The organism is Brucella oryzae (assembly GCF_041929965.1).
In the GTDB taxonomy this organism is placed as follows: Bacteria; Pseudomonadota; Alphaproteobacteria; order Rhizobiales; family Rhizobiaceae; genus Brucella; species Brucella oryzae.
In genome coordinates this window covers 1-57,671 of sequence record NZ_JBHEEO010000009.1, presented here as the reverse complement: position 1 = coordinate 57,671, position 57,671 = coordinate 1, and the positions used below count along the sequence as shown (strand labels likewise).

Below are 57,671 nucleotides of genomic sequence, written 5' to 3'. Positions count from 1 at the left end.
GCGCCGCTCATTTTCTGAGCGATTTCCTGAGCTTTCTGGGGATTGGAAGCAGCAACTTCCTGCATTTTCGTGGCGACTTCCATAGCCTTTGCCTGGACTTCCTCAGCCGTGCAGGCAAAGGAAGGGGTAGCCAGAACAACGAACAAAGCGCCCAGAAGATACTTTTTCATAATAGTCCTCTCCTAATCTAATTTCCATGAATGCGCTTTGCATCTAGCAAGGAATTTTCTTTATCTCTAGCTAAAACAATAGTTGACGAAAAGACTTCACAGAATTGCAATATATCTGGATGCACATACTTTTAGAAGAATTCCAGACAGGAACTCATAACTATCGGTGGCTCAGCAACGAAAGCGTCCTGCGAGACGGCATGCAAGCGTACCGCCCAAGCCCGACAAGCGAGCTACCCAGACTTTGGTAGTATAAGCGCTTTCATTGAAGCTCAGGCATTGGCAACCAGCCGGGATACATCTACATTCTCTTTAAAGAGCAACGGATAATCATGCCGATTCAAGAGCAACTGCAATGTCGAAGCATTTCATGCAGTGACTTGGTAACATCGAATCTGATTGCCCGAAGCGCCCAAAGAGGCGTGGGGAACTAAATCCAAATACGGGCTTGCCCGCCGCAACATAGTCTGGGAGGACACTATGATGAAGCTTATCGTCACTCTGGCGACAACACTTGCTATTTCCACTGCGGCTTTCACCGCACAGGCACAGAATTATCCAGAACGGACGATCACCATGGTCGTGCCCTTCTCAGCCGGTGGGCCTACCGACACTGTCACCCGACTTGTGGCAGAATCCATGTCCAAGGATCTCGGACAACAGGTTATCGTTGAAAATGTCGGCGGCGCAGGCGGAACGCTTGGCGCGGGGCGTGTCGCAACCGCCGATCCGGATGGTTATACGCTACTGCTTCATCATATCGGCATGGCTACGAGCGCTACGCTCTACCGCAAGCTCGCCTATGACACGCTGAATGCGTTCGAATATGTCGGCCTCGTCACGGAAGTCCCGATGACCATCGTTGCGCGCAAGGACCTTGAACCGACCGACCTCAAGGGGCTGATCGAGTATGCCAAGGCCAACAAGGATACCGCAACGGTCGCTAATGCTGGTATCGGCGCGGCATCACATCTTTGCGGAATGCTTTTCATGAGTGCGATTGAAACTCCGCTCGTCACAGTTCCTTACAAGGGAACCGGCCCGGCCATGACCGATCTGCTCGGCGGTCAGGTCGACATCATGTGTGACCAGACCACCAACACTACGAAGCAGATTCAGGCAGGCACGATCAAGGCTTATGCCGTCACCTCGCCCGAACGTCTGGACGTGCTGAAAGACCTTCCGACTACCAAGGAAGCCGGTCTGGACGGCATGGAAGTTGGTATCTGGCACGGCATCTATGCGCCCAAGGGAACCCCGGCTGAAATTACCGAGCGCCTGTCGAAATCGCTTCAGGTGGCCCTGAAAGATCAGAACGTGGTCGCCCGCTTCGCTGAACTCGGCACAAAGCCGTCTCCGGAATCCGATGCGACACCGGCCGCGTTGAAAGCCAAACTCGAATCCGAAGTTTTACGCTGGAAGCCGATTATCGAAGCCGCCGGACAATACGCGGACTGATCGTATTGCAAGCAATCAGGGCGCGTCTTTTGGCACGCCTTGATTGTCGTTCCCCCCTCCTGCTGCTCATCAGAACTGCAGTCGACGAATACGCAACCGACGTCATATGCCGATCTTCCGGCATAGCCCTTTCAACGGCAAATCCGAAAGACGATTGGCCATGAACGAGCCCTCAAGGAAATTTTCGATAGATCCGACCAATGGATTGTGCGGTGCCCTTCTCACACTGACCGGCGCCTTCTTTGCCTATCATTCGCTAGGTCTGGACCTAGGCACATCGCTTCGCATGGGACCGGGATATTTCCCGCTTGTCCTGTCCGGCGTCCTGATCCTGCTTGGACTGGTTATCCTTATCCAGGCTACACGGGTTTCCGGTGAGCCAATGGGTCCTATTGCATGGCGCGGATTGTTCTTCATTCTGCCTGCGCCGATATTCTTCGGCCTGACCGTGCGCGGCCTCGGCTTCGTGCCATCGCTCTTCCTGACCTGCCTGATCGCCTCTTTCGCCTCAATGCGCATGAAGCCGCTGACGGCAATCATTCTTGCCGCTGCGATCACGGTTTTCTCTGTCATTGTGTTCAGCTATGCGCTCGCGCTGCCCTATCAGCGTTTCGGGCCCTGGTGGCCATTTTAAGAGGCACGAGCATGGAACTTTTCAGCAATCTTGCGCTTGGTTTTTCGACGGCATCAACGCTTGCCAATCTCGGTTTTTGCCTGATTGGCGTATTGCTTGGCACATTGATTGGCGTTCTGCCGGGCATTGGCGCCACAGCGACCATAGCCATGCTTCTGCCGATCACTTTTCAGATTGGTGATCCGGTTTCCGCGCTTATTATGCTCGCTGGCATCTATTACGGTGCCCAATATGGCGGCTCGACGACTGCAATTCTCATTAACATGCCGGGCGAATCCTCGTCTGCCGTGACCGCCATCGACGGCTACCAGATGGCACGCCACGGGCGCGCCGGTGCAGCACTTGCAATCGCGGCAATCGGTTCATTCTTCGCCGGTACGGTCTCCACCTTTCTGGTGGCGATCTTCGCTCCACCCCTGACTGAAATTGCCCTGAAATTTGGCTCGGCTGAATATTTCTCGCTGATGGTCGTTGGACTGGTCTCGTCCGTGGCTCTTGCTCACGGTTCAATCATCAAAGCACTGGCGATGGTCGTTCTCGGGCTTCTACTCGGCCTTGTTGGCACCGATATCTATACCGGCACGCCGCGTTTTACCTTTGGTATTACCGAATATGCAGACGGCCTCAACTTCGTTGCCGTAGCAGTCGGAGTGTTCGGTATCGCTGAGATTCTGCGCAATCTCGAAAACGAACATTCGCGCGAAGTGCTGATGGCAAAGGTTACCGGGCTAATGCCGACACGTGATGATTTCAAACGCATGACCGCCCCAATCCTGCGCGGAACCGTCATCGGTTCAGCTCTTGGCATTCTGCCGGGCGGCGGCGCTATTCTCGCGTCCTTCGCTTCCTATACGGTGGAAAAGCGCATTTCCAACACACCACAAGAATTCGGAAAAGGCGCAATTGCTGGCGTGGCGGGACCGGAATCCGCAAACAATGCCGGTGCGCAGACATCATTCATTCCCATGCTGACACTCGGCATTCCCGCCAACCCGGTCATGGCATTGATGATCGGCGCCATGATTATTCAGGGCATCGTGCCGGGACCGAATGTTGCAACTGAACAGCCGGCCTTGTTCTGGGGCGTGATCGCGTCGATGTGGATCGGCAATCTCATGCTTATCATCCTCAACCTGCCGCTGATCGGTCTGTGGGTGAAGCTGCTGACAGTGCCTTATTACGTGTTGTTCCCCATCATCATGACCTTCTGTTCCATCGGCGTTTATAGCGTCAATTCGAACGTCTACGATCTCTATGCAGTCGCCTTCTTCGGCTTCATCGGCTATCTGCTGGCCAAACTGCGTTGCGAACCCGCTCCCTTGCTGCTTGGCTTCGTTCTCGGTCCGTTGCTGGAGGAGCATCTGCGTCGCGCCATGATCCTGTCACGCGGCGACCCGGCAACATTCTTCACCCGGCCAATCAGCGCCGTTCTGCTTGCCATAGCTGCTGCCGTTCTCGTGGTCGTGCTGCTTCCATCGGTACGCAAGAAGCGCGACGAGGTGTTCGTCGAGGAGAGCTAACCTAGGTTAAGCCAAAAGATGACGATGGAACATTGATATGCTATAGTTACCAAGGGCTTGGATTGTCGTTTGAATCGCCAGCACAGAGGGAGGTGTCATGGCGGACGAACAGCGCCGAAGCTTTCGGCAGCGACTGGCTGCCATCGTCATCGCAGGTATCGGTACAGCCGCCGCAAGCGTATTCTCCTACGCAACGGCAATCTATGAAGCAGCCAATCCCGAACCCATGCGGGAAGTGGGCGTCGGTGAAACGGTCGACACCGGGCGCTGGCATGTGGCGGTAACCGGCGCACGCTTTGGCTCTGTTCCGCCAACCGGCGTAAAACCTTACGAGCCTAAAAACTATCTCATGGTCGATGTCAGTCTCGACAATCGTTCCGCATCTTCAGCCTATGCGCCGCGAAAGCTTCTGACCCTCGACCCGCCGAACCCGGCTCTGACCGATCCAACTTTCTACATCGTGCGCGACAAATGGATTGCGGGCCGGGTCCATCCCGGCATGCCGGAAAAGCTGACCGTGGCGTGGGAATGGCCGCAAGGCAAAGCTCCGCCACAGGAAGTCCGACTCCTCATCGGCAGCGAAATCTACAAGAAGCGGGATAATCTCTATGGGGCCTCTACATGGCTCGATCGGGACCCGGTCGCTGTCATTCAATTGCCCGTTGATATGTCATCCGCCGGGGGCGAAGGATGATAGACTGGCTCAAAAGCGCCGTCATGCTGTGTGTGGCGATTGCCGCGCTTTATGGCATGCAGCATTCCACCCCTTATTACAGCAATATCTTTTCCTCGGTCACCGTTGAGGGAAAGCAGGGAAAGCCCGTCGAAACCAGCCGTTTTGTGGTTGGCATCGTGAACTCCTATCGGGCCCGTGAACTGACGACGCCCGGCACAGGAAGCACCCGCACTTATGATACGGACGGCGAATGGCTGGTCATCGAGGCCGCAGCGAAAGCAAAGATCGAAAGCCTTGGGCTTGCGTCGGTCGAATGGCTTGGACCAAATGGTATCCGCTATGCCATGAGCAGCCGTCCGACGCTTGCACCCGGCATAGTGGGCTCCGAACGGCTGGAACCAGGGATACCGCGTCCAATCTTGATGGTGTTTGAATTGCCGCCTGACCAGATCGCAGGCGGAAAGCTGCTGATTGCCGAATCTTCAATGACACCTCTTTCAGAACAAATGCAGATCAGTATGAGCGCAACGGCACAGGACAATGTCAGCCGGTCAATCGCGATCAAACGTATGGGGACCATCATGCCTTGGCAATTGGAGGTCAGCCAATGAACGAAACGACCTCATCTGGTGAGCGGAAGCCGTTCTGGATATGCCTTGCCCTTCTGATTATCGCTCTGCCCCTTGCGGCTTTCGTTGGTTCCGACGGTGGTCTGTTGCGATGGATCGAGCAGACCCTGCAAGAGCCGATGGTCGTGCCCCGCGGCAATGTGCGGGCTTATGGGGGCGGCAACTGGAAACTGGTCGCACTGGACAGGTTTCCGGGCACATTGCCGGAGACAAACATTGTGCTTGCTGAAGTCGAAGTGACTATTCAGGACGCCGATCAATTGAAACGGTTGATACCCTGTTTCATGACCGTGACAGACACTGAAGACCGCCGCTGGTCGACCTTGTATGTATCGACGCAAACCATCCGGAAGCTGAAGCCGGAAGCTGCCGACAAGCTGAAATGTTACGATCTCGCCAATGAGAACGGCAGCGGCCCAGTTCGCCTTGTCGAGAGCTTCCTTGTTCCTGCAAATGCCGGAGAGCTTTCGCTATTGCTTACGATGCTTGGGAAACAGCCTGAGCATCTGGTTCTGAAATAGCTCTGTTCTTTTGGCTCACCAACGCATATTCGAGGACCGCCGCCAGAAGCGCGATACGTATCGCATCAAGCAGAATGCCGCCATCAAGCTCCGACGGGCTGCCAATAAAAATAACCAGAACATTGGCAATACGCTGCCAGATTTCGATATCGTACGGTCCGAGATAATGGGTCGTGCTGTACCAGATCCACGCACCGATCCAGCTTATCGCGCGATAAAGAACGATAAATGACAGCAGGGTTCCAAGTCCTGCCCCGGCGACCAGTTTCAGGCAGGTCCAGACAGGCCGGTAACGGCTGCGATAACCGCCCAGATAATGCGCGGCGAAATCGCTCAGCCACTTCCGGAAGGTTGTTCCGCGAGATGGGGCTGGCGGCACAGGCGCTTTCTTGGCGGACAGATCATAGCCATAGATTATAGCGGCCATTACCAGCCAGACCATCGGCAAGAGCGCATAGAAGAACAGATTTTGCACCTGCACCCAAAAGCTCGGTTGCTGGAACTCTACCGGTACGAAATTTTCGGCAGCGTAAGCGCTCATCGAAAGCCATGCAGCACCGACATCGAAACTGTCGAGCAGAGAGCCAGCGCCGATCCAGCGGATCAGATCGTCTTTCCACTTGTCGAGTGCGAACAGACCGATGAATATCCAGCTTGCATCCGCAGCGACGATGAGCAGCCGAAGCCATGGCGAATGAACTTTTTCATTAGTCCGTTTGGCAATCCAGCGGATCAACCAGCAGACGAGAATTGCTGCGATCAGGCTACCAGAGCGCACAAGATCGAATATATGCATCTTCTCGCCAAAGGCAGTGCGCTCGAAAGCAAGCCGCGAATATTCGCGAACCGTATCGCCAAGAAAGCCCCATGCAGCATAATAGGCGAAGAACGGCAGGATGACGGCCGCCGTCACCATCAGCATGCGGTCAGCCCTGCGATTGTCGGGCGAGGATCCCGCGCCTCCCGTAGCGGTTTGGCGCAAAGTGGCAAGGGCAGGCAATCCGGGCCGCAGCGCGGCGAACATCGTCACCACCACGAGCAGCTTGACTAGCACGACCAGCGAAAGAACGACCATTCCGGCGAGCGGAAAATATCCGCCCGCACTCACCGCAGCATCGAGCAGCAGGTCGCGCGCAATATAGCCCAGCGTTCCGATAAGCAGCAACTGGGGCCAGAACCGAGCCAGAAGACGGGCTGTCAGAGCGAGCAGACCGCCAATATCCTTGAGCATCGTCATGGCCACAGTTTAGCCAGCTGATTGGTAGGGCTCAATATATTTTATTTATCTAATATATAGGGCGGCACTTATCCGCGCCGCGTGCCTGAAGACACGATGTCGAGATAGACGGCCAGAACGAGAATGCTGCCCTTGATGATCTGCTGCCAGAATGTATCGACTCCGAGCATGGACATGCCATTGTCGAGGCTCGACATGATGAGCGCGCCGACCAGTGCACCGAGCACCGAGCCGACGCCACCGCGCATGGAGGTGCCGCCGATGAAACACGAGGCAATGGCATCGAGTTCACCGCCCATGCCCGCCGATGGCGTGCCAGCCGCGAGGCGCGAGGTTGTCGTCAGCCCCGCCACCGCCGCCATCAGTCCCATCAAGGCGAACACCGCCATCTTGACGAAATTGACGTTAACGCCAGAAAAGCGGGTTGCTTCCGTATTGGAGCCAACCGCATAGATGTGGCGACCGAACACAGTTTGTTTTGCGATAACGGTGAAGACGCCAAGGATCACCAGCAGGATCAGGACCGGAACCGGCACGCCCTGATAACTGTTGAGGATCAGGATGAAACCGAGGATCAGGATACCGATACCGAGAAGGCGTGCGGCTTCCATACCCGACGAAAGCGTCTGGAGATTGTGCTTGCGCTTGCTGGCCCGCGTGCGCAGCGTCATCAGGATCAGCACGCCGAACAGCGCAATGGCACACAGATTGCCAAGCCAGCCCGGCAGATAGCCCTGCCCGATATATTTGAACTCCGGCGAGATCGGCGCGATGGTGACGCCGCCCATGATGCCAAGCACGATGCCGCGAAAGACGAGCTGTCCGCCGAGCGTGACGATGAAGGACGGTATGCCGAGATAGGCGGTCAGCCAGCCATTGAAGGCGCCGATTGCCACGCCGAGAACCAGTACCGTGCTGATTGTCGCCCATAGGGGCCATCCATAGATCACGTCGAGAACAGCGGCGATGCCGCCCAAAAGCCCTAACAACGCGCCGACCGAAAGGTCGATTTCACCAGCCACAATGACAAAAACCATCGCGGATGCGAGCATTCCCGTAATGGCCATCTGGCGCAGGAGATTGGAGAAGTTGCGCGCAGTCAGGAACTGCGAACGCCCCATCTCGGGATCATAGGTGAGGATTGCAAATAACGCCCAGATGAGCGCGACCACGATCAGCAGCGCGACGATCTTATAATCCGCCAGAAACTTCCGAAGGCTTTTGCCCGTCAATGTCATATCATGCACCGGTCAGGTTTGAGCATTTTCAGCAAGGATATGAACCGACCCTGCGTTCGGAAAATGCGTGAAAACAAATAGTTCATCGAGGATCAGGCCGCATCGGTCATTGGCTTGCCGATTGCGGCGGCAAGCACCTTCTCCTGGGTGAGATTTTCATTAGGAAAATCACCGCGCAGCCTGCCCTCGCCGATCACGAGAACACGGTCGCTGATGCCGAGTACTTCCGGCATTTCGGAAGAGACCATCAGCACCGCGACCCCCTGTTTGGCGAGTGCGAAGATCAGTTTGTAGATTTCATATTTCGCGCCAACATCGACGCCCCGCGTCGGCTCATCGAGAATAAGTACTTTGGGGTCTGGCAGCATCATCTTTGAAAGCACAGCTTTCTGCTGGTTTCCACCGGACAGGGACGCAATTTCCAGCATTGGATCAGCGGTTTTCACCTTAAGGCGCAGAATTTCGCGCTGGATCGTGGCCAGCTCCGCTTCCTTGTTGAGCAATCCGCGCAGGGAAAAGCGGTCCAGCACCGAGACCGTCATATTATAGCCGACCGGCATGATGGGCAGGATGCCGTCCTTCTTTCGGTCCTCCGGCACCATGCAGATGCCTTGTCGAACCGCATCGCGGGGCGTACGGATCTTCAGTTCCCTGCCTTCCAGAAAGACCTGCCCCTCATGCGCTCCCGGCCAGACGCCGAACAGGCTGGACACCAGTTCGGTCCGCCCCGCGCCCACAAGCCCGGCAATACCGAGGATTTCCCCGCGTCGAAGCGCAAACGAAACATCGTCAACTACCTTGCGATCTGGATTGGTCATATCCCAGCAGTTGATGTTCCGCGCCTCGAAAATGACCTCACCAATATCGTGCGGCTCACGCGGAAACAGGTTTTTCATCTCGCGGCCCACCATCATGGTGATGATGGCTGGCGTGGTAAGTTCCACCATCGGCTTGGTGGCGATATGCGTTCCGTCGCGAATGACCGTCACCGTATCGGAAATTTCGGCCACTTCATCCAGCTTGTGGGAGATGTAGACGCAGGCCATGCCTTGCGCCTTGAAATCCTTGATGAGATCGAGAAGAACGCGTGTTTCGGATGCGGTCAGCGCCGAAGTCGGCTCATCCAGAATGAGCAGCTTTGCATTCTTGTTTATCGCCTTTGCGATCTCGATCAGTTGCTGCTTGCCGCCCGGATAATGGTAAACTGGAAGCGCAACATTAATGTCGTGGATATTGAGCCGCGCCAGAAGTTCTGTCGCGCGCGCATTCATCTGGTCATAATCGATGAAGCCGCCGCTTGTCGGTTCCGATCCCAGAAAGATATTTTCCGCAACCGAAAGATGCGGCACCATCATGAGTTCCTGATGGATGATGACAATACCCGCGGCTTCCGTGTCGCGGATGCCTGTGGCCTTGAGTTCCTGGCCTTCCCAGAAAATTTCCCCGCTCCAGGTGCCATGGGGATAAACGCCGGACAGCACTTTCATCAGCGTGGATTTGCCAGCGCCATTCTCGCCGCAAAGGCCGACACACTCGCCCGCGCGCACTTTCAGGTAAATACCGTCAAGCGCTTTCACGCCGTTGAAGTCCTTACCGATATTGCGCATCTCTAAAAGATATTCGGACATCGTATACGACCTTGCAGTAGTGCATCAGAATGTGTTGCACGGAGCCGGATATGGCAGAAAGTTCCCGACAACGCTGTCACAGACAGTTTCTGTGAGGCCGGAGCCGGATCATGATTTCCAGACTTCCGGCCTCACCATTCGTACGGGGCTAAATTGCCGGAAAGGCTTACTTCCCGTAAATCTGCTCCTTGGTATAGAAGCCATCCTGAACGTATATGTCGACATTGTCCTTGGTCACGGCGGTCGGAGTCAGCAGAAGCGTGTCAACCTGCTTGCCGCCATTGTCGAGCTTGGCATTGAATTGCGGCGTCTCGCCCTTGACCATCTGGACGGTCAGTTTTGCCGCTTCCGAGGCGATGAGTTTCAGCGGCTTGTAGACGGTTACGGTCTGCGTGCCGTCGATCAGGCGCTTGACGGCAGCAAGGTCGCTGTCCTGTCCGGAAACAGCAGTCTTTCCCGCCAGTCCCTGTGCGGCCAGAGCCTGAATAGCGCCACCGGCAGTACCGTCGTTTGAAGCGACAACCGCATCGATCTTGTTTTGCGCTGCCGTCAGGGCGTTTTCCATGATGGAGAGCGCTTCGGTTGGGCTCCATTCCTTGACCCATTGCGAGCCAATGACCTTCACCTTGCCGGAATCGATGGCTTCCTTGAGGGCCTTTTCCTGACCGGCGCGGAGAAGCTTGGCGTTGTTATCCGTAGGCGAGCCGCCGAGGAGATAATAATTGCCTTCCGGCTTGGCCTTCAAGACGGCTTCCGCCTGCATGAAACCAACACGCTCATTGTCGAACGAAATATAGGCATCGACATCCGCATTGAGGATCAGGCGATCATAGGACAGAACCTTGATCCCGGATGCCTTGGCATCGGCCACAACCGCGTCGAAAACCTTGGAGTTCATCGGCACGATGACGATGGCGTCAACGCCCTGCGCAATCAGGTTTTCAACCTGCTTGACCTGTTTTTCCTCGTTACCGTCAGCCGACTGCACATTGACCTTGGCGCCCAGCTTTTCGGCAGCCTCAATGAAATAATCGCGGTCACGCGCCCAGCGCTCGACGCGAAGATCGTCGATGGAAAAGCCGATGACCGGATTTTCCGGCGAAGCATAGACCGGCGTGGACACCATGGCGCCAATGCCCAAAGCTGCAGCAACCAGCGCGCCGGTCAGAAAATTACGACGTTTCATGCAAATCTCCTCCAAACAACACCGGCTTGCTACCGGCTGATACCAAACCGCGCCCCCGAACGTGTTCCGCCCCCGGAGTTCGCACGACAAGACAGCCCCTTCGGAGCTGCTTATTCCTTGAATGGCTGATCCTCCCAAAGGCGCCTTGCGCCAAGATCACTCCATCAGGACAGCGCGCAAAAGACACACTGCCCCATCCTCGGCAACCATTGATACGTGAAGAAAAATGAATAGCAAGGATTTTTTGATTTACGTACCTCATTTTTGATCTTATGGTCCGCATCAAGGAGCGAGGATGAAACCTACAGTCCATGATATAGCCAGAACAGCGGGCGTCAGTCTTGCCACGGTCGACCGTGTGCTGAACGAGCGTCCGGGTGTGAGAGCAAAGACACGCGACCGGGTTATGGATGCGATGAACACGCTCGGCTATGTGCGCGATGTGGGCGCTGCCAACCTCGCACGCGGCAAGCTTTACCAGTTCGATTTTATTTTGCCGGACAATGAAAATACCTTCATGCTGAGCCTGCGCGCGGAACTGCAAGCTGCGACCGAGCGGGCATTGGCCGAGCGGGTCCGGGTCAATGTCGTGCTTGTCCCCGCTTTCGATGAGGCGGCACTCGTCGCGGCGCTGGACGAATGCGCCATGCGCAGGCCTGACGGCGTTGCCTTCGTGGCGGTCGATACCGATCCCGTGCGCGAAGCCTGCGCCCGGTTGAGCGAACAGGGCATCCACGCCGTCACGCTTGTTTCCGATCTCGGACAATCCACCCGAACGCATTATGTCGGCGTCGACAATGGCGCGGCGGGGCGCACGGCAGCGCGGCTTCTGGGGCTTTTCGCCAATGGAACGGAGGGGGCTCTTGCAGTCGTCGCCGGTTCGTTGAAGGTTCGCGATCATCAGGAACGTTTCGACGGTTTTACGGCAGCGATGCAGGGAGACTTTCCGGGCCGCGAGATATTGCCGGTGCTGGAAGGTTTCGATGAAGGCCCGCGTGTGGAAAAACTTGTCGGCAGACTGCTTGAGGAGCGCAGCGACATTGCCGGGATTTACAGCCTCGGCGCGGGCAATAGCGGCCTGGTGAAGGCACTCGCAAAACACGCATCCAATCGCCCGCTCGTCATCGCCCATGAACGCGACAGCCTGACCTCGAAAGCGCTTTCCGACGGCATCATCCATGCGGTGCTGGCGCAGGATGCGGGCCATGAAATCCGCAGCGCCATCCGGGTGCTGAAAGCCTCCGCGGATCGTCTGGCGATCGTGCCGGGGCAGGAACACATCCGCATCGAAATTTTTCTCAAGGACAACCTGCCGCATTTCGACTGACGCGCGCGGCAATGCCTTTCCAACAGGGCCTTTCCAACAGGAGCAAATATGTATCTCGGGATCGATCTAGGAACATCCGGTGTCAAGGCGCTGCTGATCGATGACGGGCAGACGGTGGTTGGTTCGGCCCACGGCGAACTGGACGTTTCGCGCCCCCATCCGGGCTGGAGCGAACAGGACCCGGCCCAGTGGATCAAAGCCTGCCGCACTGCAATCGATGGCCTGCGCGCGGCCCATCCGAAAGAATTTTCGGCGATTGCCGGTATCGGCCTTTCCGGGCAGATGCACGGCGCTACCCTGCTGGACGAACAGGATCAGGTGCTGCGCCCCTGCATCCTCTGGAACGATACGCGCAGCTATCGCGAAGCGGCCGAACTCGATGCCGATCCGGCCTTTCGCGCCATCACCGGCAATATCGTCTTTCCCGGCTTTACCGCCCCGAAACTGGTCTGGGTTGCCAAGAACGAACCGGAGATTTTTACGCGCATCCGCAAGGTGCTGCTGCCGAAGGACTATCTGCGCCTGTGGCTGACCGGCGAATATGTCTCCGATATGTCGGATTCGGCAGGTACGAGCTGGCTCGATACTGGGGCGCGCCGCTGGTCCAACGCCCTTCTGGACAAGACCGGCCTTGACAAAAGCCAGATGCCGCGCCTTGCCGAAGGCACGGACGCAACCGGACGGCTGCGGGCCGAACTTGCCGCCGAATGGGGCATTGCCGGTCAGCCGGTCGTGGCGGGCGGCGCTGGCGACAACGCAGCGTCTGCCTGCGGCATGGGCACGGTCAGGCCCGGTCATGCCTTCGTTTCGCTTGGCACTTCGGGCGTCCTCTTCGCGGCAAACGGCGCCTATCAGCCAAAGCCTGAAAGCGCGGTTCATGCCTTCTGCCACGCCCTGCCCGACACGTGGCACCAGATGGGCGTCATCCTGTCAGCGGCAAGCGCGCTCGACTGGTATGCGCGGCTTGTCGGCAAAACGGCGCATGAACTCGATAAGGCACTTGGCGACACGCTGAATGCGCCGGGCAGCGCGACATTCCTGCCTTATCTCTCCGGCGAACGCACTCCGTATAACGATGCGAAGATACGCGGCGTGTTTTCAGGTCTGGAGCATGAATCCGATCAGCGCGCATTGACGCAAGCCGTATTGGAAGGCGTCGCCTTCGCTATCCGCGACAATCTCGCCGCGCTGCAATCGGCTGGCACGGATATCAAGTCGCTTACCGCTGTCGGCGGCGGCTCGCGCTCCACCTATTGGCTGAAGGCCATCGCGACGGCCTTGAACGTGCCGATTGCATTGCCGGAAGAAGGCGACTTCGGCGGCGCTTATGGTGCCGCGCGACTGGGTCTCATTGCGACCACCAGCGCCGATCCATTTGCCGTCTGCACGCCGCCACGCACGGAACGCACGATAGAGCCGGAAGCCACCCTGCTCCCGGCCTATGAGGAAGCCTATCAGCGTTATCACGCCCTTTATCCGGCACTTCACGCCCTCGCCGGTTAGTGACGCTGCCGCAAACAATCAGACACGACGACATTCGAACGGGAGGACATAATGAGCACCGGATTTTTCGGCGACATTCAAAAGGTTGAATATGAGGGGCCGGACAGCGACAATCCGCTGGCATTCCGTCACTATAATCCGGATGAAATCGTGCTGGGCAAGCGCATGGAAGACCATCTGCGCTTTGCGGTAGCCTACTGGCACAGTTTTGCCTGGGAGGGCGGCGACCCGTTCGGCGGGCGCACCTTCGACCGCCCATGGTATTCCAGCGAGATGGACGCGGCAAAGCTCAAGGCCGACGTGGCTTTCGAGTTCTTCTCGCTACTCGGTGCGCCCTATTATTGCTTCCACGATGCCGATGTGCGGCCAGAGGGGCGCAACTTTGCGGAAAATACGCGCTATCTCAACGAAATCGTCGATATTTTCGAGAAGAAGCAGGCCGAAACCGGCGTAAAGCTTCTCTGGGGCACGGCGAACCTCTTCTCCAACCGCCGCTATATGGCGGGCGCGGCCACCAATCCCGATCCGGACGTGTTCGCTTTTGCCGCCGCGACGGTGAAAAGCTGCATCGATGCCACCAAGCGGCTCGGGGGTGAGAACTATGTGCTGTGGGGCGGTCGCGAGGGCTATGAAACGCTGCTCAACACCGATCTTGGACGTGAACTCGACCATATGGGCCGGTTCCTCAATCTGGTGGTCGACTACAAGCACAAGATCGGCTTCAAGGGCACGATCCTGATCGAACCGAAGCCGCAGGAGCCGACCAAGCATCAATATGATTACGACGTCGCGACGGTCTACGGCTTCCTCAAGCGCTATGGTCTTGAAAACGAAGTGAAGGTCAATATCGAGCAGGGCCACGCTATTCTGGCCGGTCACTCGTTCGAGCACGAACTGGCGCTTGCCCGTGCGCTTGGCATTTTCGGTTCCATCGACATGAACCGCAATGACTACCAGTCGGGCTGGGATACGGACCAGTTCCCGAATAATGTGCCGGAAATGGCGCTCGCCTATTATCAGGTTCTGCTTGCAGGCGGCTTCACGACCGGCGGCACGAATTTCGACGCCAAGCTGCGCCGCCAGTCACTCGATCCGCAGGATCTGCTGATCGGCCATATCGGCGGGATGGATTGCTGCGCACGCGGGCTGAAAGCAGCCGCCGGAATGCTTGAAGACGGCGCATTGTCCAAGCCGCTCGATGCGCGTTATGCAGGCTGGAACGGCGATTTCGGCAAAAAGCTTCTGACCGGCCTTTCGCTGGACCAGATCACCGCTGAAGTCGAGGCGAAGGATATCAATCCGCAGCCGAAATCCGGTCGTCAGGAATATCTGGAAAACATCGTCAATCGCTACGTTTGAACCCGCTGAAACAAAAAGGGCGCCAGCGGCGCCCTTTCCTCTTTAAAGCTTGACCCAGCCACCGTTTTTCTGTGACGAGCGCACGCAGGCATCGATGAAAGCAACGCCCTTCAAGCCGTCATCGACAGTCGGATAGACCACTGCTTTATCCGGCTTTTTGCCGTTGCGATGGGCCTCTATGGCATTGGCGGCTTCCGAATAAATCGTGGCAAAAGCTTCCAGATAGCCCTCCGGGTGTCCCGCCGGTACGCGGGTCACGCGGGCGCTCGCAGAGCCGACACCGGCACCGCCCCGCGTGATGAGCCGCTTCTGCTCGCCAAAAGGCGTGAACCAGAGATAGTTCGGGTCTTCCTGCGCCCATTCAATGCCGCCCTTTGTGCCATAGATGCGCAGGCGCAGCGCATTTTCATTGCCGGGCGCAACCTGGCTGCACCAGAGCATCCCCTTCGCGCCGCCTTCAAAACGCAGCATCACATGCGCATTGTCGTCCAAGCGACGTCCCTCGACAAAACTGTCGAGATCGGCGGCAAGGCTGTCGAGCGTCAGGCCGGTTACGAAAGAGGTGAGATTGAAGGCGTGGGTGCCGATATCACCGGTTGCGCCGCCCAATCCCGATTGCGCCGGATCGGTGCGCCAGACAGCGCCCTTCGCGCCGGTCGCTTCCACCGCTTCGGTGAGCCAGTCCTGCGCATATTCCACCTGTACGACGCGCAAATCCCCAAGCTCGCCATTGGCGACCATCTCGCGCGCCTGCCGCACCATCGGATAGCCGGTGTAATTATGCGTCAGAACGAACAAAGCGCCGCTTTCATCAGCGACCTTCTTCAATTTCTTCGCATCGGCAAGCGTCGAGGTCAGCGGCTTGTCGCAGATGACATGGATGCCGCGCCGCAGAAACTCCTTGGCGGCTTCATAATGAACGTGGTTCGGCGTTACGATGGAAACGGCTTCGATGCCGTTTTTCAGCCGCGCCTCACGAATGGCCATGTCCTTGTAGCTGGAATAGATGCGGTCTTCGGCCAGCCCCAATTCTCGCCCCGAGGCTTGCGCCTTTTCCGCAGATGACGACAAGGCGCCAGCCACCAGTTCGAACCGGTTGTCGAGCCGCGCCGCCATGCGGTGCACCCCGCCGATAAACGCCCCCGCTCCACCGCCCACCATACCAAGGCGGATGCGGGGAGCGGCTGTTTCCGTGGTCTTTGCTTCTATGGTCATTGCGTCCTCATAATCCCAGCATACGTCGATTGGCGGCGTCATCGGTGCCGCCGGAAGCGAAATCATCGAACGCCTTGTCGGTGACGCGGATGATATGCGCCTTGACAAACTCCGCGCCTTCACGCGCACCGTCTTCCGGGTGCTTCAGCGCACATTCCCATTCGACCACGGCCCAGCCGTCAAAATCATTCGCTGCCATCTTGGAAAACACCGCGCCGAAATCCACTTGACCGTCGCCCAGCGAACGGAAGCGGCCCGCGCGATTGACCCAACCCTGATAGCCGCCATAGACGCCCTGCCGCCCGGTCGGATTGAACTCCGCATCCTTGACGTGGAACATCTTGATGCGGTCCTTGTAGATGTCGATATTGTCGAGATAATCGAGACACTGCAGGACATAATGCGACGGGTCGTAGAGCATATTGGCCCGCGGATGGTTTTTGACCTGCTCCAGAAACATCTCGAATGTCGCGCCATCGTGCAGGTCCTCGCCCGGATGGATTTCATAGCATATATCGACGCCATGCTCGTCAGCATGATCGAGGATCGGCTTCCAGCGGCGGGCGAGTTCCTCAAACGCGGTTTCGACCAGACCGGCGGGACGCTGCGGCCATGGATAGATGAACGGCCATGCCAGTGCACCGGAAAAGGTCGCATGCGCGCCAATGCCAAAATTGCGCGAGGCGCGGATCGCCATCTTTACCTGCTCGACCGCCCATTGCTGGCGCGCTTTTGGGTTGCCGCGCACTTCCGGCACCGCAAAACCGTCAAACGCTTCGTCATAGGCCGGGTGCACCGCCACGAGCTGTCCCTGCAAATGGGTTGAAAGCTCCGTGACTTCGACACCGTTCTGGCGCGCCACACCGGCGAATTCGTCGCAATAATCCTTGGATTCAGAAGCCTTTTTCAGATCGATCAGCTGGCTCGCCCATGTAGGGACCTGCACCCCGGCATAGCCTTTTTCGGCAGCCCATTTGGTGATGCCATCCCATGTGTTGAACGGCGCTTCATCGCCTGCGAACTGCCCAAGAAAAATCCCCGGCCCCTTGATCGTCTTCATCGAAACTCCTCCAGAATGAAATAAGGCGCGCCTCTGACGAGACGCGCCGGGCCGTGATCAGAACGGCGAATCCGGGAAATAAAAGTCCTTGGCATTGTCCTTGGTGACGAGCGTTGCATCGAGGATATAGCTGCCGCTCACCGGAATCTGGTCATAAAAATGACCGGCGGCGAGTTCCATTGCGGTCGAAACCATCGCTGGCGGATAGAGAACATCGACCGGCACAAGCTTGTCGCCGTCCATCACCTTCTTGATCATATCCTTGGAACCTGCCCCGCCCACGACATATTGAATGTCGGAGCGGTTCGCCTGCTTGATGGCTTCAAGAACGCCGACAAGCATGTCGTCATCCTGCGCCCAGACCACATCGATCTTCGGATATTTAGTCATGAAGTCCTGCATGACGCGGAAGGCATCGTCGCGGTTCCAGTTGCCATATTGGCGGTCCAGAACCTTCACGTTGGAGCCTTCAATGCCCTTGTCGAAACCATCCTGACGCTGCTGATCGATCGGGATCGGCAGACCGCGAATGACGACGACCTGCGCATCGGGAGTGGTCTTCTTGATATATTCGCCTGCCACCTGTCCGAGTGCCGGGTTGTTGCCGGCCACGTAGAGATCGCGGATGGAATTGTCGTTGCTGCTCGGCGCGCGGTCAACCAGAGCGACAAAGGTTCCCTTGTCCTTGATTTCCTTGATAGCGTTGACAAGTGGATCAGGATCGGTCGGCAGAACGACCAGCCCGTCGAGGCCCTGTACGGCCAGATCCTGCAACGCATTGGCCTGCGATGCGGCATCGGGCGACGTCTTGACGATGACGTTGAGGCCCGGATGCTCTTCCATCAGAAGCTTCGCCACACGCTCGGCGTGATAGACGACGCCGGCCGTCCAGCCGTGATCGGCAGCCGGGATCGACACACCGATTGTCACTTTCTTGTCCTGTGCGCTTGCTGCGCTGCCAAAGGCAAGCGCGCCCGCCGTCAAAGCGGCGAAAGCAAGCTTCATCAAATTCCCTCGCATAGTCTTCCTCCCAGTAAATGCGGGGCTCTCATTCCTCTCTGGCTGGAATCGCCCCACCAATCCCGCCAAAACCCTGATTACCGCCGCGACAGCGAACGCTGCACAAGCATGGCGATAATGATAATCGCACCCTGAATGGCTCCCAGCAGATACTCGCTGACGAAGTTCGACAGGATCATGATGTTGCCGATGATCTCCAGAATGAACGCGCCGCAGATCGTGCCCCATATACGCCCCACGCCACCCCGCAGCGCCGTGCCGCCAACAACGACGGCGGTGATCGCCTGCAATTCCCACATCAGGCCGGTCGTGGCCGACGTAGACCCCAGACGCGGCACATAAAGAAGCACAGCCACAGCGACGCAAAGGCCCTGAATGATAAAGGCGACAGTGCGCACTTTCTTGACTGAAATGCCGGAATAGCGCGCCACGTCCTCATTCGATCCGACTGCGATGACATGGCGGCCATAGCGTGTCCGATAAAGGACGAATGCCGCAAGCGCCGCCGTCGCAAAGATGAAAATAACCGGTATCGGAATACCAGCTATGTGTCCGTAATAGACGGGACGGTACATGGCCTGAATTTCGGAATTACGCAGGGTGATCGCGCCGCCCTGAGACAGCCAGGTCGTCAGGCCCCTATAGATACCCATCGTGCCGAGCGTTGCGATGAAGGGTTCTATGCCGCCCACCGTCGTTATCAGCCCGTTCAAAAGGCCGCAGGCGGCACCGACGATCAGCGCCAGCATCACGGCGGCAATCAGCATCATCACCGGATCGGCAATCACTCCGCTATTCATGAACAGGATCATGATGCTGGCAACGAATGCCACCATTGCGCCCACGGACAGGTCGAGCCCGCCGGACGAGATCACATAGGTAGCGCCAAGCGCGATAATGGCAATGAAAGCGCTGCGCGTTGCGACATTGAGAAGATTGTCGATACTGATGAAGTTCGGGCTGGCAATGGCGCCCAGAACAAGCAGCAAGGCGAGCGCAATGAACGGGGCAATTGCCCGCAGGTCCCAATCCCTGGACGTTCTCGGCACTGAGCTTTTATCGGTCGCAACCTGTGTCATCTACTTCCCACTTTATTGTTTTTATGCGGCATTTTCAGCTTCAACGCCGGTTGCAAGCACGACGATGTCATGTTCCGTCATACGGTCGCCTGTCACCTCACCGGCAATCCGCCCTTCCCGCATCACAACGATGCGGTCGCAGATACCGATAAGTTCCGGCATTTCCGACGAAACGACGATGATCGATTTCCCCTCATCGGCCAGATTGGCGATAAACTGATAGATCTGCTCCTTCGTGCCGACATCAATGCCGCGTGTCGGTTCATCGATGATGACGATGGACGGATCGAGCATCATCATCTTGGCAAGCAAAAGCTTCTGCTGGTTGCCGCCCGAAAGCTGACCCGCCAGAATGTCCTTGCGGCCAGTGCGGATATCGAACGCGCGGATCGCATCGTCGAGCGCAGTGCGTTCCCGGTTGCGGTCGATCTGCAAACCGCTCACGAATTTCTTCAAGGAAGCAAGTGTGAGATTGACACCCATATCCTTGGACAGAAGCAGCCCTTTACCCTTCCGGTCTTCGCTGAGATAGACGATCCCCGCCTTCTGGCTTTCATGCGCATTGCGGAAATGCACCGGCTTGCCATTGTGGCGCGCGTTACCTCTGCCAGGGCGCAGCCCGACGATGCCCTCCATCAATTCCGTGCGCCCAGCACCGACCAGACCGGCAAAGCCGAGTATCTCGCCCCGGTTCAGACGGAAGCTCGCATTTCGCACATAGCCCGGCACGCTGAAGTTCTCGATTTCAAGAATGGCAGCGTTGTCATGCTGGCTTGCGCGGTCAGGATAAAGCTTTGAAACGTCACGACCGACCATCAGGCGCGCCATATCGGCAGGCTGCAATTCAGAAGACAGATGCGCTGAAACGAGCTTGCCGTCGCGAAGCACGGTCACGCGATCGGATATTTCCTTCACTTCCGGCAGGCGGTGCGAAATGTAGAGAACAGCGACGCCCTTCGCGCGAATATCGCGAATGACTTTCAGCAGCGCCTCCGTCTCGAACGGTGTCAGCGAAGCGGTCGGCTCGTCGAAAATTACCACACGATGCGGCACCAGCAGCACGCGGGCGATCTGGACCAGCTGGCGCTGTGCAATCGACAGGGAACCCACAACCGCATCCGGATCGATATCCGCACCAAGATCACGGATAGCCTTGCGTGCACCTTCCCGCATCGACTTGTCATCGACAACCAGCCCACGGTTGAGCTCGCGACCAAGATAGATGTTCTGCGCGACGGTCAGATCAGGCGCCAGCAGAATTTCCTGATGCACCAGCACAATGCCCTGCGCTTCGGCTTCCACCGGCCCCGAGAAGGACACAGGTTTGCCGTCAATGCGGATTTCCCCGCTCGTCGGGCGTTCATTGCCTGCAAGCAGCTTCATCAGCGTTGATTTTCCGGCACCGTTTTCACCGATGATCGCATGAACTTCGCCGCCGAAAATACGCAGATCAATATTTTTCAGAACCTGGACAGGACCGAAAGATTTGGAAAGCGACACAGCCTCCAGCAGCGCAAGACCGTCATCTTTTTCCGGCGCACTCATAGGCAACCGTCCACGGCAAACTGCCGCAATTGGCGCTTCTTAAATGTGCTCTGTCTCGATGCTTCTGACTGCACGTGAACTCCTCCCAAAGCGTCACGATGAAAAGCTTAGCTTTCGTTTTGAGGTACGTAAAGCAAAATATGCGCTTCAAAATATTATCAAACTGGAGAAGCCCTGCCCTTGCAAGGCTTCCATCTGTACACGGAAGAGCCGATCAATCGTCCTGATGGATCGGTTCATCGACAAATGTACCGCCCTGATAGACTGCGAGCGCAGAATCGGGTGCTGGTCGCGGTGTCGTCTTCTCAAGCGCGGCACGGAAACGTTCGGCGTTGTCCTTTGGATGCCAGCCGAGAAAACCGGCACGGCTATTATCCCACCACATCGAGTCATTATTCGAAACACCCCAGATGACGGGGCATCCCATCATCGGTGCCCGGAAAACGCATTCGATCAGGCTGGCAAAATCGTCATGGGACATCCAGGTGGAGAGCATGCGATGATTGCGCGGCTCTTCGAAGCACGATCCAATGCGAACGATTGCGGTCTCCTGCCCGAATTTGTCGTGATACAGGCTGGCGATGGACTCGCCAAAGCATTTTGAAACGCCATATAGCCCGTCCGGCCGCGTTGGCGCCTTTGCGTCGATATATTCGTTCTGTCGATAGAAACCGATCGTGTGATTGGAACTGGCGAAAATGATGCGCGGATGGCCATGCGTCCGCGCTGCCTCGTAGAGATTGTACATCCCGACGATATTCGCGTTGAGTATCTTGCTGAAAGACGCCTCGGTGGAAATGCCGCCAAGATGCAAAATGCCGTCACAGCCCTCGACAAGGCGCGTGACCGCATCCAGATCGCCAAGGTCGCATTGAACAAGTTCTTCATGGGGCTTGGCTTCCCCCATATCGACAACATCGGAAAGGCGCAACAGCTCGGCCTGTCCGACCAGCTTTTCGCGCATCACGCGCCCCAGTCCACCCGCAGCACCGGTAATCAGAAGTCTTTTCACGAAAATCTCCATTCGGACGGGATAGGGCAAAATTCGACCGTTCGGCTTGCGGGCGTCAGCCCTCGTCAACGGTTATCCTTATGGATGGAAAGCAGCGTCCCCTCCCAGGTACGTCGCCGCAACAACTATCATACATGTCCGAAGTTGACGGTCAACGCCGACACGGCCGGCAGTCTCGACCAGATTTCCTCCCGGATTTCTTCATTGCATGCGCGACGGCAGCATCCCGTCCGTCAAGCCGGGAACCGGGGTCGAACAGAAAGATCAAATTATATGGAACCATATCTGTTCCGGCGCGTTCATGCGGCTCGGAAGGAGAATGATTGCATGCAAATTGTCGATGCTCTGGTCAAAAGATGCGGCGAAGAAAATTCCTATCAGGTAGAATTCATCGGTGAAGATGGCGAAACTGTTTGCGTATCCTTCCGCCACGATTCCGAGGAGGAATTGAGCCGCCATGACGCCATTGCAAGCGCACTTGCCAAGATGGCGCCGCTCACGGCTTATGGTGCGGCATTCATCAGTATCCTGTCAGCCAACAAGTTGAACACAGCCGCCTGACGGTTTCGACAAGTCAGCCCTGCGATCCAGCCGGATTGCAGGGCTTTTCGTATCTGCCGATATGATCTTTATGAACCGGTTTGGGATTGATATCCTTCTAAAAATTGCCTAGCTCCATCATAAAAGCGAGGCAATGGAGGGAGGCTCAGACATGAGCGAATTGGCCGACTGGCTATCGGACACGCATCCGATCACCCGAAAGAATGCGGCGGAAGTCGTATTCGACGATATTCGCTCGGCCATCACCTCCGGCCGTCTTGCTGTCGGGACCCGCCTGCCCTCCGAAGCTCAACTCGCCGGTCGGTTCGGCGTCAGCCGCCCGATCGTGCGTGAGGCGCTGCGGTCGCTACAGACGCTGGGTCTCACTCAGACCCGCACAGGCAGCGGCACTTATATCCTGAATGCTTCCCCTGCGAGTGAACTGAATTACGACGGCTACTCGGCGCGTGACCTTATCGAAGCCCGCCCCTTCATCGAAGTACCGGCGGCAGGCTGGGCAGCACTACGCCGCAGCGCCAGGCAACTCGCCCACCTGCTTGAACTTTGCGACAAGATGGACCGGCAGACAGATCCCCATAAATGGGAGTTGCTCGATTCAGAGTTTCACTGCGCCATTGCCGAAGCTTCGGAAAACACAGTTTTCTCCAAAATCGTCGCCGATGCCCGCGAAGCACTGATCCAGCAATCCGAACTCGTCAATCTGATGTCTGGTCGCCGTGAAGCGTCAAATGTCGAGCATCGCCGTATTGTCGAGGCCATTGAGGCAGGATCGGAAGCAGATGCCTGCGCTGCGATGGAAGCACATCTGAGCAAGGTCAAGACGGCTGTGACGACGATCATTGGCAAAGATGAAGTCTGACGCCGCAATATTGCTTCCCATGCCTGTCCGGCAGGATTCGCGCGGATTATTCGTGCCGATCCGGCATGGCGCGGCATTTTTATGCCAGATAAGCACAAGTCGATAACACTTTCTTCCTGCTGATTTTTTCCCTGCCCATCTATTCCGGAATTGAGTGTGAAGCTTCTCATTTAATGCCGAATACTTGACGCGCCTTCTTCGATATGCGTTAAAACCACCTCCAAAATCTGTCATGCAGCTTTACAGAACACCCACAAAATGGGGATGAATTTCATACCCTCATTGAATGGATAGTGGTGTGCCCTAATTGGCGTTTCACGTCGGAAGGGTCTCCTGTCGAAAACGCGCTCTCAGGGAGGAGCAATGTCGATTGAAACCATCAAAGCCACACCGGCTGAACGTGAAGTGTTCATTGAAGAGGATCGCGGCTATCACAAGGCCCTGAAGCCGAGGCAGATTCAGATGATCGCCATTGGCGGCGCGATCGGGACGGGCCTTTTCCTCGGTGCGGGCGGACGTCTGGCTATGGCTGGCCCGGCTCTGGTCTTCGTATATGCTCTGTGCGGCTTCTTTGCGTTTCTGGTTCTGCGCGCCTTGGGTGAGCTGATCATGCACCGCCCCAGCTCCGGTTCCTTCGTCTCCTATGCCCGCGAGTTCTACGGCGAAAAGCTGGCTTTCGTGGCAGGCTGGATGTACTGGCTCAACTGGGCCATGACATCGGTGGCGGACGTGACGGCAGTTGCGCTCTACATGAATTTCTTCAAGCATTATGTTCCGTGGCTGCAAGGTATCGACCAATGGGTATTCGCCCTGACAGCCCTTGTTATCGTGCTGTCGATGAACCTTTTGTCGGTCAAAGTGTTCGGCGAACTGGAATTCTGGTTCAGCCTCGTCAAGGTACTCGCACTCGTGACGTTTCTGGCTGTCGGCATCTATTTTGTTGTTTCCGGCACGCCGATTGATGGCCATGCGCCCGGTTTCAGCCTCATCACCGATAGCGGAGGCTGGTTCCCGAACGGCATATTGCCTGCTTTCATCATCATACAGGGTGTGGTTTTTGCCTATGCATCCATCGAGTTGCTGGGCACTACGGCAGGCGAAACCGAAGACCCGCGCAAGGTCATGCCCCGCGCAATCCGCACCGTGGTCTTCCGCCTTCTCGTCTTTTATGTGGGATCGGTTCTGCTGCTCTCGCTGCTTCTCCCCTACACCGCCTATTCCGCTGGCGAGAGCCCGTTTGTGACCTTCTTCAGCCAGATCGGTATTGAGGGAGCGGATATCATCATGAACCTTGTCGTCCTGACTGCGGTTCTGTCGTCGTTGAATGCCGGGCTCTATTCCACCGGGCGCATCCTGCATTCCATGGCGACATCCGGCTCGGCTCCCGCAGCTCTGGCGAAAATGAACAAGAACGGTGTACCCTATATGGGCATTGCGGTTACCGCCGTCGTCACTGTCATCGGCGTTGTGCTTAATGCTGTCGTGCCTGCGGCAGCCTTTGAAATCGCACTCAATCTCTCTGCGCTTGGCATCATCACGGCTTGGGGCGTCATTGTCCTTTGCCAGCTGAAACTGTGGCATCTGGCGCGTCGCGGCGAGATCGTACGCCCGGATTTCCGCATGTTCGGTGCGCCCTATACCGGCATCCTCACACTTGCATTCCTGCTCGGCGTACTTGTCCTGATGGCGCTCGACTATCCGGTCGGCACCTGGACGATTGCTTCGCTGGCGATCATCGGCCCTGCCCTCATCCTTGGCTGGTATATGATGCGTGAACGCATCCATCGACTTGCTGCCGAACGTGCTGTAGAGGCCAGCATTCCCGGTAAGTGAGAGGATTCGGAAATATGACGCTTGCAAAGCCTTCCATAGCGGTGATCGCCACTGGCGGCACCATCGCCAGCAAGCGTGGGGAAGACGGAGCGAGCATGCCGGTCCTGTCCGGTGAGGATCTGCTGGAATTCGTGCCAGGCCTTGAAGCGGAGCTTCGCCCGGTTGATCTGATGGCGAAGGATTCCGCAAGCCTCACCCTTTCCGACATGCAGCGCATCAGCGATGCCGTCGGTTCCGACCTGAAGGATGGCGAAGTCGACGGCATCGTCGTCCTGCACGGAACGGATGCCATGGAAGAAACGGCGCTGCTGGTACATCTGCAGCGCCGCATCGGCAAGCCGGTGATCTTCACCGGCGCGCAATTTACCGCCGATCATCCGCAAGCCGATGGGCCGGAAAACCTCGCCACTGCCATTCAGCTTGCCTGCGATCCGGCCAATGCCGACGAAGGCGTCCTTATTACTTTCGGCGGTCGGATCGTCCCGGTCTGGGGCGCATACAAATTCAGCAGCGACAGTGCCGACGCCTTCCGCTCTGCACGTATGATCCAGAGCCAGAGCCCGGTGCTTCCAGCGCCCGTCGGTGACCGCCGGATCGACACGATTGCCATTTATCCGGGCTGCGACGCCCTCCACATAGAAGCGAGCATTGCAGCCGGTGCCAGCGGCATCGTTCTTGCTGCACTGGGTTCTGGCAACACTACGCCCTGCGTTGTCGAAGCTGTCCGCGAATGCTCGCGCCGCAATATTCCGGTGGCCGTTTCAAGCCGCGTGCCCGAAGGCCTATTGGCACCCGGCTATGGCGGAGGCGGCGGCGGATATGATCTTGGCGAAGCCGGAGCCATTCACGCACATACGCTTCGCCCCGGTCAGGCTCGCATCCTGCTTGCGGCATTGATCGCCAGCGGCAGTTCCAAGGATGCGATGATCCGCGCTTTCAGCGACGACCGATAAGCGGGTCAGCCCGGAAACTGGCGGTAGCATTCTTCCGCCACCTGCCGCAGCCGCTCGCGCGATATCTCGCCGCTCACCGCATAACCAAGATCGTTGTCTATCCAATAGAAGGTCTCGACACCATCACTTGAGGCAAACCGGAAGCTCGTGTCACGATTATCAGGATTGCGTCCGACGATCACCGAAAGCCGTTTTCCAGCTTCGTCCTCATACATGAAGAAAGCGCCCGCCTTGCCGTCAACCGGCAGCAGACGCCCACCCACGAGCTGAAAGCCAAGCGAGCGGAGATCGGGGACACGAAGATCAGGTATATTCAGCCTCTTGCCAAGCCAGGTCGCCAGATGCGCCTCTTCATTGGAGAACACCTCGACGGGATGCCGCACTTCGCTAGCATAAATAAGATAGGCTGCCTGGGACTGCTGCGGCAGAGTTTGTACGCTCGCTATTTGCGGTTCGGCTTCCGCAAGCAGACGTGCGCCTGTAAACCCGCCTGCACCGCCAATTACCAAAGCCGCGAGAACCGCTGCCGCAACCGCCCCGCGATAGGTTCGCGGCTGGCGCATTCCCGCCGAACGGATCAATCCCGCATCGTCGTTCCTTGCCTTGGCATAACCGGAAAAAAGTTGCCTGATACCTTCGTTCTGCCTGCGCCATTCGACAGCCAACGCCGCCTGCTCGGGGTTGTGCTCAAGAAGCCCGGCGATGCGCGCATGTTCTGCTTCGGACAATTGCCCGTCGATAAAGCTCAGCAGTTCCGCTTCGGTTATGGGAGAATTGCGTTCTGTCATCATTTTCTCCGAAGCGTTACGATATTCGAGCCGCTCATATGTTCGGCAAGGCGGTGGCGTGCCCGCGACAGGCGTGACATGACGGTTCCGACAGGTATGCCCAGCATTTCCGCCGCTTCGCCATAGCTGTAGCCTTCGACAACGATGAGCATCAGCACCGCGCGGTTATCTTCCGGCAGTGTGTTGATCGCCTCTTCAAGCTGCTGCAACTGGAACGGATCGGTTTCCGTCGCCGCCACACTGATATTTTCCGCAGCGTCGAGCGTTTCATGCCGGGTTCGGGCCCGGCTTTTATAACTATTGCGGTAAAGGTTGGTCATCATCGTGAGTATCCACCCACGCAGATTGAGGCCCCGCCACTGGCCGCGCCGCGATAGCGCCTTTGCCACGCAGTCCTGCAAAAGATCCTCGCCTTCGGCATCGGACTTCGCAAGGCTGCGCGAATAGCGCCGCATAACCGGCAGGAGGGCCAGAAGCTGACCCTCGAAACTGTCAGGAGCGGGACGGCTCACATTGGTCTCATGGCTTTGCGGCGTGCCAGACCCCATTAACGCCGTCTCCGGTCACGTCGCCGGGCTTCTTGTCCTTCACCCAGTAATAGAGCGGCATTCCGTCTTTTGCCCATTGCTCGCTGCCATCCTTGCGCTTGACCAGCGTATAGGCGCCGGAAGCCTTTGCGCCCTTCATCGCCATGAAGGGCGGCCAGTTCTTGGCGCAAGCATCATAGCAGCTGGATTCGCCCTTGCTATCCTTGTCGAAAGTGTAGAGCGTCATATCCTTGGCGCCTGCCAGAACCTGCCCCTTCGAGCTTTCCATCGTTTTGACGGCTGGCGCAGCCAGCGCGGCTGACGCCGCCACGGCTGCTATTGCCAGTACGGACATAAAACCAAACGTTTTCATGATCTGCCTCACAAAGGTTCCAATCGCGGCATGCGATATGAAAGTAAGACAATCGGCGACGTTGATTTATTCCCGAAGCCGCAAGTTTTTCTACTTGTTAGAACAGTTCCTGTTTTAACGGAATCGCCGGAACTGCTCTAACCATTTGTTTTATCGCATTATCCTACGCAAAACCGTTTCACACTTTTGCTGGAACTGCTCTAGAACAATCGCAGCTTACGGGCATGAAAAGCCTCGGCATAAGCCTCGGGCGCACGACATTCCATGCCGCGTAGCCGGGCAAGACCGCGAAAGGTTTCCGTGTCAAACCAGTCCTTTGAGCGCTGGGTGCCGAAGTGCTTCATCAACAGTTCGATCTTGCGATCCATGATCGCGGCAGGTAGCGCTGAATAGGCGTTCGGCTGACCCAGATCGCCATCCCATTTTGGAATTTCATATTCAAGGATCACCTGATCCCGAAACAGGTTCCATGTCAATTCGTTGACGGTGCGGTGGTCCTGATGGGCATCGCCATGACGATGAGTGAAGACCATATCCGGCTGCTCGCGCCCGCGCTGTTCGATCAGCCATTGCTTGATTTCGCGGCTCTGCACCGGGAAATAGCTGTCCTCGAAAGAGGCAAGATGGATGTTGAAACTGTCTATCCCACGCAGAAAATCGCGAGCGGCGGCTTCCGCCTCCACGCGCCTTTCCTTATTTCCAGACAGCACGCACCACTCCACATGCAGAGGCATACCGCTCTCGATCAGGCTCAGAAGCGTGCCGCCGCAGCCAATCTCGATATCGTCGGAATGCGCGCCCAGACAAAGCAGTTGCAGCGGACGGCTGTGACTTGCGAGCGAACGCAGATCGATCATAGCGCTATCGCGACATTGGTGGCCCGCCGTGCGGCCTGTTCCGCCTTGTGCCGCTTCCAGGGCATGTCGCCCTTCTCCACCATATCTTCAAGCGTCTGCCAGTCACGCAGCGTATCCATCGACCGCCAGAAGCCCTCATATTTATAGGCCATAAGCTGGTTTTCAGCGATCAGGCGCCCGAAGGGTTCCAGCACCAGTTCCTCGCCCTCGCGCATATAGTCGAAGATTTCCTTGCGGAAGAGAAAATAGCCGCCATTGATCCAGATATCGGAGGTGTTCGACGTCCGGAAAGCCCGCACATCGCCGCCTTCGGCAATATCCGCAAGGTGATAGGTCAGCGGTGGACGGACAGCGAGAAAACAGGCAATCTTGCCGCTGGCGCGAAAACGTTCCGTCATGTCGTCAAGGTCGACATCGCTGAGCCCGTCGCTGTAATTGGCGAGGAACATATCCTCATTCGCCACATGCGAGCGGGCGCTCCACAGCCGCTCACCGATATTGCGCCAGATGCCCGTATCGAGCAGCGTCACGCTCCAGTCGCGATCCACTTCCTCAAGCAATTGCACATTGCGCCCGCCATCCGAAACCACACAGTCCGCGAAGGTCTGCGGGCGGATCATCAGGAAGAAATCCTTCACGACATTGGCCTTGTAGCCGAGGCACAAGACGAAATCATTGTGCCCGTAGTCGCTGTAATATTCCATGACGTGATGCAGGATCGGCTGATGGCCGAGTGGGATCATCGGCTTCGGAATATTCTCCGAATATTCGCGGATTCTGGTTCCAAGACCGCCGCAGAACAGAACGACTTTCATGACTTACCGCTCCTCTGTGAGTAGTGCCGGGTCAATCAACGTGACGTGCGGGATGGGAATGATGAACTTCGCGCCCCATTCGACCACATGCTGCATCTGCCGGATGATCTCGTCCTTGAAGTTCCACGGCAGGATGAGGATGTAATCGGGCCGGTATTTATCGATTGCCGACACATCATAGATCGGGATGTGCATGCCTGGCGTGAAACGGCCATGCTTGTAGGGATTGCGGTCAACCGTGAAGTCCAGGAAATCCGTGCCGATGCCGCAATAGTTCAGAAGCGTATTGCCCTTTCCGGGCGCACCATAACCGCAGATGCGTTTTCCCGCATTCTTGGCGGCGATCAGGAAGGACAGGAGATCGCGCTTGGTGCGCCGGGTCTTTTCGGCGAACTGTTCATAGGTCGAAATCTCGTTGAGGCCAAAACTCTCTTCGCGCTTCAGAAGAGCTGCAACACGCGCTCCAGCCTTCCGCTTGCTGCTGTTATGCGCAAGATACACACGCAGCGAACCGCCATGGGTCGGCAGTTCCTCCACGTCGATGACCTTGAGGTGATGCCGGTGCGCCATATACCGGATCGTCAGCAACGAGAAATACGAGAAATGCTCGTGATAGATCGTGTCGAACTGGTTCTGCTCGATCAGATTGGCGAGATGCGGAAACTCCAGCGTAATGACGCCCTCCGGCTTCAACAACAGTTGCAGGCCGCGCACAAAGTCGTTGAGATCAGGAACTTGCGCCAGAACGTTGTTGCCGATCAGGAGGTCGGCCTTGCGTCCTGCGCCGACCAGTTCGGCGGCAAGCGTCGAGCCGAAGAAATCCACGCGCGTCGGCACACCCTTGGCAATAGCCGTCTCCGCCACATTGGCCGCCGGTTCGATACCGAGGATCGGGATGCCCTTCGGCAGGAAATGTTGCAGGAGATAACCATCATTGCTGGCGATCTCGACGACAAAACTGTTTTCATTCAACCCCAGCCGTTCGGTTATCTCGTCGCAATAGGTCTTCGCATGGCTGACCCAGCTTGTGGCGAAGGATGAGAAATAGGCATATTCCGTGAAGATTTCGGCGGGCGAGAAATACTCCTTCAACTGCACCAGATAACAATGATCGCAGACAAGCGCGTAGAGCGGGTAGTAAGGCTCCATGCGGTCGAGGCGATCCGCCGTGATGAAGCTCTCGCAAGGCGGTGACATTCCCAGATCGACGAAGGTATGTTTGAGTAGTTTACCGCACAGGCGACAACCGGTCTGCTCTTGCGCCATGCTCGTGCTCCGCGAAATATCCGGCGTCTGGATGGTCATACGTCATTCCTCGCCTCAACGAACCTTCTGGACTGGTCCGTTACGGGTTGATGGGGTTGAACTCCGATCCGCGTCGGATAACCAAAACTACTAAGCGGCCTGAACATTGCCGAGACTGTCATCAGGGGCGAGCCGTACATACGATCGGGCGCGACATTCACCGGACGGACTACGCGGCGTAGATACCCAATCTTCACCCAATGGCTGCGGGGGCGTAGACGCCTACTTCATTCGGACGGGTTGGCATCATCCGGAAGGCTAATCAGATGCATCGAAGAAGGTTCTATCGCCCGATATTCCCGCTGGCAGAATGCGCATGTTGGCAATCGGGGCAAAAGATGCGTTTCACTTCGCTCAACATCGACGGCGCCTGGTCTATCGAGCCCGAAAGGCTTGAAGACGAACGCGGCTGGTTCGCGCGGGTCTATTGCGAAGCTGCGTTCAGGGAACGGCAGATGGAAACGCATTTCCCGCAGCACAGCCTGTCCTTCTCGCGCGAGGAAGGAACATTGCGCGGCCTGCATTATCAAAACGAACCGCATTCGGAAACCAAGCTCGTCACCTGCCTGCAGGGCGTCATCTGGGATGTTCTTGTCGATCTGCGCCCGCATTCGCCGACCTATCGGCGCTGGACCGGTGTGGAGCTTTCAGCTGAAAACGGTGTCCAGCTTTATATCCCGGAAGGCTGCGCGCACGGTTTCCAGACCCTGACGCCAGATGTGCTCGTGCGATACATGATCTCAAAGCCCTATGCACCTGATTATGCGACGGGTTTGCGCTATGACGACCCGGCGCTCGGCATAGCGTGGCCGAACAGGCCAAGCGTCATTTCCGACAAGGATCTGGCCTGGACGCTGCTTTGAGCAATCCCGCCTCGCGGAGCCGGTCAGCCGCATCGGCAAGGGTTGCGAATGGCAGCTTCGCTCGCACGGCCATATCGAGAATGGAATGCTCGCCATCCGCCAGATTGAGCACCCATAACAACGCCATGGCATTTTGCGCAGCGCCGCTATCGCCGCCCATGCTTCCATAGAGACCGCGCCTTCCAAGCTGCGCCTCCCCCTTCGGCGAGGTGTTCAGCGGACACCAGTTTTTTTCCGCAATTTCAATGGCCTGCAAGACCATGTTGAACGACTGCTCAAGATAATCCGGCTTGATGAAATCGAGATTGTCGGCCGATGTATGATATTCTGGAAAGGCACCATAGAGACTGCGCTGGAACATGCCGACCGGCAGGTTGAACCCCGGCGAACAGAACTGGCGCTCGTCATAACCATAGGGCCAGAAATCATGCATCGTCGCATTGGCGCATTTGGCAAGGACATGGCCCATGATGTGATCGATATCCGCATCGCCGCGACGGCTGCGCTTGTAATTCGGCCCGCCCGCATCACCGATGCAGGACAGGACAAGCCCGTGCCGGACCAGCTCCAGCTGGTCCTCGTTTCGTTGAAGCCATGCAAGCGCGCCGAAAGTCGCCGGGCCGAAAAGCAGCCGATAGGTCAGGCGCGTGCGCCGTGATTGCAGAACCGTGCCAAGGTGCGTCAAAAGCGCCAGCCCGGAACAATTGTCATTGGCCAGCGACGGGTGGCAAAGATGGGCCGACAGGATGAATGTTTCGTCAGTTTCGCCCCGGTGAATGAACTCGCCGAAGGTCAGAAAGCCGTCGCGGCGTTCCGCATCGATTACGACGTCATAATCACCGTCCTGCATCGATAGAAATTCACGATGCGCCATGCAGAAGCCCCAGCCTTCCGCATGATAACAGGTGCGGTAGGGAATGAGGTCCGGCTGATCTGGCAGCGTGTGAATATGCTCCTTCAGCGCGCTGAGCGGCATTCGGGCCCGCACAGGCACGCTGAAATTCACCACATGCAGATTGTGCTGGGCAAAATCGACCATGCGATTGCCGTTCATATCCGCGATATAGGCTTCACGGATGATCCATTCCTGAGGCGCTTTCCAGTCGTAGAGCGATGTGCCGGTCGGAACCTGATGGACCGTCAGCGGCAGGTGTTCCCCGATGATGGCGAGCGTTTCGCGCACGCCGTCCCCGGCGAGGCTGCGGCAGAGCGGATAAAGACGGACAGCAAGATCGTAGATGGCCTTTCCGCTCGATGGCTGCTGAATGGCCCGTTCAGTGCCGCTAGCCGCCCCATCCATTACGCCGTCGCCCGAAGCGGTTGCAGTTCGTCGTCAGTGCGACGCAGATCGGCATCCAAGACCCCTTCCGCAATCAGCTTGCGAATATGGGCGATACGCTGGAAACGCGGGCCTTCGAATTCCTCAAGCGTCAGCGTCGAGCGGCTATAAGCGGCAAGCAGTTCGCGCGTACCGGCAACGGCATCCCATTCCGGTTTGGCTTCCGGCAGCACCCTCGCCAGCTTTTCAAAACTGACGCGATAGGAACGCGTATCCGGCCCGGCGTCATCCGCATAGTCGATGCGACAATCAGGAACATTGTCGGCCACGATGCCCGCAATATCCCGGATGCGGTAGTTGTGTTCCGTCGAGCCGACATTGAAGGCTTCGTTCCAGACTTTTTCGCGCGGCGCTTCCATAGCCGCCATGAAGGCGCGGGAAATATCGCGAATATGCACGATAGGCCGCCAGGGCGTGCCATCGGACTTGAGATAGATCAGCCCTTTTGTCACCGCCCATGCCACGAGATTGTTGAGCACGATGTCGAAACGAAGGAACGGCGAAACGCCGTAAGCCGTGGCAGGCCGCAGATAGACGGGGCAGAAGTCTGCATCCGCCAGTTCGCGAATGTCCTGCTCTGCCCGCACCTTGGACCGGCCATAGGCCGTTACCGGCTTCAGTTCGCCGGTTTCATCGATCAGATCGGCATCGCTGATGCCGTAATTGCTGCAGGACGAAGCAAACAGAAAACGCCCCACACCGGCACGCTTCGCAGCCTTTGCCATGGCGACGCTCGCCCGGTGATTGATGTCGTAGGTCAGTTCCTCATTGAGGTTGCCAAGCGGATCATTGGAAAGTGCTGCAAGATGAATAACCGCGTCGAACCCCTCCAGATCGCGCGGGGATACATCGCGCACATCCTTTCGGATGGTCGGCACATTCATCACCGCGCCGCCTTCTTCAAAAAGGCAATGTTCATAAAGGCCAATGTCATAGCCGGACACTTCATGCCCTGCATTTGTGAGGACCGGCACCATGACCGACCCAATATAGCCCTGATTGCCCGTAACCAGTACTTTCATGTCCGACTCCTCAAGCTTGGATAAATGCATGTTAGCCAGAGAGAACGGGAGCGACGACTTGACCGAATGCATGCCCGGTTAGAACAAGCGTTTATGAAAAGCGTGAAAGGGTGTACCGCCTACCTCTTTTGGATGTCCTGCAGACGTGCGGCGCTGCCGATCAACAAAAGCCAATCAGTTTCGCCACCCGCATTTTGCGCCTGCTTCGGCTTGTAGATCGCAATCGCGCCGTCGAACTTCGGCTGGTCCGCATCCGCGAATGCGCCGGAAACCGGGTCGAACCAGACTGCCTTCCAGCCTTCTCTGACAATATCCTTCTGCACTGCGAAACCATCAGCATCGCCGTAGATGACCGACAACGCCCCATCTGGCAGAGACGAGGCATAACTTTCCGGGTCTACAGCGATGCGGCTTTCGCGATCAGGCTGTAGTTGCGGCCAAGGCAGTTTCTCAAACAGTGCCTTCATAACGGCCATCGACCGTGCGGCGGGACTGTTCAGCGCATCGCGCCAGGTGCCGTCATAGGCAAACAGGCCGGAACTGCTGAAATGCCAGATGGGATTATTTCCAAAGAACTGTCCGGCAGCACCGGCAAGCAAGGCGCCATAAGCGTTCCGCCGGATGGATTGCGGCGTTGACTCCCATTCCTTCTCGTAAAATGTTTCCAACAGAATGACAGGCATCATTATATCTTCCGCCGTACGCTCCAGCATTCCGGTATGGATATCCTTGTAGCTGTAGAACGTGTCGAAGGAGAACCAGCTATACTTGCCCCAAAGCTCGGCAGTGTTCGTTTCGGGGCTCGGGTGAACCGTCTTCAGCGACGAGGGACTGACCTTCGTGATCCCCTCGGCCATACTGGAAACCAGCTTCTCGTCCGGCGTATTAAAATCGCCCCCCAACACCCAGACAATGTTGGGATATTGTCGAAACCGTTCGGCTATTTTCTGGCCATAGATGCGCATTTTTTGCGGGCCCGCCGTTTCGATACTCCTGAACCAGCCCTGATCGCCGCCGCTCACCCCAAGATAGGCGGGGGCGAGCAGAACAACGAAACCGAGTTCTTCCGCCCGCCCGATCACCCAGGCGGCATGGTCGAAATATTTCGGGTTAAGATCGACGAAGGCTTCGCCGTTGAAGGGCTTCTCGCCATAAGCATTGGCGGGCGGATGGCGGGAGAACTGGTGTTCGACCAGATTGACCAGAATGGCATTGAAGCCGCGCTTTCGGCGGTCTTGCAAATAGATTTCGACATCCTCGCGTGTCAGTTCGGCGATCAGCGACCATGCGGTATCGCCCTGCAGCAGAAATGGTTTGCCGGTCGCATCCTCGAATATGCGCCGGTCCTGACCGACCCTGATCGGAAATGGGTCGGCAGCATGTGACACCCCCGTCGCTATCGCCAGCAGAACCGTCGCGATCAAAGCTTTGACAAGATGCTTCATCGCATCGTCGGCGGATAGGCCGGCGCTTCATTGAAGCGGCGATAGACGACCTGCGAAGGACGCCCCGTCAGATGGGAACTCACACCATCGTTCAGTGCCCGGACATAGATGTCGAGCGCCCCGTCAATCGCATCCACCGTGCGCGCAATGTCGGTGTCGCTGTGGGTATAGCTCACGACCAGCGACGGCATCAGCACGCCACGCCGGATTGTCTCCTGAAGCAACAGCGTGCGAAATGCCTGAGATGGCTGCCCCTTCTCGTCGAGCGTGCCATAGGCAAGGCAGCACGGACGCCCGAACAGGCGGACATGGTTCTGAAGCCCATGACCGGCAATCGCCGCATTCACGCCGTCGGCCAGTTTCGAGCCTTGCTTATAGAGCCTTTCGATCACCGGCTCGTCGCGATAGATCGTCATCGTGGCAATCGCTGCCGCCATGGCATGGGTTTCCGCGCCGTGCGTGGTCGAAAGCAGGAACACACGCGGATGATCGGTCTGGATCAGACCGCCAAGCTGCATATATTCCGCCTTTCCTGCCAGTGCCGAAATCGCAAAGCCGTTGCCCAGCGCCTTGCCGAAGCAGGAAAGATCTGGTTCGACATCATAGAGCCTCTGCGCCCCGCGCAAATGCCAGCGAAAGCCGGTAATCATCTCATCCAGAATGAACAGTGCTCCATGTTCATGGGCGATACGCTTTGCTTCCTGCAGGAAGTTGTTTTGCGGCTCGTCGGCTTTTGCGGGTTCGAGGATAATAGCCGCTATGCGCCCCGGATAATCCTCGAACAGGGCTTCTATGCTTGCAATATCGTTGTAGCGGAAGGTTGTGGTCAACGCCGAAACAGATGCCGGAATACCTGCATTCATTTTCGTCGTTCCGATAAACCAGTCATCCGTCGAAAAGAATGGATGATCGGCGCAGCAGGCAATCATGTCGCGTCCCGTATAGGCGCGCGCAAGTCGCACGGCACCTGAAGTCGCATCCGAACCATCTTTGCAAAACTTTACCATTTCCGCGCCGTCAATCAGCTCCAGAAAGCTTTCCGCGCATTCGACTTCGATGGCGCCCGGCCGTGTAAAATTGCATCCGTCCTGCAAGGCGTCGCGCACCGCGCGCACGACGGGCGGATAGGCGTGGCCCAGCCCGACAGCGCGATTTCCCATCCCGTATTCGATATATTCGTGACCGTCGACGTCGAAGACATGCGAGCCGGAACCGCGCTGGATGAAGCCGGGTGCCAGAACCGGATACTGGTCGTCACCCTTGGCATAGGTATGACAGCCGCCCGGAATAAGCGCGTGAGCCTTGGTGGCAAGCAGTTGAGAATTACGGAACTGCGATGTGAAAAGGTTCATGCCCCTCTCCTTTCTATTCACAGATCATGCTGCGGACCATCTCGTATGCAGGCGCTCGCGCATCTGGCGCAGCCAGTTCTTCACCGGCTTCGGCAAGCGGCTGCGCAGACTGGAATGAAGCGCGTTCGGCATCGACCATTGTGAAAGCGCCAGTGGTGGCGCAATGGCGGGACGATCCGCAACCAGATGCTCCAGAAGGCCCGCATAGGCGCGCCCGGCAATATCGTTATCGAAAACTGTCTCAACCTTCTGCTGGGCGGCACCCGCCATGCCCGCTAGCAGCTCGCGGTCGCGCGCAAGCCGGTCGATATGCCTTGCCGCCTTGCGGAAATCACCGACAGGGAACAAAAGCCCATCCTTGCCATCGGTAACGATGGTGTCGGTCACACCGGCGATCTTAGACACAACCGCAGGGCAACCCTGGCTCATCGCCTCGATGAGTGTCAGGCCGAAACCTTCATAGCGCGACGGCATGACCATAACGTCGTGCTGGCTCACCAGCCAGGGCACATCGGATGGCGCAACCCAGCCGGTAAAGCTGACTTTGTCGCCAAAGGGCGCAAGGCGATGGCGCAGCTCTTCCAGATCCGGGCCGTCACCGGCGACAGTCAAATGATAAGGACAGTGGAGCTCACGCAGGATATTCGGCAGCCAGAACACGCCTTTCGAATTGTCTTCTATGCGTCCCAGATAAAGCAGCCGCAGCGGGCTGCTCTCGTCCTTTTTCGGAACATGACGCGGCAAATGTATGTCCCGGTTCAACCCATGCGGGATGACCAGCGTGCGCGCCGCATTGAAACCGTGCTGGCGCACGAGATCATCGCGGCAGCGTTTTGAAACCCCGACCGTAGCGTGAACATGATCGCGGATCGTCTTCGCCGCGGCATAGGTGCCGGGCGTGATGTTGTGGACGATCATGATGCGCAGAATATCGGCGGGCAGATAGCGCACCAGATTGGTTTCGAAGCGGTTCGAGAGAACATTCACGAAAACGGCGTCGAAATGGTTGTCGCGCAGAAAACTGATCATGTGCCTGGCGCGGGTTTCTTCATCCAGCACGCCCATTCGGTCGATGGCATCGCCCTTGCGAAGTGCATCCTCAAGCCCCTGCCCCGTCGGTACACTGATAGTGTTGCCCACAGCGCCGGCGGCAAGCCAGCGAAGCTCTATCCCCGACTGGCCGAGCGACGAGCGCAGGCGTGTGAAGACCGAATAGGTCCCGCCTATGTGGGGACGGACAAAGTAAGCACATTTCATGGTCAGAACCTTGTTGCCCCAGTGATATTTCAGAAGTGATATTTCAGGAGTACATCTCAAGGGAGACAAGACTTCGAGGGAACAACTCCCTCGAAGCCTTACTCCGGTATATCGGGGGGCAATGGATATACCGCTGGCCAGTGTATCGGAATTGCAATGCTGCGCATTTCGGCTAAGAGGGGTACATCCTATCCTACAATAGAGGATGGTGTTCACCCTTCTGCCAGTTTTCCATGAAGCGCGTCCCGCATTAGCTTGCAGGTGCAGCGGGAGACACGTGCATGAAAATAGGGCTTTTCGGGCAGTTCGGCTCCGGCAATACCGGCAATGACGGTTCGCTGGAAGCGATGCTGCACCAACTGCAGCGAACCGATCCGCAGATCGAAGTCATATGCATATGTTCCGGGCCTGAAGCGGTCAAAAACACGTATGGAATTGAGGCTGTTCCCATTGGCGGCTATGTCCCTTCCCATCGCTTCATGCGGATCATGGATCGGTTTTTCTTGAAGGCCCCACACCGCATCTGGGGTTTTGCAAACGCGATGGTGCTTAGCCGCTCGCTCGATTTCCTCATCGTACCCGGCACCGGTGTTCTCGATGACTTTAGCTCGGAACCATTTGGCTGGGCATTTGCTATACTGCGCTGGTCGCTCGCAGCCCGATTGGGCGGTGCCAAGCTTCTTATGGTTTCCATTGGCGCAGGTCCGATCAAGCATCCGCTCAGCCGCTGCTTCATGAAATGGGCATCTCTGATGGCCAGATTCAGATCCTATCGCGATGCGATTTCGTATGAATTCATGAAAACGCTGGGCGTTCAGCAGCCCGGCGACAGCGTCAGCGCCGATCTGGCTTTCTCGCTGCCCAAAGCCGCCGAAACAGTCTTACCTCGCAACGATCCAGAACAGCATATAGAACGGATAGGTATCGGAATCATGGCTTATCGCGGCTGGAAGCGCCACGATGGAAATGGCATCGCCATCTACCGCAATTATCTTCAAAAGATGTCTGCCGTGGTTGGGTCGCAGCTGCAGCAGGGGCGCACTGTGCGCCTTCTGACCGGCGACAACATAGACCGTGAGGCCATCGCCGACCTGATAGCACTCTTGTCTGCGACAGAATGCGGCCAGCAACTGCTCATCTATGAGCCTGTCACTTCGTTGCACGATCTGATGAAGCAGATCGCACAGACCGACATCGTTCTGGCGAGCCGTTATCATAATGTGATCTGCGCGCTGCATATGGGGCGGCCCACGATCTCCTTGAGTTATGCGCAAAAGAACGACGTGCTCCTGCAGGATAACGGCCTGAGCGAATTCTGCCACCATGTGGAAAGCTTCGACCCGCCAACTCTGATCCGGCAGATAGACGATATGCTGCTTCGTCGCCCTGAACTGGAACAAGCCGTGCGGGCAGGCACTGACCAGTACCGCCTTCGTCTCGAATGGCAGGAACAGAGCCTCCAGCAGGAGCTTCTGGAGCACAAGAAACACGGCCCATGACCGCGATTTTTAGCCCGCAGCTCCCAAATGTTTACGTCGCTTGCTGCGGTGCAGAAGGTAATCAAAGGGTGGCACAATCGCCATCAGCGGCTTTCGTTTTAAAGCGGTCGCGAGAAGTGCCGCTGCACCCCTTTCACGACGCAATACATTCGATACAGCAGACCAGTATGCCCGCTTCGAAAGACAGTCTTTCACCTTCGCCAGAAGCTGCTCTGCATCAGGCAGATCACGCCCTTCATGTTCAAAGAAGGAAAGGAAGGCCTGTTCCACCTCCCGATTCCATTGCAATATTCCTTCTATATTGGATGAACGGCTCTGTGGGTGGATGCGAATATAAGCCTGAACGCTTTCGGTTTCTGCAATCGCTCCTTGCATGGCAAAACGCAACCACATCTCCATATCGTCCGTGTGGGCAAGACTGGCGCGATAATGCCCGATCTTTTTCTGCACCTCGGTTCTCACGATTGCCGTCGGGCCGTCGACCAGGCTGATCGCATTGCGGCAACAAGCGGCGATATAATCCGGGCCGGAACGGATCTTCCATCCAGCCTCATCTCCGGGCTCCGGCAAATTTATCTCTGACCGGCGCGTATCTGCGGTGATCTTCGACATGCGTCCATAGACAAGATTTACATCGCGGCGCTCGTCAAGAAGTGCGGTAGCGCGGGCAAGCACATCCGGCGCCAGCAGGTCGTCGGAGCAAAGGATCAGAAAATACTCTGCGCTAGCCCAATCCACCCCCTCGTTAAAGGAAGCATGGGGCCCGAGGTTTCGTTCTCGCAGGCACAATTCCACCCGGCTGTCCTCTGCCGCAAGCTGGCATGCAATCGCCGCACTGTCGTCGGTCGACGCATTGTCGATAATCAGCACGCGGACATTCACCCCACGCTGTGACAGAACACTCTCCACGCTTTCGCGCAGAAAACGTCCATAATTATAATTCGGAATGGCAATATCGACATTGTGCATTTGCATTCCCTCGCAGTAACCGCTTATTCCGCCGGGGTCGAAGATGTCAGCCCGTTGCGCCAACGCCGGAAAATCCGGCGATTGAGAGCACTCATATTGGCAAATGTAATGAAGACATGGCTCAGTTCCTCGCCAAATGGGTGCCGGGTGACGAAGACGGCGGCAATCCAGCTCAAGGCAGCAAGAAGTCCGATCCCAATACCGTAAAGCGGCGGAAAATCGAACGAGAACCCGTTGGCTGCTAAAGCCGCCAATGGCAAAAGAAGGGTCAGTGCCGTTACCAGGGCGCTATGCGCGAATGCGCCGAAAAGCTCCCGGCGCGAAAAGGAAACGTATTTTTTTACATAGAGGATCGAAACGACCATCTGGAACGGCGACGTGATGAACTGGCTGAGCACAACTGCGAACAGGCCGAAGAACGCTGCCACACATAATACGGGCGCCACGACCGAACGCGAAATCAGGCTGAAGACGAAGGCGTCCCGGTTGTGACCAAGTGCCATCAGCAGCGGATAAGTCAGCAGGACCGGACACCAGAACATGTTCGCGACACAGGAAAGAGCGACGATGGGGACTGCGTCATGCCAGCCATTGCCCAGAATGATACGCACCGCCGGATATGCCAGGAGGGCCAGTACGGCCTGAGCGGGCCAATAAACCACGCTGATATAGGATAGCGCACGAATATAGGACTGGCGTATATCGACGCCCTCACGCACCTGCGCAGACAACATGGGAAATGCTACGGCAAAGATCGCCGAGAGGATGACCCGATCCGGCAACCCGCTGACCGTTCCAGCACGATTATAGATGCCGACCTGCGAAACAGGCATGAAACGCCCCAGAATAAGCGACGGAAACGTCTCGCAGATTTTGCCGAGGCTGGAATTCGCGCCTAAGTAAATGCCGAAGCGCCAGGCTTGATCGATGCTGGCGAATGTCGGTCGCAACAGCCGTCGCAGCGGATGAATAGCGATGGAAAATGTGGTCGTGACTGCAGCCGAAGCGAGCAGACCAATCGCAAAGCAGAGATAGCCGAACCCCATATAAGCAGTAACGATCGTGACAAGCGCACCGACTCCCGAACCGGCAGTCCGGATACGGGCGAGGATGCCGAAGGCCATTTCACGCCGCAGCAGCGCAATGATCGGCATGGCCAGGGTTTCGATAATGGCAGCCGCGATTGTGATGTCGAGAAAGACACTGAGCTTCGGCTCTTGATAGGAAGCGGCGAAAAACCCTCGCAGCATATAGAGAATGACTGCAAGCACCAATGTTACGCTCATCAAATATGTCAGCGATGTCTGAAGATCCTTATCTTCCACACGATCAAGCTTGATGAGAAATTCGGCGCTCGCAAATTCCCGGAGCGAAAAAACAATAGCCGAAATGCTGATGCCAATGACTCCCATGCCCGTCTCAGCGGGGTCGAGAAATCTGGAGACGATGACAACCGTGAGGAAATTGAAGATCAGCGCGGCATATTGCTCCAGCGCCGCCATGAGAATGCCCCTGCGGCTGCCGTTCATGATCCGCTCCTCGAAACGAGCCTGGATAGGTTAAGCAATTTCGGTTTCACGATGCCTTATCCCCCCCGGATCGTTCGACAAGACGGCCTTTCTGCCCTTCTTCACCTGTTCCAAGGATAACGCTTTGCGACACGCACGAAACGTCGCCCTTGGTGTTAGCACCTGACCTGAAAGGAGTATGCGGCACGCTCTAAAGCCAAGTCGTGGATGGCACTGGCTGTAGGTAAAAATTTCCAGAGTTTGATCTTTTGCACGCGCCTTGGAGGAGACATGACGAGTCTTTCCTGGATCACGCTTCTGGCCTTCGCTCTTTCCGTTGCCTTCTGCGTCGGTTTTCGCGGGCTGGCACGCGAATGGTATCTCATAGACATTCCCGATGCCCGCAAGAGACATGAAGGAAATGTCCCGCTTTGCGGCGGAATCGCCATTTTTCTCTCGTTCTGCGCAGCCGCACTGCTGACTTTCGGCATTTCGGGCCATGCCAACGCCATGACCTTGGTACCGGGGCTTATGCTGATCCTTGTCGCCGGTGTTATCGATGATCGCTTCAACCTACCCGTCGCGCCGCGTCTGGCGATACAGTTGCTTGCTGCCTTCCTGATAATCACCATCGCCGGGATGCGGCAGACTTATCTCGGGCTTGCTCCAGACGGCAGCGACCCCGCTACGGCGCCCGCCCCGGAAATGCTGATCGAGATCCTCACCGGACCGCTTTTCCTGATTATCGCACTTGCTTTCATTGTCGGCCTCGTCAATGCGGTCAATATGAGCGACGGCGTTGACGGGCTGGCGGGATCGGCAAGTGCTGCCGCCTTCTTCTGGCTGGCCGTCATCGGTTTTGGGGTTGGCGAACATCGCCTTGGGCTGCAGGCGCTGGCACTTGCAGCCGCCTGCCTCGGCTTTCTCGTCTTCAACATGCGGCATCGTTGGCGCACAAAGGCAAGCCTTTTCCTTGGTGACGGCGGCAGCACATTTCTCGGCGCGGCCCTTGCCGGATTTATCCTCATCCTTGCCAGCGGCACTGTGGCCATCGCCTTTCCCATCCTGATCTGGATCGTCATCGTTCCGGTCATCGACACGCTGAGCCTGATCGTGCGTCGCATGTCCGCACGCAGAAGTCCGTTCTCCCCTGACAGGCAGCATCTGCATCATCTGCTGATGGATGCGGGGCTTTCCTGCGGACAAACAGCCGTGGCGGTCATGGCGCTCAACCTGACAGGCGGGGCCATCACCTATATCGCCATCCGTCTCCACATACCCGCCTGGCCAATGCTTGTCGCACTGGTGATTCCCGCCGCAGCACACACAGTTTTCGTGCTGCGCATGACCAGAGGCGCACGTCCGATCGTTACCGCCTCAATGGCCGAGGCCAACCCGACCACCAAACCGAACATCACTTATCCTGGGGCAACTTCATGAATGTTTCCGTACTCATCATGACGCTGAACGAAGAGGTAAACCTGCCTGCCTGTCTGGCCTCGCTGGATTGGTGCGACGACATCGTCATCCTCGATTCCTACAGCAGCGACCGCACGGTCGAGATTGCGAAAGCGGCAGGTGCCCGCGTTTTCCAACGTAACTACGATACCGAAGACCGCCAGCGCATGTATGGCCTGACCGAGATCAGCTTCAAGCATGACTGGGTCTATACACCCGATGCGGACGAAATCACCCCGCCAGACCTGCGCGACGAAATGCTGGCAATCGCCGCCGATGCCACGCGACCCGAAGTCTTCTTCAAGGCACGCTACAAGAACATGTTCATGGGGCGCTGGATACGGCATGCCAGCCTCTATCCGACATGGATTACGCGGCTCGTCCGGCCCGACCGGGTCCGGTTCGAACGCTCGGTGCATTCCCGTGCCAGCGGCGGGCCAGAGGGTGCATTGCAGGCTCACTTCATCCATTACAGTTTCAACAAGGGCCTTGAAGCCTGGTACGACAAGCACAACCGTTATTCTTCCGCAGAGGCTGATCTGTCCGCCTCGCGCCTGCTCGAACGCAAGATCGACTGGGGCGGTATTCTTTCGACAGTTCCGGAACGGCGACGACGGGCATTGAAGTCGCTCTCCTATCATATGCCGTTCAGGCCGAGCCTGCGGTTCCTTTATATGTACCTGCTGCGCGGCGGATTTCTCGATGGCAAGCCGGGCTATCTCTATTGCCGCCTGCTTGCCGCCTACGAGTTCATGATCGTCGTCAAAATGGAAGAGCAGCGCCAGCGCCGATCTGCGCTCCTCGCAGATGCTGTATCTGCCGGACGCCCACACGAAGCCGAAACACCGGAACGGCGTATGGTATGATGCTTCTCGTTATTCTGCCCTGCGCCGTTTTGATGGGGCTCGCCGCGATGTTCTTCTCCGAGCCGGTTCTGACCTTGCAGGACGACGGCGGCAAAGCCGATGTGATCGTGGTGCCAGGCGGAGATGGACCGCCCCGCGCGGTGGAGGCCGCCCGCCTCTGGAAGGAAGGGCGTTCGCCAGTGATCCTTGTCACAGGCGACGGCGACTGTCTTTCAAACAAGCGGATCATGATCCGCAACGGCGTGAAGCCATCGGCGATCTTCGTGGAATGCCAGTCGGGCAGCACATGGCAGAATGCGCGGTTTTCCGCGCCCGTCATGCGCGAAATCAAGGCGAAAAGCGCGCTGATCGTGACCAATTGGTATCATTCGCGCCGCGCCATAGCGAGCTTTCGCGCCGCTTGCCCCCAGATGCATTTCATCTCGTCTCCTATAGGCGGCGATGGCGGACGCCCCGGCTTTCCGGCAACCCCCGCAGACGTGGAACTCGTCGCCAGGGAATATGTGAAACTCGGCTGGTATCTCATTTCCGGCCGTATTTTCCCGCAGGATCTTTCGTCGGGCGAACCGCCGCCTGATCTGTCGACTATATGCGCTCTGGCGGGAGGCACCGGATGAACCTCTCGCTAACATGGATTTTCACCGGTTTCGTCCTTTGCCTTCTGGCAGGCGGTCTCCTCTCACGTCCGGAACGCATGTACCAGTTTCCGTTCCTTGCAGGCGTCATGACTTTCGGCTTCCTGCTGCCGCAACTTCCCGCCCTCGTGCACGACCAGTTTCTGCCATCAGGCGCCTATGCCAAGACGATGGTGATGGGCATCCTGTCCCTTGCCATGCTGGTTCTCGGCTGGCGCATGGCGCGCCGCCCGATCAGGTTTCTCAGCATGAGCTTCAGCGAAAGGCGGCTGATATGGGCCGCAGCCGTCCTGTCTGCCTTCGGCGCCGTTTTCTACTTTCTCCTGAGCCGCCTCCCCGGCGAGGTCTCCATTGGCGTGCAGATGACCGGCATGCCGGTGGTCTATCTCTTCTTTGCGCAGCTTATGCCCTATGGCCTGGCCATTGCCCTGCTATGCTTCGTGCGGCGACCGTCATGGTTTGCGCTGGCGATAATCCTGTTCGATCTGGTTTTTTATCTGGACCGTATTCTGGTGACCGGAAAACGTGCCGAAGCGATCCAGCTATTCCTGATGATCCTGCTGGCCGTGTGGTTTTATCGCCGCATGGTCATGCCTCGTATCATAATATTCGTCGGTATTTTTGCAGGCACATTCCTGATGACCAGCATGGGCGATTACCGCCAGATCACGCGTGCAGCTTCCGGCTTCGTCCTCGATGACATCATGGCGATCGACTACGCCGCCAATTTCAACAAAACGCTGGAACGCGGCGGGCTGGAAATGCGCAATGCCGTGCAGCTTATCGATGAGGTCGACCGGCGGCTTGAATTCGACTACGGCAAGTTTCACTGGAACCGCATCGTGTTCACTTTCGTGCCCGCACAACTGGTCGGGGCCGATATCAAGGAAGCGTTGCGTCTGGACACACCCGAGCCGAGCCGCGACTACAATCCCATCACAGGCACAACCGAGACCGGTCTTGTCGATGCATTTTCATCTTTCTGGTATTTCGGCGCGCTGAAGTTCCTTGTGCTCGCCTGGGCCATGCGGCGGCTCTGGGAGACGGCCATGGCCGGCGAGATGCTGGGACAACTCACCTATATGCTGTCGATCGTGCCTGCGATGCACGCCATTTCGCACCAGACCGACTGGGTCGTGACCGTGTGGCTGCATATGGCATTGTTTTTGATCCCCGTCCTGTCCTTCTGTCGTATCCGCAACAGCTCCGTCTACCTGCCCATGCCGCCGCAGCAAAGCGCTGGCCTGCCGCAGTTTTCGTAAAGGATGACCGCAATGTCCGTCGCATCGCAGAAAAACCCGCCCATCCCGGTCAGCGGCCGCAAGGCGTCGTCACGCCCCATGGAAGGCGGCGCGACCTTCACATTCCGGCACCGCCTCCAGCGTCTGATCTGGCAGGCAAGCTGGCTGGTGCTGGCGGCATGGACACCATCCTTCCTGTGGCGCTGGCGCGGCGCGGTGCTGCGTGCCTTTGGTGCAAAGGTGCACGGAACTGCCATCGTGCGCGGCAGTGCGCGCATCTGGTGGCCAGCCAATCTGGCCATGGGCGCGCACGCATCGCTCGGACCCGGCGCGCTCTGCTATAACGTCGCGCCTGTCACGCTTGCGCCCTTCGCCATCGTTTCGCAGCGCGCGCATCTGTGCACAGCGGGACACAATATCGATCAGGCGGGTTTTCCGCTCACGGCAGCGCCCATCCACATCGGACCTTATGGCTGGATTGCGGCTGAAGCCTTCGTCGGACCGGGCGTAACCATTGGCGAGGGCGCGGTTCTAGGCGCCCGCGGGGTGTCTTTCCGCGACATGGAGCCATGGATGGTCTATGCCGGCAATCCGGCAAAGCCGGTGCGCCTGCGGCAAAAGCACTGAATTCTCAGGATGCAGGAACGGACCGAAGCGCCTTGCGGCCCGCAACGGCATCGGTCCTTTGTGACTGAAAACTCTGATAGGCCGCAATTGTCTGGAGTGCGATGCGCGGCCAGGTGTAATTGTCCCGCACGAGCCTTGCACCTGCAGCGCCCATCCGCTTTGCTTGGGTCGGGTCTTCCAGAATCTTCTCTAGCGCTGAGGCCACAGCCATCGGATCAAGCGCACAAACCACACCGGCGCCAGCTTCGGCTACTTCCGGAAAATGGCAGGCATCCGTGATCGCGACCGGCACGCCGCAGGCAAGCGCCTCGGTTATGGCCACGCTGAATCCCTCCTGTCGGCTTGGCAGGCAGAAGCAGGCTGACCGTTTCAGTGCGGCGATCTTGGCCGGGCCATAAAGCCCGCCGGTCATATGTACCCGCTTTTCCAACCCGTATTGGTGAATACGCTGGCGAAACTCGTCTTCCGCCCCGCCATCAGGCCCGGCGACCACCAGATCCACGTCAGGAAACAGGGGGGCGACCCGACGAAAGGCATCGGCAAGAATATCGAGGCCTTTCTTGTAATGAAGCCGGGACAGAAACAGCACATAGGGCCGGTCCGGCAATCCGGGCACAACGGCACCGTCACCCTCAACCTCGTTGAGGAAAATGCCGTTCGGGATCATCATCGATGGCGGCTTCAGGCCGAGGGGCCGCATCAGTTCAATTTCGTCTGCATTGAGCGCCTGAATGAAAGCAGCCCCGTCAAGCATCCGGCGAAAACCGAGCTTCAAGGCGATTTTCTTCTTCCATGCGCTTTGCTGCATACTCCACCTGTCGAGCATGCCGCAGCAGCGCACGCAGTAAGGCACACCATAATGGCGGCAGAGCATTGAAGCCCGCAACAGATTGGTTTCCCATATGCCATGCAGATGGACAAAATCTGCCGCACGCACCAGCGCTTCCATGGCTTTCGCGGCGGCTCCCCCAAACAGGGTTTCCCGCAGGTCGGGCATCGCCAGCAGCAGCGTACGCACCTTGTCAAAGCCGGGGATCGTCAGGGCAGCCTTGGCTGCGCGACTGCTCACCTCATCATCACAATAGCTTACGATTGTCACCTCATGACCGAGCGAGGCTTGCGCTGCGGCCAGCCGCACCACGACAGCCTGTGGACCACCCTTGGCGGGATCGTAGGAACCGATGACATGAACGATCTTCATCATGCGCCTGCCCTCGAATGCTGTGCCAGTGCCGCCACCAGCCGCTCGCCATAGCGTGAAACGGTGAAGTCACTGGCCCGCTCACGTGCGCTGTCGCTCATCCGGGCAAGTGCCGCCGGAGTTCCGGCAAACTGTCGCAAAATCTCTGCCGTCTCGCGCACATCGCGGATCGGGACGATATAGCCGTCGATCCCGTGCCGCACCACGCTGCCGGTATTGTCCGTGCAGATCACCGGCAAACCGGCGGCAAGTGCCTCATAAACTGCCGTGGCCGATCCTTCACAAAGCGACGGCAACAAAAACACGTCCGCCCATTCGAACTGGGCGCGCATTTCGCTGCGCGGTATCGGTCCTGTCAGCTCGACCGTTGCGGCGAGTTTTGCGCGCGCCTCCGGCAGGACAGTGATCGGCCCGACCATGCGGAATTGCGCCATGTCGCCAAGCTCCCGCGCCACCGCGCCGACATAGGGAGAGCCCTTGCGAAGCCCGACCGCGCCAACGGTCAACACCCGCAGCGGTCCCGGCAGACGCGGACGCGCATCCGGCGGGAAACGGGCATCCACACCATAGGGCACCACGACAACTTTTTCGGGCATACAGCCTGCCTCGATCACATGGCGCGCCACGAAATCGGAAGGGCAAACCACAGCATCGGCGATCTGCCATTCCGCCTGCTCGCGCGCGGCAAAAACATCGGCATGGACGTCATTTGCGACCGGGAGCTGCCAGCCCGGATTAAGCACCTCTTCCTCGCAAGCCAGCTGGTCGACAATGGTGCGCGGCGCGATCATCTGCTCCACCGCCGTCCACAATCCCTGCCGTTTTGCCGCCGTCAGCAGTTCCAGTGCTTCACCGCTGAAAGCATAGACTCCGCTTGCGCCGTGAAAGCCGCTTTGGGCGACCAGCCTGCCGAAGGTTTCCCCTGCCCATATGGCATTAGCCGTTGATTTCGGCCGCGCCTGATTGGAAAGCCTGCGCACAGCAGAGTGCAGGCCGAAGGCGGGAAATGTGGTCATTCGGTCCTGCGGAATGCCTTGCGGTGTACGCCCCACCAGTCGCCGCACCGATGCGGGCAGCATTGACGGCGGCAGGCTGTTCAGCAGGCGCGGCCACCCCTGAAGCGCGCATATGTCGGTATAGAAATGCGCAAGCCTTTCGCCGGCTTCAAAAATGCGCGGCACCGCATAATGCATGCGCGCGCCAAGCTGGCTGACGACGACCGGCCCGTCCATCATAGTTCTCTCGGCTGGAACTGCCGGTCGAGAACCGGCATGGCTTGCGGCGCCACCTTTTCCTCGAGCCGCGAGACGGCGGATTGCCAGACGGCAGCGCCATATTCGCGCGAATAGGCCGTTTCCATCAGATAGCGGGCATTGTTGCCCATCGACATGCGGCTGACCGGCGAGTGGCGCAGATGAAGGATCGCGTTGACCAGCGCATCCACTTCGCCCGGCCGCAGCGCCATGCCGCACTGGAAATCGCGAACAATCGTGCCGATCTCGCCTTCCGTATCGCCGATGAAGATTGTCGGTCGCGCAGCCGCAAGCACGCCATAGAACTTGCTGGGCACGATGCAATGTTCCAACTCCGGCTTCAGCGAGACCAGATGCACATTGGCAGCACCGAGGCTTTCGGAAAGTTTATCAACGGGTTGGAACGGTTTCATCATCACATTGGTCAGGCCGCGTCGTTTGACTTCGCTTTCGACAAAGCCGCGCTGCTGCCCCTCGCCGATCATCAGAAAGACAATGCTCTTCATATGCTTGAGCCGTTCGGCGGCATCGAGAACTGTCTTGAATTCGTGCGCACGCCCGAAATTGCCCGAATAGCCGATGACGAATTTCCGTCCCAACCCCCAGGCGCGGCGCAAGGGGTTTCGCGCCGGTTCGACCGGAACAATTTCATTGCGGTCGGCCCAGTGGTGAACCACGCTCAGGCTTTCCGCCGGAATGTCCCTTGTCGAAAGATATTGCGCCATGCGCTCTATCGGGCAGATGGTCAGCGCCGACTGGCGCATCGACCAGTTGCGCAGGATCAGGGCGAGCTTGCCTGAAACCGTATCGGGCTTGATGAGGCCGAGTTCCATCGCCGTTTCGGGGAAAAGATCCATCACCCAGTTGACCAACTTTGCCCGGCGCATACGGACTGGGAGTGCTGCCGAAACGGAAAGAAGCGGCGGATCGGTGCAGACGACGCAGACATCGTCCTTTCTGGCATTCGACGCAAACCAGGCCGCAGCGGACAGATGGAAGGTCGCATAATCGACCGCGCGCCCGACAAGCTTTCCCCGACCGAAGCCCGAGGTCCATATGCGATGAACATCGATGCCGTCGATCGTTTCGCGCGCGGGCAGAATGTCCGTCCGATTGTCGTGATAGCAGCGGCTTGCCAGCACCGTCGTCTCGATGCCTTCACGCACCAGCGTATGGGCGAGGCTCGTCACCATGCGGCTGGTCGCCGACTGGTCCGGGTAGAAGTAACGATTGGCAAGCACCACACGCATGATTTCGCTTCCTATTGCTTGGTCCGGTTAAGCAGAAGGATCGCAACAGCGCGGCGGATACCGCAAGAAACACAAAGGCATGGCCCGCACCGACAGCGGGCGAACCGCCTACCTCTTTGGGTGAAACCGGCCATGCCGGGCGCGCTTCAGACCTCATCCGAAGAGCGATGTTCCCGCCCGCATTTGCCGTTTTGGAGCCGTTCTGCCCTTGGCGAAAATCGCTAACATGGTTCTATCGAGTTTTTGATCGGAGGCAGGGTCTTGCAGGAGAAAACAGCTCTCATCGTCGGTGTGACCGGACAGGATGGCGCTTATCTGAGCGAACTTCTGCTCAAAAAGGGTTATCGCGTCCATGGTCTGAAACGGCGGTCTTCGTCGTTCAACACGGCGCGCATTGATCATCTCTATCAGGACCCGCATGAGGAGGACATTCGCTTCCGCCTGCATTTCGGGGACCTGACGGATGCTACCAATCTGTGCCGTGTCATACAGGAAGTGCGGCCCGACGAGATTTATAATCTGGGCGCGCAGAGCCATGTGCAGGTGAGTTTTGAAACGCCTGAATATACGGCGAATGCCGATGCGCTCGGCACGCTGCGGCTGCTTGAATCCATGCGAATCCTGGGGCTCGGCAAGACATGCCGCTTCTACCAGGCTTCCACATCCGAACTCTTCGGCAACAGCTCGCCCCATGCGCAGAACGAACAGACGCCATTCGCGCCGCGCAGCCCCTATGCGACGGCAAAGCTCTACGCCTACTGGACGACGGTGAATTATCGCGACGCTTACGGCTTTCATGCTTCCAACGGCATTCTGTTCAATCATGAAAGCCCGCTTCGCGGCGAAACCTTCGTCACCCGCAAGATCACACGAGCCGTCGCCGCCATTGAACGTGGCCTTCAGGACAGGCTTCGGCTCGGTAATCTCGATGCCCGCCGTGACTGGGGCCATGCCCGTGACTATGTCGAGGGCATGTGGCGCATCCTGCAGGAAGATACCGCCGACGACTACGTTCTGGCGACCGGCGAAACGCATACGGTGCGGGAGTTTGTCGAACATGCATTCAAGGCGGTAGACAAGGAGATCGAATGGCACGGCGACGGCGTGGAAGAAATCGGCCGCGACCGGAAATCCGGCAATTGCCTGATTGAAATTGATCCGCGCTATTTCCGTCCAAACGAGGTCGACTTCCTGCTCGGCGACGCATCCAAGGCGAAAACGCGCCTCGGCTGGCAGCATACGACCGGCTTCGACAATCTCGTCACCGAGATGGTCGATTGGGATTTGCGCAATATCATGCGGGAGGTTGGACGCAATGACTTCTATGGCTGAAACCGCACCCACCCCACTCTATTCGCTCGAAGGCAAAAAGATATTTATTGCCGGACATACAGGCATGGTCGGTTCGGCCATATTGCGACGCTTGCACGGCACGGATTGTGACGTCATCACGGCCCCGCACAACACGCTCGACCTGACGCGGCAGGGACCGACAGAAAATTTCATCAGCGGGCGCAAGCCGGATGTCATCATCATCGCTGCCGCCCGCGTCGGCGGCATTCTGGCCAATTCGCAATATCCGGCAGACTTTCTCTACGATAATCTGGCCATCGGCATGAACCTCATCCGCGCCGCCCAGCAAAACGGCGTCGAGCGCCTGTTGTGGCTCGGTTCAAGCTGCATCTATCCACGCGACGCCGCACAGCCACTCACCGAAGATGCGCTTCTGACCGGCCCGCTGGAACCGACCAACGAAGCCTATGCCATCGCCAAGATCGCCGGGCTGAAATATGCGCAAGCCTGCTCACGGCAATATGGCAATCATTTCATGACGGCTATGCCGACCAATCTTTACGGCCCAAACGACAATTTTGACCCCAATAGCTCGCATGTCCTGCCGGCACTCATCCGGCGCATTCACGAGGCCAAGGAGAGAGGAATGGATCATGTGACGCTCTGGGGCACAGGCAAGCCCTTGCGGGAATTCCTGCATGTGGACGACCTTGCAGATGCATGCCTGCACATGCTGCGCTTCTATGACGGCATCGATCCCATGAATATCGGAACGGGTGAGGAGATTTCAATCAAGGACCTGGCGCTGACCGTCGCCCGCGTTGTCGGGTACGAAGGTCGCTTTGAACATGATCTCAGCAAACCGGACGGCACTCCACGCAAACTCCTCGACACGTCGCGGATGCGGGCGCTCGGCTGGAAACCGCTAATTCGTCTGGAGGACGGCCTGCGTAAAGTCTATCGCGATTGGTTGGAGGAAACCGCCGATCCTGTCGCCGCTTGAAGCCCCCGGAAAAGCGTGTTCCGCTTTTCCGATCAAGCCGCGACGTTTCACTCTTACATTGTCAATCCTGGACAAGTCTCCTCAGCATCCCTCATGCTGAGGAGACGCGCAGTCCTTTCCTGACTTTTGGAGAGTCTAAACCTATGACGGCGAGCCGCCGCCAATCTTGCTCATATCAAGCTCGACGCGCAGGATGTCACCCGGTTTGATTTCCGTACGCTCATTGGCAACGATATCCTGAAAGTTGCCATTGACGTTACGGCTGATCGAGAAGACCAGTTTCTGGCGCAGCGTGGCTGAGGAGATATCGCCGGAAGACTTGGCAATTTCAGCCATGGCCTGCAGTTGGGCATTGCTGCGGCGTTCCATGCGGGCCATGTTGAGGTCGATGTCCTGCAAGCTGGTGGCCGCATCGCTTCGGCGGATCTCCTCCAGATTGGCTATGCGCTGCTGCACGGCAAGCTGGTTCTGCTTCGCCCGAGCGAGAAACGACCCCTGTTCCAGCGCGGCGCGCCGGGTAGCCGACAAATCCCGCTCCAGATCGCGAAGACTGGACTTTGCCGCAAGGCCGCGATCCACCAGCGACTTGCTGGAATCCACATTCTCCTGCAGCAGCGCGATTTCGGTGTCATGCAGCTTGATGCTCTGCTGCAAGGTCTGGATTTCATCGCCATAGCTTGCAACCTGTGCCTCAAGCGCCCGGCGCTCGGAAGCAAGATTGTTGCGGCGAACATCGAACAATGTCTTCTCGCCATCAAGCATGTGTTGCTGCAGGACTGCTGTTTCCTTGGTCGCAGGCGTTTGTTCCGGCAGAGTATAGGTAAAATCCGTGCCGTTCAGTTCGGCCTCGAAACGCGCGCGTTTGATCGCCATTGCGGTAATCTGCAGCTGCAGATCGGTGTATTCCTGCTGGGCAGCGATCAGCTGCACGCCTGCAGTGACCGCCGGAGACTCGGCCTTTCCTACCCCGCCGCCGAGCGCCGTTAGCTCAAGCGCCACCATGCCGGGGCGAAACTGGTATTTTCCCGGCGCCTTCACATCGCCGACGACGAACACCGGCGCATATTGATTGACCGTCGCCGTGACCGTCAGCCCCGGAATATGCTGGGATAGCGATCCGGCAATCTTCTCGCTGATTTCGTTGGTGGTAAGTCCGCTCACCGGAATGTTGCCCACCACCGGATAACCGATATTGCCGTCCACATCGACCGGGTAAAGCCCTGTGAGAGACGGCTGACCATAGACTGTGACCTGCAACACATCGTTGGCCCCGACACGATAGGCCAGCCCGTCTGCAAGCGCTCCAAAACTTCCGCCCCAAAGCAGAAGCCCGGAAAGTATCGTTGCCCTGAGATGCGTGCCGATACGGTTTCTGATAATCCTGTGTGACATGGTCTGCCCCTCACGCCTGTTCCTGAACGCCATCTGCGGCTGGCTTGCGCCGACGCAAAAACGCGGCCCCCATGCTGCGTTTTGCTTTTTGCAACGCCAGACCGCACAAGGCGACGGGGAGCGCTATCCAGCTGCGATAGGACGCGGTGTTCTGGTTCACGACCGCAAGCGCGGGCTTGCGCCCGAACGACGCCATCGTCTGGATCAGCGCATGGGTCGCGTGCTGGTCGTGGCGGTCGGACGGCACGACGAGAAGCGCCGTATCCGTTGCCCGCGACAGCAGAACCGAACGCTTGTCTTCCATGACCGCCGGAAGGTCCACGAGGATGATTTTGTGATCGGCGCGCAACTGGGCGATCAATTCGGCCAGCCATTCTCCCTCGCGCATCTGTCTGTCCGGCTTGATGATATCGATCCCCGAACCGTGATCACGCACGAGTGTTGCCCCGGTGAGTGGACGTTCGGCAGCGGCACTGCCGTAATCGTTGTGCGGAAGCCCGAAGGCTTCAGACAGGCCCGCCCGCTTGTTCGTCGCGTCGATGATCGCAACCGTTAAGCCAGCCGCGGCAATCTGTTGCGCAAGCGCGGTGATCAGCAGCGTCTTTCCCTCGCCGTCAGACAGTGAAACGATGGACAATGCCAGCGAATCCCGACCGCGTGTCAGGACCCGAAGACGATCATGGACCGACTTGATCGCACGGCCGAAGGGGCTTGCCGGATCGAGACCACGATTGACGAGAAGCGGCACGGTCAGCCGCGGCGAAACCGGCAGCAGCGTCGCTGCCGGAATGCCGGGCAGCACCAAAGATGCCGTCTGCGCAGGCCTGATCTTGTCGAATGTTTCCTTCACCATGGTGCCGACAAGCGCGACCAACCCGCCGAGACCCAGCCCCAGCAACAGCCAGTTGGCAAGATTGGGGCTTGCCTTGGCCATTGCCGGTTCCGCAGGTGAGATCATCTGCGCTTCCGGCGCGGCAATGCCGTCCTGCTCGATCAGCTGCTTGTAACGCGTCAGATAGCTTTCGTAGACCGTGCGGCTGGCATTGGCTTCACGATCGAGCTGCCCGGCCCTGACTTGCGCCTGATTGGCTTCGGCCAGATCGGCTTCTGCATTTTTCAACGCATCTTCCAGTCCGCTGCGCCGCTGCCGCGCGATCTGGATTTCATTACCGAGGCTCTTGATGATTTCGCCTACCTGGCTCGAAATCTGTTGATTTAGGGCTTCCAGTTCAGCCTTCAGCACAGGAATTTCGGCGCTCTTCAGCGCGCCGTTCGATTGCAGTTCGTCAAGCTGGCGTTCGACACGCGCCGCTTCGCTACGCAGGGTCTGTATCGCCGGCGATGCCAAAACTTCAGTCAGTGCAGGCGCTTCGTTATTGTTTTTCAGTTCTTCAGCCGTGCGCAGCCGTGCTTCCGCGAGCGAGACAGCACCCGTTGCCGCAACAATCTCGCTGTTCAGCGCTGCCACGCGCTGGGCCTGAAAGCTGATCTGTCCCTGCTCGCCCGCAAGCCGCGCCTTCTGGCGGAATTCTTCTGCCGCACGTTCAGCATTTTCAAGATCGCTGCGCAAATTGCCCAGCTTATCGCCAAGCCAATCGCTGATGCGGCGCGTGGCCGATTGCTGTACGTCGATCTGGTGATCGAGATAGGCGGCGGCGAAAGCATTGGCGACCTGCGCCGCATAAACCCGATCGGAAGCGCGATAGGAAATGAAGATCGTATAGGAGCGGCCATCATTGGTCACCCGCAGCCGCGACAGAAGAAGGTCGATCTGCTGGCGTTCGCGCATGGCCGGATCGATATCGCGGGCACTTTTTGTCTGCGCTCCGGTATCCGAAGCGGACGACAGCACCGTACGCGAACGGAACTCCGTCGGCACGACAATGCCCTCCGCTTGCAGGATGTCGATAACTTTTCGCGCCATCATACGCGAACTGATGATGTCCAGTTCGGATCGCAAAACCGGGCTGTCCTGCGGCAGCGGCGTGATTGCGCTTTCACTGGGTAGCGCCTGCAATCGCCGCATATCCAGCACCAGTACGGACTCCGACACATAACTGACAGGCGCTGTAAGATAGCCTGCAAAGCCGACGCCAATGCCTGCGAGCACCGGCACGACCAGCATCATTCTTCTACGTTTTATGATGTCGAGCAGGTCAGCCACCGGCTGCCGCCCGTTTCCTGATGAAACGTCGGAGATAATCACCAAAATTCTCCTTCACGGAATCATTCAATCCGCCGACCGCGCAGCTCCCCTGCTGCCGGTTGCGCCCTACTGCAAATCGGAAAACGATGTTTCCGACGGGAACAGTTCGTTGATGATGCAGGCCACCTCGGTGCGGTTGGACGCCTTCAGCTTCTTCATGATGTTGCGGATATGAACCTTAACCGTGCTTTCCCGCAGCTTCAGCTCATAGGCAATGATCTTGTTCGCCTTGCCCCGACGCAGCGCATTGACCACTTCGGCCTGACGCTGGGTGAACATTCCGCCGAGAGGCTGCAGCCGCTGCGAGTTCGGATCGGTAGCATGACGCAGGGCCAGCACGCTGCTGGCCGGAACGAACGTTCCGCCGGCCATGGCAAGTCGCAAGGCTTCAACGCAGACATTCACATTCACCGATGTCGGAATATACCCCTTCGCGCCGTGATCGAGTGCTTTGAGAACCTGTGAGATTTCTTCCTTGTCAGCCAGAAGAATGACGGGGGCTGGAGCACAATCGGTGACGATGCGATTGAGGTAATTTCCGACAGCCGGATCCGAAACCTTCTGGCCACCGATATTGAAAAGCACCGCACCCGCAGTGCGGCCCTTACGCTGATGCAGCCACTGCTCGAACGAACTGAACGTAGCGATCGACATTTCTATGCTATGGTTCGTCAGTCCATGTGCGAGGCATTCGCGATCCAACGCACGGTTGTCTATGATAACCAGAAGCGGCAGCAAGCTGTCGTGTGGCTGTTCGGGTTTAAATGAACTGTCTTTTGATCCCCCAAAGCCATTATTCTTTAATTCACTCGCCCTGCTACTGAATTGTGGAGAAATATTCATTTGTTCGCCCTCTAATCCGACTTATGTGCACGACCCAATTGTTTGCACACCACAATCGAGGAAGCGCATCGGTTGTCTGTTTTATTTGTCTTCTTGAGATCTGAAGAAAACCCCGGAAGCAATTATCGTTTTTGTTCTTGCTTTGACGGAAAGACTGCCCGAAATTTGTTTGAGTGTCATTAACCTAGTGGTTTGACTCCAACGTTTGGAACCCACGGTTTCGAGCTGCGATGATGTCGTCCGGGTTTGCTTTCCAGACGA

At 57.6% G+C, this 57,671-nt stretch carries 53 protein-coding genes (1 of these 53 running past the window's edge); 22 read left to right on the top strand and 31 right to left on the bottom strand.

What is annotated here, in order from left to right; all coding sequences use genetic code 11:
• Positions 1-170 carry the 5' portion of a hypothetical protein gene (locus JNC70_RS11785; protein WP_104754438.1) on the bottom strand. Its footprint begins 76 nt before the window's first position, so only the first 170 of its 246 coding nucleotides appear in the window; it begins with the start codon at positions 168-170; the stop codon falls past the left edge of the window.
• Positions 171-650: 480 nt separating this feature from the next.
• On the opposite strand from JNC70_RS11785, the gene JNC70_RS11780 reads away from it, so the two are divergent.
• From JNC70_RS11780 to JNC70_RS11755, 6 genes are all read left to right on the top strand, one after another.
• Positions 651-1,628 (top strand): tripartite tricarboxylate transporter substrate-binding protein, encoded by a 978-nt coding sequence (locus JNC70_RS11780; protein ID WP_104754437.1) that lies wholly within the window; start codon positions 651-653, stop codon positions 1,626-1,628.
• A gap of 160 nt (positions 1,629-1,788) precedes the next feature.
• Complete coding sequence (locus JNC70_RS11775) at positions 1,789-2,262, top strand: tripartite tricarboxylate transporter TctB family protein (RefSeq protein ID WP_104754436.1); 474 nt, start codon at positions 1,789-1,791, stop codon at positions 2,260-2,262.
• 11 nt (positions 2,263-2,273) lie between these two features.
• Complete coding sequence (locus tag JNC70_RS11770; protein ID WP_104754435.1) at positions 2,274-3,782, top strand: tripartite tricarboxylate transporter permease; 1,509 nt, start codon at positions 2,274-2,276, stop codon at positions 3,780-3,782.
• A 97-nt stretch (positions 3,783-3,879) separates the two neighbouring features.
• Entirely contained in the window at positions 3,880-4,476 is a 597-nt protein-coding gene (locus tag JNC70_RS11765) for a hypothetical protein (RefSeq protein ID WP_104754434.1), read from the top strand.
• Positions 4,476-5,069, top strand: a complete 594-nt coding sequence (locus JNC70_RS11760) for a hypothetical protein (RefSeq protein WP_374788598.1) — start codon at positions 4,476-4,478, stop codon at positions 5,067-5,069. The genes JNC70_RS11765 and JNC70_RS11760 overlap by 1 nt, the downstream gene beginning before the upstream one ends.
• On the top strand, positions 5,066-5,608 hold the full coding sequence (locus tag JNC70_RS11755; RefSeq protein WP_104754432.1) for a hypothetical protein: 543 nt from the start codon (positions 5,066-5,068) through the stop codon (positions 5,606-5,608). Before JNC70_RS11760 ends, JNC70_RS11755 begins: the two co-directional genes overlap by 4 nt.
• On the opposite strand, the gene JNC70_RS11750 is transcribed toward JNC70_RS11755, so the two are convergent.
• From JNC70_RS11750 to xylF, 4 genes are all read right to left on the bottom strand, one after another.
• Complete coding sequence (locus tag JNC70_RS11750; protein WP_104754431.1) at positions 5,565-6,845, bottom strand: hypothetical protein; 1,281 nt, start codon at positions 6,843-6,845, stop codon at positions 5,565-5,567. The two genes, JNC70_RS11755 and JNC70_RS11750, sit on opposite strands and share 44 nt — an antisense overlap.
• A gap of 68 nt (positions 6,846-6,913) precedes the next feature.
• A complete protein-coding gene (locus JNC70_RS11745) occupies positions 6,914-8,083 on the bottom strand; it encodes a sugar ABC transporter permease (RefSeq protein WP_104754430.1) in 1,170 nt (389 codons plus the stop codon).
• A 92-nt stretch (positions 8,084-8,175) separates the two neighbouring features.
• Entirely contained in the window at positions 8,176-9,711 is a 1,536-nt protein-coding gene (locus JNC70_RS11740) for a xylose ABC transporter ATP-binding protein (protein ID WP_104754429.1), read from the bottom strand.
• Between the two features lie 166 nt (positions 9,712-9,877).
• Complete coding sequence (gene xylF, locus JNC70_RS11735; protein ID WP_104754428.1) at positions 9,878-10,897, bottom strand: D-xylose ABC transporter substrate-binding protein; 1,020 nt, start codon at positions 10,895-10,897, stop codon at positions 9,878-9,880.
• 295 nt (positions 10,898-11,192) lie between these two features.
• Between xylF and JNC70_RS11730 the strand changes: the two genes are divergently transcribed.
• Genes JNC70_RS11730 through xylA form a run of 3 tightly spaced genes read left to right on the top strand, consistent with a single transcriptional unit; the run spans position 11,193 to position 15,086 of the window.
• Positions 11,193-12,224 (top strand): LacI family DNA-binding transcriptional regulator, encoded by a 1,032-nt coding sequence (locus tag JNC70_RS11730; RefSeq protein WP_104754427.1) that lies wholly within the window; start codon positions 11,193-11,195, stop codon positions 12,222-12,224.
• A 48-nt stretch (positions 12,225-12,272) separates the two neighbouring features.
• Entirely contained in the window at positions 12,273-13,727 is a 1,455-nt protein-coding gene (gene xylB / locus JNC70_RS11725; RefSeq protein ID WP_104754426.1) for a xylulokinase, read from the top strand.
• Positions 13,728-13,778: 51 nt separating this feature from the next.
• Positions 13,779-15,086: a xylose isomerase gene (gene xylA, locus JNC70_RS11720; protein ID WP_104754425.1), complete on the top strand. Its 1,308-nt coding sequence runs from the start codon at positions 13,779-13,781 to the stop codon at positions 15,084-15,086.
• 42 nt (positions 15,087-15,128) lie between these two features.
• Here the strand turns inward: xylA and JNC70_RS11715 are convergent, their stop codons facing one another.
• The 6 genes from JNC70_RS11715 to JNC70_RS11690 form a co-directional block, all read right to left on the bottom strand.
• Positions 15,129-16,301, bottom strand: a complete 1,173-nt coding sequence (locus tag JNC70_RS11715) for a Gfo/Idh/MocA family protein (protein WP_104754424.1) — start codon at positions 16,299-16,301, stop codon at positions 15,129-15,131.
• Positions 16,302-16,308: 7 nt separating this feature from the next.
• A complete protein-coding gene (locus tag JNC70_RS11710; protein WP_104754423.1) occupies positions 16,309-17,361 on the bottom strand; it encodes a sugar phosphate isomerase/epimerase family protein in 1,053 nt (350 codons plus the stop codon).
• Positions 17,362-17,418: 57 nt separating this feature from the next.
• Entirely contained in the window at positions 17,419-18,381 is a 963-nt protein-coding gene (locus tag JNC70_RS11705) for a substrate-binding domain-containing protein (protein WP_104754422.1), read from the bottom strand.
• A 77-nt stretch (positions 18,382-18,458) separates the two neighbouring features.
• A complete protein-coding gene (locus JNC70_RS11700) occupies positions 18,459-19,460 on the bottom strand; it encodes an ABC transporter permease (protein WP_104754421.1) in 1,002 nt (333 codons plus the stop codon).
• A gap of 21 nt (positions 19,461-19,481) precedes the next feature.
• Positions 19,482-21,005 (bottom strand): sugar ABC transporter ATP-binding protein, encoded by a 1,524-nt coding sequence (locus tag JNC70_RS11695; RefSeq protein ID WP_104754420.1) that lies wholly within the window; start codon positions 21,003-21,005, stop codon positions 19,482-19,484.
• Positions 21,006-21,219: 214 nt separating this feature from the next.
• Positions 21,220-22,017, bottom strand: coding sequence for an NAD-dependent epimerase/dehydratase family protein (locus JNC70_RS11690; protein ID WP_104754599.1), 798 nt, complete (start codon positions 22,015-22,017; stop codon positions 21,220-21,222).
• A gap of 327 nt (positions 22,018-22,344) precedes the next feature.
• Between JNC70_RS11690 and JNC70_RS11685 the strand changes: the two genes are divergently transcribed.
• From JNC70_RS11685 to JNC70_RS11670, 4 genes are all read left to right on the top strand, one after another.
• Complete coding sequence (locus tag JNC70_RS11685) at positions 22,345-22,578, top strand: hypothetical protein (protein WP_245414715.1); 234 nt, start codon at positions 22,345-22,347, stop codon at positions 22,576-22,578.
• Positions 22,579-22,729: 151 nt separating this feature from the next.
• Positions 22,730-23,437 (top strand): FadR/GntR family transcriptional regulator, encoded by a 708-nt coding sequence (locus JNC70_RS11680; RefSeq protein ID WP_104754418.1) that lies wholly within the window; start codon positions 22,730-22,732, stop codon positions 23,435-23,437.
• A 363-nt stretch (positions 23,438-23,800) separates the two neighbouring features.
• Positions 23,801-25,270, top strand: a complete 1,470-nt coding sequence (locus tag JNC70_RS11675) for an amino acid permease (protein ID WP_104754417.1) — start codon at positions 23,801-23,803, stop codon at positions 25,268-25,270.
• A gap of 14 nt (positions 25,271-25,284) precedes the next feature.
• Positions 25,285-26,223: an asparaginase gene (locus JNC70_RS11670; RefSeq protein WP_104754416.1), complete on the top strand. Its 939-nt coding sequence runs from the start codon at positions 25,285-25,287 to the stop codon at positions 26,221-26,223.
• A gap of 5 nt (positions 26,224-26,228) precedes the next feature.
• Here JNC70_RS11670 and JNC70_RS11665 read toward each other — a convergent pair whose 3' ends face one another.
• The 6 genes from JNC70_RS11665 to JNC70_RS11640 all read right to left on the bottom strand — a co-directional run bounded on the left by JNC70_RS11665 (position 26,229) and on the right by JNC70_RS11640 (position 30,888).
• Positions 26,229-27,011: an anti-sigma factor family protein gene (locus tag JNC70_RS11665; RefSeq protein WP_104754415.1), complete on the bottom strand. Its 783-nt coding sequence runs from the start codon at positions 27,009-27,011 to the stop codon at positions 26,229-26,231.
• Positions 27,011-27,559 carry an RNA polymerase sigma factor gene (locus JNC70_RS11660; RefSeq protein ID WP_104754414.1) on the bottom strand — a complete coding sequence of 183 codons (549 nt, stop codon included), beginning with the start codon at positions 27,557-27,559 and terminating at the stop codon, positions 27,011-27,013. Before JNC70_RS11660 ends, JNC70_RS11665 begins: the two co-directional genes overlap by 1 nt.
• Positions 27,531-27,911, bottom strand: a complete 381-nt coding sequence (locus tag JNC70_RS11655) for a COG4315 family predicted lipoprotein (protein WP_104754413.1) — start codon at positions 27,909-27,911, stop codon at positions 27,531-27,533. The genes JNC70_RS11660 and JNC70_RS11655 overlap by 29 nt, the downstream gene beginning before the upstream one ends.
• Before the next feature lie 200 nt (positions 27,912-28,111).
• Positions 28,112-28,768, bottom strand: a complete 657-nt coding sequence (locus tag JNC70_RS11650; RefSeq protein ID WP_104754412.1) for a PIG-L deacetylase family protein — start codon at positions 28,766-28,768, stop codon at positions 28,112-28,114.
• Positions 28,765-29,583, bottom strand: coding sequence for a sugar phosphate nucleotidyltransferase (locus tag JNC70_RS11645; protein ID WP_104754411.1), 819 nt, complete (start codon positions 29,581-29,583; stop codon positions 28,765-28,767). Before JNC70_RS11645 ends, JNC70_RS11650 begins: the two co-directional genes overlap by 4 nt.
• A gap of 3 nt (positions 29,584-29,586) precedes the next feature.
• Complete coding sequence (locus tag JNC70_RS11640) at positions 29,587-30,888, bottom strand: class I SAM-dependent methyltransferase (protein WP_104754410.1); 1,302 nt, start codon at positions 30,886-30,888, stop codon at positions 29,587-29,589.
• A 338-nt stretch (positions 30,889-31,226) separates the two neighbouring features.
• Between JNC70_RS11640 and rfbC the strand changes: the two genes are divergently transcribed.
• Complete coding sequence (rfbC, locus tag JNC70_RS11635; RefSeq protein ID WP_104754409.1) at positions 31,227-31,751, top strand: dTDP-4-dehydrorhamnose 3,5-epimerase; 525 nt, start codon at positions 31,227-31,229, stop codon at positions 31,749-31,751.
• Here rfbC and JNC70_RS11630 read toward each other — a convergent pair.
• From JNC70_RS11630 to JNC70_RS11610, 5 genes are all read right to left on the bottom strand, one after another.
• Positions 31,714-33,051 (bottom strand): DUF4910 domain-containing protein, encoded by a 1,338-nt coding sequence (locus JNC70_RS11630; RefSeq protein ID WP_104754408.1) that lies wholly within the window; start codon positions 33,049-33,051, stop codon positions 31,714-31,716. The two genes, rfbC and JNC70_RS11630, sit on opposite strands and share 38 nt — an antisense overlap.
• A complete protein-coding gene (locus JNC70_RS11625) occupies positions 33,051-34,112 on the bottom strand; it encodes an NAD-dependent epimerase/dehydratase family protein (RefSeq protein WP_104754407.1) in 1,062 nt (353 codons plus the stop codon). Before JNC70_RS11625 ends, JNC70_RS11630 begins: the two co-directional genes overlap by 1 nt.
• Positions 34,113-34,231: 119 nt before the next feature.
• Positions 34,232-35,557, bottom strand: a complete 1,326-nt coding sequence (locus JNC70_RS11620) for a glycoside hydrolase family 140 protein (protein ID WP_104754406.1) — start codon at positions 35,555-35,557, stop codon at positions 34,232-34,234.
• On the bottom strand, positions 35,554-36,909 hold the full coding sequence (locus tag JNC70_RS11615; RefSeq protein ID WP_104754405.1) for a glutamate-1-semialdehyde 2,1-aminomutase: 1,356 nt from the start codon (positions 36,907-36,909) through the stop codon (positions 35,554-35,556). Before JNC70_RS11615 ends, JNC70_RS11620 begins: the two co-directional genes overlap by 4 nt.
• 24 nt (positions 36,910-36,933) lie before the next feature.
• Positions 36,934-38,166, bottom strand: coding sequence for a glycosyltransferase family 4 protein (locus JNC70_RS11610; protein ID WP_104754404.1), 1,233 nt, complete (start codon positions 38,164-38,166; stop codon positions 36,934-36,936).
• Between the two features lie 281 nt (positions 38,167-38,447).
• On the opposite strand from JNC70_RS11610, the gene JNC70_RS11605 reads away from it, so the two are divergent.
• The gene (locus JNC70_RS11605) at positions 38,448-39,665 is read left to right on the top strand and encodes a polysaccharide pyruvyl transferase family protein (RefSeq protein WP_104754403.1); all 1,218 of its coding nucleotides are present in this window, start codon (positions 38,448-38,450) and stop codon (positions 39,663-39,665) included.
• Between the two features lie 9 nt (positions 39,666-39,674).
• On the opposite strand, the gene JNC70_RS11600 is transcribed toward JNC70_RS11605, so the two are convergent.
• Both JNC70_RS11600 and JNC70_RS11595 read right to left on the bottom strand, forming a co-directional pair.
• Positions 39,675-40,634 (bottom strand): glycosyltransferase, encoded by a 960-nt coding sequence (locus JNC70_RS11600; protein ID WP_245414714.1) that lies wholly within the window; start codon positions 40,632-40,634, stop codon positions 39,675-39,677.
• A 23-nt stretch (positions 40,635-40,657) separates the two neighbouring features.
• Positions 40,658-42,163: an oligosaccharide flippase family protein gene (locus JNC70_RS11595; RefSeq protein ID WP_104754401.1), complete on the bottom strand. Its 1,506-nt coding sequence runs from the start codon at positions 42,161-42,163 to the stop codon at positions 40,658-40,660.
• A 270-nt stretch (positions 42,164-42,433) separates the two neighbouring features.
• On the opposite strand from JNC70_RS11595, the gene JNC70_RS11590 reads away from it, so the two are divergent.
• The 5 genes from JNC70_RS11590 to JNC70_RS11570 are packed head-to-tail and all read left to right on the top strand — an operon-like array spanning position 42,434 to position 46,969.
• A complete protein-coding gene (locus JNC70_RS11590) occupies positions 42,434-43,582 on the top strand; it encodes an MraY family glycosyltransferase (RefSeq protein WP_104754400.1) in 1,149 nt (382 codons plus the stop codon).
• The gene (locus JNC70_RS11585) at positions 43,579-44,466 is read left to right on the top strand and encodes a glycosyltransferase family 2 protein (protein ID WP_104754399.1); all 888 of its coding nucleotides are present in this window, start codon (positions 43,579-43,581) and stop codon (positions 44,464-44,466) included. The genes JNC70_RS11590 and JNC70_RS11585 overlap by 4 nt, the downstream gene beginning before the upstream one ends.
• Positions 44,466-45,083 carry a YdcF family protein gene (locus JNC70_RS11580; RefSeq protein WP_374788597.1) on the top strand — a complete coding sequence of 206 codons (618 nt, stop codon included), beginning with the start codon at positions 44,466-44,468 and terminating at the stop codon, positions 45,081-45,083. Before JNC70_RS11585 ends, JNC70_RS11580 begins: the two co-directional genes overlap by 1 nt.
• On the top strand, positions 45,080-46,363 hold the full coding sequence (locus tag JNC70_RS11575; RefSeq protein ID WP_104754397.1) for a hypothetical protein: 1,284 nt from the start codon (positions 45,080-45,082) through the stop codon (positions 46,361-46,363). The genes JNC70_RS11580 and JNC70_RS11575 overlap by 4 nt, the downstream gene beginning before the upstream one ends.
• Before the next feature lie 12 nt (positions 46,364-46,375).
• Positions 46,376-46,969, top strand: coding sequence for a putative colanic acid biosynthesis acetyltransferase (locus JNC70_RS11570; RefSeq protein ID WP_104754396.1), 594 nt, complete (start codon positions 46,376-46,378; stop codon positions 46,967-46,969).
• Between the two features lie 4 nt (positions 46,970-46,973).
• Here the strand turns inward: JNC70_RS11570 and JNC70_RS11565 are convergent, their stop codons facing one another.
• Genes JNC70_RS11565 through JNC70_RS11555 form a run of 3 tightly spaced genes read right to left on the bottom strand, consistent with a single transcriptional unit; the run spans position 46,974 to position 50,673 of the window.
• Complete coding sequence (locus JNC70_RS11565; protein WP_104754598.1) at positions 46,974-48,170, bottom strand: glycosyltransferase; 1,197 nt, start codon at positions 48,168-48,170, stop codon at positions 46,974-46,976.
• Positions 48,170-49,402, bottom strand: coding sequence for a glycosyltransferase family 4 protein (locus tag JNC70_RS11560; protein ID WP_104754395.1), 1,233 nt, complete (start codon positions 49,400-49,402; stop codon positions 48,170-48,172). The genes JNC70_RS11565 and JNC70_RS11560 overlap by 1 nt, the downstream gene beginning before the upstream one ends.
• The gene (locus JNC70_RS11555) at positions 49,402-50,673 is read right to left on the bottom strand and encodes a glycosyltransferase family 4 protein (RefSeq protein ID WP_104754394.1); all 1,272 of its coding nucleotides are present in this window, start codon (positions 50,671-50,673) and stop codon (positions 49,402-49,404) included. The genes JNC70_RS11560 and JNC70_RS11555 overlap by 1 nt, the downstream gene beginning before the upstream one ends.
• 261 nt (positions 50,674-50,934) lie before the next feature.
• Between JNC70_RS11555 and gmd the strand changes: the two genes are divergently transcribed.
• Positions 50,935-52,005 carry a GDP-mannose 4,6-dehydratase gene (gene gmd, locus JNC70_RS11550; RefSeq protein WP_104754392.1) on the top strand — a complete coding sequence of 357 codons (1,071 nt, stop codon included), beginning with the start codon at positions 50,935-50,937 and terminating at the stop codon, positions 52,003-52,005.
• Positions 51,989-52,969 (top strand): GDP-L-fucose synthase family protein, encoded by a 981-nt coding sequence (locus JNC70_RS11545; protein ID WP_104754391.1) that lies wholly within the window; start codon positions 51,989-51,991, stop codon positions 52,967-52,969. The genes gmd and JNC70_RS11545 overlap by 17 nt, the downstream gene beginning before the upstream one ends.
• A gap of 141 nt (positions 52,970-53,110) precedes the next feature.
• Here the strand turns inward: JNC70_RS11545 and JNC70_RS11540 are convergent, their stop codons facing one another.
• The 4 genes from JNC70_RS11540 to JNC70_RS11525 all read right to left on the bottom strand — a co-directional run.
• On the bottom strand, positions 53,111-54,361 hold the full coding sequence (locus JNC70_RS11540; RefSeq protein ID WP_104754390.1) for a polysaccharide biosynthesis/export family protein: 1,251 nt from the start codon (positions 54,359-54,361) through the stop codon (positions 53,111-53,113).
• 10 nt (positions 54,362-54,371) lie between these two features.
• Positions 54,372-56,567, bottom strand: coding sequence for a GumC family protein (locus tag JNC70_RS11535; RefSeq protein WP_104754389.1), 2,196 nt, complete (start codon positions 56,565-56,567; stop codon positions 54,372-54,374).
• 66 nt (positions 56,568-56,633) lie between these two features.
• On the bottom strand, positions 56,634-57,410 hold the full coding sequence (locus tag JNC70_RS11530) for a response regulator transcription factor (protein WP_104754388.1): 777 nt from the start codon (positions 57,408-57,410) through the stop codon (positions 56,634-56,636).
• 81 nt (positions 57,411-57,491) lie between these two features.
• The coding region (locus JNC70_RS11525) for a hypothetical protein (RefSeq protein WP_374788593.1) at positions 57,492-57,671 on the bottom strand (180 nt) is incomplete at its 5' end.

Excerpts from the sequence above, each read along its gene's own strand:
- JNC70_RS11585 (WP_104754399.1), top strand. The coding sequence starts at position 43,579 with ATGAATGTTTCCGTACTCATCATGACGCTGAACGAAGAGGTAAACCTG.
- JNC70_RS11700 (WP_104754421.1), bottom strand. The coding sequence starts at position 19,460 with ATGACACAGGTTGCGACCGATAAAAGCTCAGTGCCGAGAACGTCCAGG.
- JNC70_RS11645 (WP_104754411.1), bottom strand. The coding sequence starts at position 29,583 with ATGAAAGTCGTTCTGTTCTGCGGCGGTCTTGGAACCAGAATCCGCGAA.
- JNC70_RS11780 (WP_104754437.1), top strand. The coding sequence starts at position 651 with ATGATGAAGCTTATCGTCACTCTGGCGACAACACTTGCTATTTCCACT.
- JNC70_RS11660 (WP_104754414.1), bottom strand. The coding sequence starts at position 27,559 with ATGGGGTCTGGCACGCCGCAAAGCCATGAGACCAATGTGAGCCGTCCC.
- JNC70_RS11605 (WP_104754403.1), top strand. The coding sequence starts at position 38,448 with ATGAAAATAGGGCTTTTCGGGCAGTTCGGCTCCGGCAATACCGGCAAT.
- JNC70_RS11775 (WP_104754436.1), top strand. The coding sequence starts at position 1,789 with ATGAACGAGCCCTCAAGGAAATTTTCGATAGATCCGACCAATGGATTG.
- JNC70_RS11565 (WP_104754598.1), bottom strand. The coding sequence starts at position 48,170 with ATGAAGATCGTTCATGTCATCGGTTCCTACGATCCCGCCAAGGGTGGT.
- JNC70_RS11570 (WP_104754396.1), top strand. The coding sequence starts at position 46,376 with ATGTCCGTCGCATCGCAGAAAAACCCGCCCATCCCGGTCAGCGGCCGC.
- JNC70_RS11580 (WP_374788597.1), top strand. The coding sequence starts at position 44,466 with ATGCTTCTCGTTATTCTGCCCTGCGCCGTTTTGATGGGGCTCGCCGCG.
- JNC70_RS11730 (WP_104754427.1), top strand. The coding sequence starts at position 11,193 with ATGAAACCTACAGTCCATGATATAGCCAGAACAGCGGGCGTCAGTCTT.
- JNC70_RS11745 (WP_104754430.1), bottom strand. The coding sequence starts at position 8,083 with ATGACATTGACGGGCAAAAGCCTTCGGAAGTTTCTGGCGGATTATAAG.
- JNC70_RS11545 (WP_104754391.1), top strand. The coding sequence starts at position 51,989 with ATGACTTCTATGGCTGAAACCGCACCCACCCCACTCTATTCGCTCGAA.
- JNC70_RS11655 (WP_104754413.1), bottom strand. The coding sequence starts at position 27,911 with ATGAAAACGTTTGGTTTTATGTCCGTACTGGCAATAGCAGCCGTGGCG.
- JNC70_RS11740 (WP_104754429.1), bottom strand. The coding sequence starts at position 9,711 with ATGTCCGAATATCTTTTAGAGATGCGCAATATCGGTAAGGACTTCAAC.
- JNC70_RS11675 (WP_104754417.1), top strand. The coding sequence starts at position 23,801 with ATGTCGATTGAAACCATCAAAGCCACACCGGCTGAACGTGAAGTGTTC.
- xylF (WP_104754428.1), bottom strand. The coding sequence starts at position 10,897 with ATGAAACGTCGTAATTTTCTGACCGGCGCGCTGGTTGCTGCAGCTTTG.
- JNC70_RS11540 (WP_104754390.1), bottom strand. The coding sequence starts at position 54,361 with ATGTCACACAGGATTATCAGAAACCGTATCGGCACGCATCTCAGGGCA.
- JNC70_RS11680 (WP_104754418.1), top strand. The coding sequence starts at position 22,730 with ATGAGCGAATTGGCCGACTGGCTATCGGACACGCATCCGATCACCCGA.
- JNC70_RS11715 (WP_104754424.1), bottom strand. The coding sequence starts at position 16,301 with ATGACCATAGAAGCAAAGACCACGGAAACAGCCGCTCCCCGCATCCGC.
- JNC70_RS11600 (WP_245414714.1), bottom strand. The coding sequence starts at position 40,634 with ATGCACAATGTCGATATTGCCATTCCGAATTATAATTATGGACGTTTT.
- JNC70_RS11765 (WP_104754434.1), top strand. The coding sequence starts at position 3,880 with ATGGCGGACGAACAGCGCCGAAGCTTTCGGCAGCGACTGGCTGCCATC.
- JNC70_RS11555 (WP_104754394.1), bottom strand. The coding sequence starts at position 50,673 with ATGCGTGTGGTGCTTGCCAATCGTTACTTCTACCCGGACCAGTCGGCG.
- xylB (WP_104754426.1), top strand. The coding sequence starts at position 12,273 with ATGTATCTCGGGATCGATCTAGGAACATCCGGTGTCAAGGCGCTGCTG.
- JNC70_RS11650 (WP_104754412.1), bottom strand. The coding sequence starts at position 28,768 with ATGATCGATCTGCGTTCGCTCGCAAGTCACAGCCGTCCGCTGCAACTG.
- JNC70_RS11755 (WP_104754432.1), top strand. The coding sequence starts at position 5,066 with ATGAACGAAACGACCTCATCTGGTGAGCGGAAGCCGTTCTGGATATGC.
- JNC70_RS11705 (WP_104754422.1), bottom strand. The coding sequence starts at position 18,381 with ATGCGAGGGAATTTGATGAAGCTTGCTTTCGCCGCTTTGACGGCGGGC.
- JNC70_RS11685 (WP_245414715.1), top strand. The coding sequence starts at position 22,345 with ATGCAAATTGTCGATGCTCTGGTCAAAAGATGCGGCGAAGAAAATTCC.
- JNC70_RS11595 (WP_104754401.1), bottom strand. The coding sequence starts at position 42,163 with ATGAACGGCAGCCGCAGGGGCATTCTCATGGCGGCGCTGGAGCAATAT.
- JNC70_RS11560 (WP_104754395.1), bottom strand. The coding sequence starts at position 49,402 with ATGGACGGGCCGGTCGTCGTCAGCCAGCTTGGCGCGCGCATGCATTAT.
- JNC70_RS11750 (WP_104754431.1), bottom strand. The coding sequence starts at position 6,845 with ATGACGATGCTCAAGGATATTGGCGGTCTGCTCGCTCTGACAGCCCGT.
- JNC70_RS11770 (WP_104754435.1), top strand. The coding sequence starts at position 2,274 with ATGGAACTTTTCAGCAATCTTGCGCTTGGTTTTTCGACGGCATCAACG.
- JNC70_RS11670 (WP_104754416.1), top strand. The coding sequence starts at position 25,285 with ATGACGCTTGCAAAGCCTTCCATAGCGGTGATCGCCACTGGCGGCACC.
- JNC70_RS11590 (WP_104754400.1), top strand. The coding sequence starts at position 42,434 with ATGACGAGTCTTTCCTGGATCACGCTTCTGGCCTTCGCTCTTTCCGTT.
- JNC70_RS11695 (WP_104754420.1), bottom strand. The coding sequence starts at position 21,005 with ATGAGTGCGCCGGAAAAAGATGACGGTCTTGCGCTGCTGGAGGCTGTG.
- JNC70_RS11640 (WP_104754410.1), bottom strand. The coding sequence starts at position 30,888 with ATGACCATCCAGACGCCGGATATTTCGCGGAGCACGAGCATGGCGCAA.
- JNC70_RS11610 (WP_104754404.1), bottom strand. The coding sequence starts at position 38,166 with ATGAAATGTGCTTACTTTGTCCGTCCCCACATAGGCGGGACCTATTCG.
- JNC70_RS11575 (WP_104754397.1), top strand. The coding sequence starts at position 45,080 with ATGAACCTCTCGCTAACATGGATTTTCACCGGTTTCGTCCTTTGCCTT.
- JNC70_RS11665 (WP_104754415.1), bottom strand. The coding sequence starts at position 27,011 with ATGACAGAACGCAATTCTCCCATAACCGAAGCGGAACTGCTGAGCTTT.
- JNC70_RS11710 (WP_104754423.1), bottom strand. The coding sequence starts at position 17,361 with ATGAAGACGATCAAGGGGCCGGGGATTTTTCTTGGGCAGTTCGCAGGC.
- xylA (WP_104754425.1), top strand. The coding sequence starts at position 13,779 with ATGAGCACCGGATTTTTCGGCGACATTCAAAAGGTTGAATATGAGGGG.
- JNC70_RS11615 (WP_104754405.1), bottom strand. The coding sequence starts at position 36,909 with ATGAACCTTTTCACATCGCAGTTCCGTAATTCTCAACTGCTTGCCACC.
- JNC70_RS11620 (WP_104754406.1), bottom strand. The coding sequence starts at position 35,557 with ATGAAGCATCTTGTCAAAGCTTTGATCGCGACGGTTCTGCTGGCGATA.
- rfbC (WP_104754409.1), top strand. The coding sequence starts at position 31,227 with ATGCGTTTCACTTCGCTCAACATCGACGGCGCCTGGTCTATCGAGCCC.
- JNC70_RS11625 (WP_104754407.1), bottom strand. The coding sequence starts at position 34,112 with ATGAAAGTACTGGTTACGGGCAATCAGGGCTATATTGGGTCGGTCATG.
- JNC70_RS11530 (WP_104754388.1), bottom strand. The coding sequence starts at position 57,410 with ATGAATATTTCTCCACAATTCAGTAGCAGGGCGAGTGAATTAAAGAAT.
- JNC70_RS11630 (WP_104754408.1), bottom strand. The coding sequence starts at position 33,051 with ATGGATGGGGCGGCTAGCGGCACTGAACGGGCCATTCAGCAGCCATCG.